This window comes from uncultured Agrobacterium sp., assembly GCF_913777885.1.
Lineage (GTDB): Bacteria > Pseudomonadota > Alphaproteobacteria > Rhizobiales > Rhizobiaceae > Agrobacterium.
Map to the genome: position 1 here is coordinate 169409 of NZ_CAJYTV010000003.1, position 55955 is coordinate 225363.

Genomic DNA, 55955 nt, shown 5'->3' on the forward strand with positions numbered 1-55955 from the left:
TCGATGCGATGAAGGGCGGCTCGTTGGGTCCCAAGGTCTTCGACGTCAGCGAGCCCTACACCGATATGGAGACATTGGCGCAGGTGCAAGCTGCCCTCGATATGGATTTGATATCCTTCGTCGATGGTCTGGACGGAGAGATGCTCTTCGCAACGGTTCACGTTTATCGCGGTGCGCGGGTGCAGCAGGATCGTTGCGACGATATTCTCTCCCATCTCTTCCAGCACCAGACGCATCATCGCGGCCAGGTTCATGCAATGCTGTCCGGCACTCGGCTTAAGCCCCCACAGCTCGATGAATTTCTCGTTGGAGACGATGCTCCTGTTCGCAAAACCGAATTGCAGGCATTAGGATGGACGGAAACTGATTTGATGTTTCCTGTTTAATTTATTGGATGCCTGATGGTTGAAGACACCCGTATTCGTATAAAATTCAAGCCGAAGCGCCTCTTTCAGATGCGCGTTGCCGGTATCGCCTTTCGCAACAGCCATGTGCTGGTCCACCGCGCCACCCACGAAAAATTCTGGACCTTTCCGGGCGGAAGGGCGGAAATGGGCGAGCGATCGGAAGAGACGCTGGCGCGCGAGATGGTGGAAGAACTGGGTGCCGAGGTTTCAGTGGGGCGGCTTCTCTGGGTGGTGGAGAACTTCTTTCATTACGAGGGTCGGAAGTGGCACGAGCTTGGCTTCTATTATTTGATGGACCTGCCTGAAAGCTTTCCCTTCGATGAGGAGAAGATCATCCACCGCGTCCAGGACGGCAAGAATGCGCTGGAGTTTCGCTGGGCGAAGGCTACGACAGAGGCGTTGACGGCACTCGATATCCCGCCCTATTTCATTGCCCGAGAGATCGAAAACTTGCCCCCATCCACCCGCCATGTGGTGTGGGACGACGGCAATCTGGACGACAAATGAGCACTTCCCAACCGCGCCATATGATCCGGCTGGACCACAAGCCGCAGCTCTTCAGTTTTCGCGTGGCTGCGCTGATCTTCCACCAAGGCTATCTTCTGGTGAACCGCAGTGTGACCGACCGTTACTGGGCGCTACCGGGTGGGCGGGCCGAAATTGGCGAAAGCACGGAAGAGACGATCCTGCGCGAGATTGAAGAAGAGCTTCACGTGAAGGCGAGTATCGAACGCCTCGTCTGGTCGGCGGAGAACTTCTTCGCCTACGGCGATTATCAGGCGCATGAAATGGCCTTTTATTATCAGATCCGTCTCGATGAATCCTTCCCATTTCGTGAGAGCGATATCATTCACCGCGTCGCCGATGGCGAGACCGAGGTGGAATTCTGCTGGTTGCCGGCAACGGCCAAGGCCCTGAGACAGAACGATCTGCGACCCGTCTTCATTGCCGACAGCATCGAGACTCTGCCCACGCGACATCAGCATGTGATCGTGCGTGAAGGCAATCAACCCAGGACTCAAGAATGACTGACATTACCGTTTCCCTATCAGGAGAATTGATCGAACACGGCCATCGGCTGGTGCAGCGGGTCTATTACGAAGACACGGATTTCTCCGGCCTCGTCTATCACGCCCGCTATCTGCATTTCCTCGAGCGCGGACGCACCGATTATCTGCGCTGCCTCGGTTGCGAGCAGAGTGCGCTTTTGACGGCGGATGAGGAAGGCCTGGTGTTCGTGGTTCATCGCATGGAGATCGACTTCAAAAGCCCGGCACGGATGGATGATGTGCTGACCATCACTACCATCACCGAAAAGGCGGGTGGGGCGAAAATGATACTGAACCAGGAAATCCGCCGTGGCGAGACCCTGCTGATCGCGGCAAAAGTGATCATCGCCGTCATCAATGGCAAAGGAAGACCAAGACGCCTTCCGGACACCATTGCGGAGAAGTTTTTGAAGTAAACCGGAGCGCGGGACAGAAAACCCGCTCTTGGCCCCATGTTTCGTAACACTCCCTTAACCATAATGTAGTCTTACTGAAACGCCCGGTATTTGTGGGTTATACGCCTTCCTTTTACCAAATTTAGCGGCGAGTAAGGCGTACTGGCAGTTATCGGGGCAAAGGCGACGGGCTGGCGGATCTTAACCGCGACGCTTAACGCATTGATGCGTGTTTGAATCGCCCGGTCATGCACCGGGCGTTTGGATTCGGGGATTGGAATATTTATGGAACAGGCAGGTTTGGCAGCGGCAACGCATGATGTGAGTCTTTGGGCGCTGTTCATGCAGGCTGGACTCATCGTCAAGCTGGTGATGATCGGCCTCCTGGCCGCCTCGGTTTGGACGTGGGCCATCGTCATCGACAAATATATGAGCTTCACCAAGGCACGACGTCAGTTCGATCAGTTCGAACAGGTATTCTGGTCCGGCCAGTCGCTTGAAGAGCTGTACCGCACGCTGGCCGAGCGCCAGAATGGCGGTCTTGCGGCAATCTTCGTGGCCGCCATGCGCGAATGGAAGAAGTCCTTCGAGCGCGGCGCGCGTTCGCCGATCGGTCTGCAGATGCGTATCGATAGGGCCATGGATGTGACGATGGCACGTGAAGCTGAGCAGTTCGAGGCGCGTCTCGGCTCGCTGGCAACGATCGGTTCTGCGGGTCCGTTCATCGGCCTGTTCGGCACCGTTGTCGGTATCATGACCTCGTTCCAGGCAATTGCCGGTTCGAAATCTACCAACCTTGCGGTCGTCGCGCCCGGTATTGCCGAAGCGCTTCTGGCAACGGCGATCGGCCTCGTGGCCGCTATTCCGGCCGTCATGGCCTATAACAAGTTTATGGGCGATGCGCACAAGCTTTCCGCACGGATGGAAGGTTTTGCCGACGAGTTTTCCGCGATCCTGTCTCGCCAGATCGACGAGAAGCTGCAGACGCGTCAGGCCGCGCAGTAAGACGCAACGCCGAAAGCCAGTGGAGTAAAACGCGATGGGTATGTCAGCAGGCGGAAGCGGTGGTGGTTCGGGTGGTCGTCGCGGCCGTGGACGCGGTCGCCGTGGCGGCGGTGCGATCAGCGAAATCAACGTGACACCGCTCGTGGACGTCATGCTCGTGCTGCTGATCATCTTCATGGTGGCAGCACCGATGATGACGGTCGGCGTTCCGGTCGATCTGCCGCAGACCTCTGCGTCTGCTCTCAATTCGGAAACGCAGCCGATCACCATTTCGGTCAATGCCAATGGCCAGATCCATTTGCAGGAAACGCCGATCGAAGCGGCGGAAGTGGCCGACAAGCTGAAGGCGATTGCCACCACCGGATACAATGAGCGCGTCTTCGTGCGTGCCGATTCTGTCGCCGCCTACGGCGTTGTCGCGGATGTGATGGCACGTATCCAGGGTGCCGGCTTCAAGAATATCGGCCTCGTAACACAACAGAAACAGGATAATTGACGACCGCGATGAAGGGCAGCATCACCACATCTGCGATTGTGCACGCCTCGCTGCTGGCCTTTGCCCTTGTGTCCCTGGGCTCGCCGGCACCGCTCGAGGTGTCTCAGGCCGAGTCGATGCCTGTAGAACTCGTGTCCGTCGAGGAAATGACGCAGATTCAACAGGGTGACAAGAAGGCGCCGAAGGCGGAGAAATCCGCGCCGGTGCCGACCACGCGTCCTGACACCGTACCTAACGCGCAAAATATCGGCAACAACAGCGCCGATCTCGATGCGCCGCCCACGCCGACTGAAAAGCCGAACAACAATGTCGCTGCCGCCGCTCCGCCCAAGCAGGAGCAACCGGCGCCGGTCGTCGATACCAACCCGAACGACGTCAAGGACATCGTAAAGGAAGAGACCGCGCCGAAGCCGCAGGAGATGGCGGCACTTCCCATGCCAAAACCGGAAATCACGCCACCGCCGAAGCCTGCCGAGCCAAAGCCAGCCGAACAAAAGGCTGAAGAGCCGCCACCGCAGAGCCAGGAACCGGCGGAAATTGCCGTGCGGCAGAATGTGCCGCGCCCGAATGCGCGCCCGCAGCCGCCGGAACAGAAGCCCGAGCCGCCAAAGCCCGAGGCCCAGAAACCGGCTGAGCAGAAGCCTGCGGAAAAACCCACCGAGAAGAAGAGCGATCAGGCCAAGGCCAATGAAAAGCCTTCTGACAAGAAGGTGGCTGATCGCAAGCAGGAAACCGCCAAAGCTGCCGCAACTCAGCAGAGCGAATTCAACGCCGACGAGATTTCAGCGCTTCTCAACAAGCAGGCGCCATCCGGCGGCGGCGCGAAGCGCTCAACCCAGACGGCGGCGCTTGGCGGCAAGAAGACGATCGGCACGGGTTTGAGTGCCAGCGAGATGGATGCCCTTCGCGGGCAGATTTCCAAGAACTGGTCGATGGTCGCCGGTCTGACGGATGTCGCGCAGGTGGTCGTCGAAGTGCGTGTCCAGCTCGATCGGTCGGGCGCGATTGTCGGGCGGCCTGAGGTTTCCGCAACCGGCGGGCCGGAAGGCACGCGCCGTGCGGTGGAGGGCAGTGCGGTCCGCGCTGTCATGAGATCCGCGCCATTTACCAATCTCCCAGCGGATAAATACGATGGTGAAAAAGGATGGAACACGTTGTTGCTGACATTCACGCCGGACGATTTCGGTGTGTGAGGCAGGACGTTGAAACTGTCACATCCCTATTCCGATCAAAGTGCAATTCATAAAAAGCTGAAAGGCTTGTTTCGATGATCAAGTTCTCTTTCCTTCGCGCGATGATGGTGGCCTCCGGCCTCATCCTGTCGTTCGTTGCGGTCACGCCGGCCAACGCGGAAGTTCGGCTCAACATCACCAAAGGCAATGTCCAACCGCTGCCGATCGCGATCACCGATTTCATGTCGGGTGACGGTATCGGCGCGCAGGTCTCCGCCGTGGTCGCAGCCGATCTGCAACGCTCGGGGCTGTTTGCGCCGATCAACAAGAGTGCCTTCATCGAGAAGATCAGCAATCCCGACCAGTCGCCACGCTTCGAAGACTGGAAGGTCATCAACGCGCAGGCACTGGTTACCGGCCGCGTGACGAAGGAGGCCGATGGCCGTCTTCGCGCCGAGTTCCGTCTGTGGGATACCTTCGCCGGCCAGCAGATGATGGGTCAGCAGTTCTTTACCCAGCCGGAAAACTGGCGTCGCGTCGCCCATATCATCGCCGATGCGATTTATGAGCGCGTCACTGGTGAAAAGGGCTACTTCGATACCCGCGTCGTTTTCGTTTCCGAAAGCGGTCCGAAGCAGCAGCGCAAGCGCCAGCTTTCCATCATGGACCAGGATGGTTTCAATGTTCGCAACCTGACAAATGGCAACGACCTTGTTCTGACGCCGCGCTTCTCGCCGAACCGCCAGGAAGTCACTTACATGTCGTTTGAGGGCAACCAGCCGCGCGTTTACCTGCTGCAACTGGAAACCGGACAGCGCGAAGTCGTCGGCAACTTCCCCGGCATGACCTTCTCCCCGCGCTTCTCGCCCGATGGTCAGAAGGTGATCATGAGCCTTCAGCAGGAAGGCAACGCCAATATCTACACGATGGATCTGCGCTCGCGTACAACGACGCGTCTGACCAATACCGGCGCGATCGATACGGCTCCGTCCTACTCGCCGGATGGCCAGCGCATCGCGTTCGAAAGCGACCGTGGCGGACGCCAGCAGATCTATGTGATGAATGCCGACGGCTCCGGCCAGACGCGTATTTCCTTCGGCGATGGCGCTTATTCCACGCCGGTCTGGTCTCCGCGTGGCGATCTGATTGCCTTTACCAAGCAGTCGGGCGGCAAGTTCTCCATCGGTGTGATGAAGCCAGATGGCTCCGGCGAGCGCATTCTGACGTCGGGCTTCCACAATGAGGGTCCGACATGGGCGCCAAATGGTCGCGTCCTGATGTTCTTCCGCCAGAACGCAGGCGCCGGTGGCCCGCAGCTCTTTTCCATCGATCTGACTGGCTATAACGAGCAGCAGGTGAAGACACCGACCTATGCTTCCGACCCGGCGTGGTCGCCGCTGCTGGACTGAAGCGTGTCGCGATCTGTGCGATTCGCTGTAGGGCAGTAGCCGTGTGTGACGGTGCATGTCGCACCAGACCGTCGCACAGGCTTGCATGACATATACGATCAATACCCGTCACATTAGTCCGTAGTCGCGGCTCTTGTGGCGGTTTTGTGGAGAATGCCGGAAATACGCCTCTTTCTTGCCGCAAATAGCTGTGAGGGAGCAAAAAACTGGGACATTTCCGTTTTGTTAACCATACGCGTTCGGGGGCCGTTAACCTCAATCGGTTAGCGTCTGGCAACGTTATCGAAATCCTAAGGAGAGACCGGCGATGAGCCGTACACACACTTCGGCGCTTAGCCCAATGCAGAAAATCGCCCGCAATCCGGCTGTCATCGCTCTGACGCTCGCTCTGGCACTTGCCGGCTGCGCGAACAAGAAGAACATGCCCAACAGCGCAGGCGATCTCGGCCTCAATGGTGGTGCAGGTTCTGCGACACCCGGTTCGCAGCAGGACTTCACCGTCAATGTCGGCGACCGCATCTTCTTCGATACCGACTCGACCTCGATCCGTGCCGATGCGCAGCAGACCCTGCAGCGCCAGGCTCAGTGGCTTGCTCGCTACCCGAACTACGCCATCACGGTTGAAGGCCATGCCGACGAACGCGGCACGCGCGAATACAACCTGGCACTCGGCGCACGCCGTGCAGCCGCCACGAAGGAATTCCTCGCTTCTCAGGGCGTCCCTGCCAACCGCATGAAGACGATCTCCTACGGCAAGGAACGTCCGGTCGCCGTTTGCGACGACATCTCCTGCTGGTCGCAGAACCGCCGTGCGGTTACCGTTCTTGGCGGCGCTGGCATGTAATTGCCTCGCGCAATCGTGATGAATTTTGCAAAGGCGGCCCCCGGGCCGCCTTTCGTTTTTTTCATAGTTTGGCCGAAGTTAAGTTGCTTTTTAATCGCAGATGGAAAAAATCTGGAGTTGCGCCGCTGGGGCGCAAATCAATGAGACAGGAAGCACTATGAAGAAACTTGTCGTGGCGGGAATGCTGGGGCTTGCAGCCTGCACCGGCTTGAGCGGCACAGCGATGTCGCAGCCGTTGTTCGGTTGGAGTGGGAGCGCTAGCACGACCAACTCGAAGGCTCCGGTGGTCAATGTCCAGGCCAATGAGACCTATCGCGTACAGCAGCTTGAAGAGCAGATCCGCCAGTTGAACGGTCGCATCGAAGAGATGAGCTTCCAGCTTCTCCAGATGCAGGAAACTATTCGCAAGGCGCAGGAAGATAATGAATTCCGCTTCCAGCAGCTGGAAGGTGGCGGTGGCAAGTCTTCAGCACCGGCAGCGACGCCGAAGAAGAAGGCGGAGGCGGATCTTCCGCCTGCCGGCACATCTGGTGCGCCATCTGACGATGTCGCCACCATCATCGGGGAGCCGTCTTCCGACGGCGCTTCGGTGGCGGGCGGTGCCGCTTCGACCGGGCCACGCTCCAATGCCGCACCTGGGGAAACGACGCTCGGCTCCATCGAACTCGATTCTCGCGGCCTGCCGGTTGGCGGTACGCTGAATTCCAACGCCAATAATTCTGCGGGCGCTCTTCCCGGTGTCGCCACCGGCAGCCGTCCGAGTGGTACCGATCCGGTCAATACCGCTGCGCTGACCAGCGAGAACGATATCTATCAGGCAGCCTACAGCCATGTTCTGGCTGGCGACTACAAGCAAGCGGAGCAGGGCTTCGAAAAGTATATTCAGGGCTATCCCAATGGCTCCAAGGCGGCTGATGCCAGCTTCTGGCTTGGCGAAGCGCAATATTCGCAGGGCAAGTTTACCGCTGCCGCAAAGACCTTTCTCGACGGCCACAAGAATTACGGAAAGTCTCCCAAGGCGCCTGAAATGCTTTTGAAGCTCGGCATGTCGCTTGCCGCTCTCGACAATAAAGACACCGCCTGCGCGACCTTGCGCGAAGTGCCCAAGCGCTATCCGAGCGCCTCCAAGACCGTTCTGGGCAAAGTCACCAGCGAACAGAAGCGTATCGGCTGCTGAGCCTGCTCGCAGCCCCTGCCATGGCAACGCCGTCTTCTCCGCTTGCGCCACTTCAGGCAGCGCGGATCTTTCTCGACAGACTTCAAAAGCCCGCCATTCTTCTTGTTGCCGTCTCAGGCGGCAGTGATTCCACCGGCCTGCTTCTTGCACTCAACGATAGTCTTCGCCTCTTTGCTCAGGTCGATGTCAAACTTGAGGTTGTCACCATAGACCACGCTTTGCGGCCCGAGGCTGCCGATGAAGCGGTCGCGGTCGCGCAGTTCTGCCATGCGCTTGCCATCCCCCATCACAGCCTTCGCTGGACTGACGAGAAGCCCAAAACCGGCGTTTCCGCTGCGGCGCGACTGGCGCGCTACCGGCTGATCGGCCAGGTCGCCGACAAGATCGGCGCGACTGCTATCGTCGTTGGCCATACGCGCGACGACCAGCGTGAAACGATTACCATGCGCAGCCATCGCAATGCGGCGCAGGACAGGCCCGGCCTTTCCGGCATGGCCGATGCGGTTCTTTACAATTCCCGGCACTGGGTGCTGCGCCCGTTTCTGAATGTAAGGCGCCAGGATATACGCGATTATCTCGTGACCAAGAACCAGGGCTGGTTCGACGATCCGTCTAACGAGGATGTAAAATATGAACGGGTGCGGGTCCGCAAAACGCCGGAGCCTGTTGATCTGTCCCTGGCCGCTCCATCGCTCAAGAGGGCAGAGCTTGCGTCGCGTGCTGCCGCATTCGTTTCCCGCGCCGTCGATGTCTTTCCTGCGGGCCTGATCCGGCTGCACGCAGAGCATCTTGGAGAGAATGCCGGCATTCTTCGCTATGCGATCTCCGCGCTGGCCTGCGTTGCCGGTGGCAGGCCTTATCCGCTCGCCGCCGACAGCCTGGACAGGGTGATGGAATTTCTGGCCGGAGGAATGCCCGGCAGGCTTACGGCGGGGCGCGTCGTCTTCGACCGACGCAAGGACGGACTCTATCTGATGCGGGAAAACCGCGATGTGCCGAGAACAACGATTTCTTCCGGTGCAACTGTCGTCTGGGATGGGCGGTTCGAGATCACCAATCGCTCGGACGTCGCCATGGTCGTGAGCGGCGAAGGTTGCGCCGATACGGCGCGAGAAGGACAGGGCGACTGTCCCGACAGAATTCCTTCAGGCGTCCTCAAGCGTGCGCGGTTGGCGCAGCCTCATCTCAGGCCAGACAAGGCTGAAGAGGCGGGAGAGGCGAGGGTTTTGATGGAAGCGATTTCCATCCGTCCATTGCTTGCGCCCTATGACCTGTTCCTGACGCGTTTCGATCTCGATCTGGCCAATGCGATTGCCGTTCGTCTGGGCCGCGAGGCTTATGCGCAGCCCCCGATCACCGGCCTTGGCCTGTAACAGGTGGGCGCGTTGGAAAATTGCGTCGAAATTTCGCAGAGTTTTTACCGCAAAACACATCTCCTTCTCCGCTTCGCCTTGGCAACCGCAACTGTCCTCCTTATGTTAGGGGCAACATAATGGCGGGCGGTCATACGTCCGTTGGAGTTCGGGGAGTTCAATGAACCCAAATTTTAGAAATTTCGCCTTGTGGGCGGTGATTGCTCTTCTGCTGATCGCACTTTTCAGCATGTTTCAGACGTCCCCGTCTCAATCCAGCTCACGCGAAATTCCATATTCGCAATTTATTCGTGACGTCGACACTGGCCGTGTCCGTGAAGTGACGGTAACCGGCAACCGCGTACTGGGCACCTATGCCGAGAACGGCACGACATTCCAAACCTATTCTCCAGTGATCGACGACTCGCTGATGGATCGTCTTCAACAGAAGAACGTCACCATCGTCGCACGGCCTGAAAGCGATGGCTCGTCCGGTTTCCTGAGCTATCTGGGCACGCTGTTGCCGATGTTCCTGATCCTTGGCGTCTGGCTGTTTTTCATGCGGCAGATGCAGGGTGGATCGCGTGGCGCGATGGGCTTTGGCAAATCCAAGGCGAAGCTTCTGACCGAAGCGCATGGCCGCGTCACTTTTGACGACGTCGCCGGCGTGGATGAAGCCAAGCAGGATCTCGAAGAAATCGTCGAATTCCTGCGCGATCCGCAGAAGTTCCAGCGTCTGGGCGGTAAGATCCCGCGTGGTGTGCTGCTCGTTGGTCCTCCCGGTACGGGTAAGACGCTTCTGGCGCGCTCGGTTGCCGGCGAAGCCAATGTTCCGTTCTTCACCATTTCCGGTTCCGACTTCGTCGAAATGTTCGTTGGTGTGGGTGCATCTCGCGTCCGCGACATGTTCGAACAGGCGAAGAAAAACGCGCCCTGCATCATCTTCATCGACGAAATCGACGCCGTCGGTCGCCATCGCGGTGCCGGTCTTGGCGGCGGTAACGATGAGCGCGAGCAGACGCTGAACCAGCTTCTGGTCGAGATGGACGGCTTCGAGGCCAATGAAGGCATCATCCTGATCGCCGCGACCAACCGTCCGGACGTTCTCGACCCGGCACTTCTGCGCCCAGGCCGTTTCGACCGCCAGGTCGTGGTGCCAAACCCGGATATCGTCGGCCGCGAACGCATTCTGAAGGTTCACGCCCGTAACGTGCCGCTGGCGCCGAATGTCGACCTCAAAGTTCTGGCACGCGGCACGCCGGGCTTCTCCGGTGCTGACCTGATGAACCTCGTCAACGAAGCAGCCCTGATGGCCGCGCGTCGCAACAAGCGTGTCGTCACCATGCAGGAATTCGAAGACGCCAAGGATAAGATCATGATGGGTGCGGAACGCCGCACGACCGCCATGACCGAGGCCGAGAAGAAGCTGACCGCCTACCATGAGGCGGGCCACGCTATCACCGCGCTCAACGTGCCGGTGGCCGATCCGCTGCACAAGGCGACGATCATTCCACGTGGCCGCGCACTCGGCATGGTCATGCAGTTGCCCGAAGGCGACCGCTACTCCATGAGCTACAAGTGGATGGTATCGCGCCTCGTTATCATGATGGGCGGCCGCGTTGCCGAAGAGCTGACCTTCGGCAAGGAAAACATCACCTCAGGTGCATCTTCGGATATCGAGCAGGCAACCAAGCTTGCGCGTGCCATGGTGACGCAGTGGGGCTTCTCCGACGAGCTTGGTCAGGTCGCCTATGGCGAGAACCAGCAGGAAGTCTTCCTTGGTCATTCCGTTTCGCAGTCGAAGAACGTTTCCGAGGCGACGGCGCGCACGATCGATAGCGAAGTTCGCCGTCTGATCGACGAAGCCTACACCGAAGCGCGCCGCATCCTGACCGAGAAGCACGACGAGTTCGTAGCTCTTGCCGAAGGCCTGCTGGAATATGAGACGCTGTCCGGCGAAGAAATCAAGGCACTGTTGCGTGGCGAAAAGCCTGCGCGCGACATGGGCGATGATTCGTCGAGCAGCCGCGGTTCCGCAGTCCCCAAAGCCGGCGTCAAGAAGGACGGCTCGAATGAGGCCAAGGGTGACGGCGAGGCGGAAGGCGGCATGGAACCCCAGCCGCGCTAAATCTCGCACAAAAGTCGATGACAAAAGGCCGCTCCAAAAGGGCGGCCTTTTTGTCTGGCGGTGAGCGCGTCCACGTGTTCCGTCATCGTATGCCTCGATCCGTGAATCCGAAGGCTTCAGCCGCAAGCGATTGAGATCTATCTATCATCGCATCGAGCTTGAGGATGAGTGGGGCAATGGAGCTTTGCGTCATGGAAAAGGGCTTGCTGGGAACGCCTCACATCTTAGAGGATGACATACGCGGTTGGCAGATTGCTGCGTCGTGTCACGTGTCTTGCCAGGCAGAACCTTGGCTACCCACCCACGCTTTCCTGGGGAGAAAACCCGCCACTCACGACATATATTTGGTTTTTGCGGTAATTTACGTGCCGCCAGACTCGCTTTGTGGCATCTAGCGGAAAAGGTTGCCGCCTGTCGATGTGTGGCGCCGTCATATATTTGGAGCTCACATGACACGTCGCTATTTCGGAACTGATGGCATTCGCGGGCAGTCGAACGTTTTCCCGATGACCCCGGATCTGGCGATGCGGGTCGGCATTGCCGTTGGCACGATCTTCCGGCGTGGTCATCACCGTCATCGCGTGGTCATCGGCAAGGATACCCGCCTTTCCGGCTATATGCTGGAAAATGCGCTGGTTGCCGGGTTTACCGCTGCCGGTCTCGATGTTTTCCTGCTTGGTCCGATCCCGACGCCTGCCGTCGCCATGCTGACGCGCTCGCTTCGTGCCGATATCGGCGTGATGATCTCGGCCTCGCACAATCCTTTTGCCGATAACGGCATCAAGCTTTTCGGCCCGGATGGCTACAAGCTTTCCGACGAGCTTGAGCTCGAAATTGAGGATCTGCTCGACAAGGATATCTATGCGCAGCTTGCCAAGCCGCATGAAATCGGTCGCGCCAAGCGCGTCGATGGCGACATCTATCGCTATATCGAATTCGTCAAGCGGACGCTCCCGCGCGACGTGACGCTGAGCGGTTTGAGGATCGCCATCGATTGCGCCAATGGCGCAGCCTACAAGGTGGCTCCAACGGCGCTGTGGGAACTCGGCGCGGAAGTTGTCACCATAGGCAACGAGCCGAACGGTACGAACATCAATTTCGAGTGCGGCTCGACCCATCCCGACGCGCTACAGAAGAAGGTGCATGAGGTGCGCGCCGATATCGGCATTGCGCTCGATGGCGATGCCGACCGCGTGATCATCGTCGATGAGCGTGGGCAGATCGTTGACGGCGACCAGCTGATGGCGACGATTGCCCACAGCTGGGCGGAGGACAATATCTTACGCGGCGGTGGTATTGTCGCAACCGTCATGTCCAATCTCGGGCTCGAGCGCTTCCTTGGCGACAAGGGTCTGACACTTGCGCGCACCAAGGTCGGTGACCGCTACGTTGTCGAACATATGCGCAATCACGATTTCAACGTCGGCGGCGAACAGTCCGGCCATATCGTCCTGTCCGATTATGGCACCACCGGTGACGGTCTTGTCGCAGCACTTCAGGTGCTGGCACGGGTAAAACGTTCGGGCCGGACGGTCAGCGAGGTGTGCCGCAAGTTCGAGCCCGTCCCGCAACTCCTCAAGAATGTCCGCATCTCCGGCGGAAAACCCTTGGAAAACCCCGTCGTCAAGCAGGCTATTGCAGATGCGGAAAGCGCGCTTGCTAACAAGGGACGTCTTGTCATTCGCCCATCCGGTACCGAACCCTTGATCCGGGTGATGGCGGAAGGCGACGACAGTGCGCAGGTCGAACGCATCGTCAACGATCTCGTCGGCATCATTGCCAACGCGAAGTCGGCTGCCTGACCGGCATTCTCATCGGGCATGTGCCGCTTTAGCGGGAGGCTTCCTTTCCCTGAAAGCAGCCTTACATCCAGAAGACGCGGGAGGTTTCTGCTGCATCGCATAACCGCAGTGCGGTTTCGCGCAAGACCTGCTTTGGAGATTGCTTACACCGACAGCTGGTCAACGCTGGTAGATGCTGGCTTGAGAAACGCATGAAGGCTTTCGTCGGACATTGGTTTTGAGAACAAGTAGCCCTGAATCAGCGTACAGCCCAGCGTTTTGATGACGGCCAACTCGGCTTCGGTTTCCACGCCTTCCACGATTGTGTCCAGGCCCATTTCCCGGCTTAGCGTCAGCAGAGAGCGTACGATATTGTAGCTGGCGGTATCGTCCTGGATGTTTCTGACGAAGCTGCGGTCGATCTTGAGCTTGGTCAGCGGCAGCGAGTGCAGGGATGTCAGGCTCGAATAGCCGGTGCCGAAATCGTCCAATGAGATACCGCAGCCGATCTTGCGCAGCGCTTCGACAGATTTGCGCGCCTGTCGCGTGTCGTGGATGATGGCCGTTTCCGTGATTTCGAGATCAAGCCGTCGTGGATCGAAGCCGCTATTGACGATGATGGCGATAACGGCGAGCGTGGCTTCGGCACTGTTGATGTCCTGGGCGGAGAGATTGAAAGACAGCCTGATAGTGCCGGGCCAGGTTTTCGCCGCGCCTAGAGCCTTTTTTAGCAGAGGTTTCGTCAGCGTGCCGACGATGCCTGCGCGTTCGGCAATCGGAATAAACTGGCTGGGCGTCACCGCTCCCAAGAGCTTGCTGTCCCAGCGCGCCAGAGCCTCAAAGCCCACTGTTTCCCCTGACGTCACGTCTTGGATTGGCTGGTAGACAACGGATAGCTCTGTATCGAGGTCGGCTTTGCGCAAAGCCTGTTCGATGCGTGCATCCCGGTGAATCTCGACGATGTGCCTTGCTGTAAAGAGCGTGCTGTTGCCGCGGTGTTCGCGCTTGCTTTGGTAGAGAGCGTAATCGGCTCGGTCGAAAAGTTCATCCGGGGTCGATGCGACGTTGGGATAGACGGCGATGCCGATCGAGGCCGAGATCATGATCGTTGCGTCCGGCGTTTCGAATGGAATACGCAAAAGACAGCCCATCTTGTTGCCGTCGTTGAGAATCTCATTATCGTTGATCTGACCGGATGTGATGAAGGCGAACTCGTCGCCGCCCAGGCGAGCGAGAAACATGTTGCGTTGATCGCACAACTCGCCCAGCCTTTCGGCCACCTCCCGCAAGAGCCGATCGCCGGCGGAGTGTCCATAAAGGTCGTTCACCGGCTTGAAGCCGTCCAGATCGATGACGCCGACGGCGAGTCTGTCGTCATTCTGCTGCGCCAGCTTGAAGGATGTTTCGAGGTGATGGAAGAATGCGCGCCTGTTCGGCAGGCCGGTCAGGCTGTCGATATTGGCAAGTCTCAGGTTCTCGTTGCTCAGCGCTTCCGTTTTCTGCTGAGCCAGCACCATCTGTTCGAAGTTGTCGTAATTGATTTTCAGAACCACCAGCATGCCGAAGCAGACGAGCAGAATGTTGATCGCCGTTGCGACCAACGTCAGATGGCCGCTCGTTGCGAAAAAGACCACGAATGTGCCGTTGACGATCGCCGTCACCATGAGCGCGGCAGAGCGCACATGCATCATGCAGAATATGCAGGAGATGACCGTGATGGCCATGTAGAAGGCGACGTGTGACTTCTGGAAGGCGTCGCCATAGGGATAGAGCGTGCAGGACCAGGCGGTGAACGCGACAGCAATGACCGTGCCGAGGATGTTGACCCGTCTCAGGTTAGCCGAAATCTCCGCAATTTCAGGGACTGTGTGCCGTTTGCGCAGCCAGAAGGTGATACGTGCTCCACACATCAGCGTGAAAAGCAGGGGTGTGCCGAGCGACAGCCACACAGGTGCCGTCGATACGTATGTCAACGCCAGCGCCCAAGTGCTCGACAGAAGGATAAAATACATCATCGGCATTTGCCGACTAAAGGCGAGATACTGTGCCCGCAGCAGTTCGGGATTGTCATCAGGTGGGGATGTGATGGCGAAGATGCTTCTCAGGTTCATTTTCAAGCAGGGCCCACTCTGGAACATGTGTTGACCGTCTGGTTCGACGGCTTCTTATCATTGCGTCCTAACCTGCGCGGCGGATAATAGTTTCCATCCTGAAGGCAGTTGTTCCATTCTATACTGGATACCGGTTAATATCGTTCTTTAGAAATACAAATAAGTCGAGGGAATATTGCGGACGTCGTGCAGTTGTGGGCGTCTTTGGGCCTGCAATCCTTGGATGCTCGAAAATGACTGGTTTGGCCAAGAGCATCGTCTGCCAAGGCAAATATTACTGTCGTTAAGACAATATTCACCGCATTTATTAGCGAATTAATATTGATTGGGCTGCACGTTAATCGTCACTTAACCAATTTCATTCAGATTCCATAAATGAAGAAATCACTGGTGTATGCCCGCCTGGCGTATACCGCTTATGGAGCCGCCCGTTATGAAGAAGAGCCTGATCGGTATCGTTGCCGTTCTGATGGCAGGTCAACACGCACTTGCTGCGGATGTCTATCAGACAGCCCCTCCTGCCTATATCGAAAGCGCACCGGAAATTCAGGTGAAAGAGGCCAGCGGCTGGTACCTGCGCGGCGATGTCGGATATTCCTTCAATAAGTTCCGTGGCGGCAGCTTTAACCGCGCTGTGTCTGCATCTGCGATGGAGGATGTGAGCTTCACTAGCGCTTCCCAGAAGGACAGCGTCCTCTTCGGCGCAGGCGTGGGCTATCAGATCAACAATTATCTGCGCACCGACCTGACGGTTGACTATCTCTCGAAGTCTAAATTCCGGGGCACTGCTCCCAGCCTAGAGTCGCACACCTCGCTCCAGGCCTTCGGCCTGATGGCGAACGCCTATGTCGATCTCGGCACCTATGGCCGTGTCACCCCTTATGTCGGCGCAGGTATCGGCGGGGCGCATGTGAAGTGGGACACGTTCAAGACGGATTCCGGTTGCTGCGAATTCGAAGGCAAGGGCAGCTGGCGCTTCGCTTACGCTCTTATGGCTGGTGCCACGGTTGATGTCACCTGCGACTTCAAGGCCGATATCGGTTACCGCTTCCGCCAGATCGGCCAAGGGGAGATGTTCGGTCTCAACGGCGCTGCTGGTCCTGGTCGCGACAAGGGCCTGACATCGCATGAGATTCGTCTCGGTGGCCGTTACGTCTTCAATGGTTGCGATACCGCACAGTATATGCCGCCTGCCGATATTCCGGTTCAGCCTGCCGTTTACAAGTAAACGTCACAGATCGAACGTAGAATTAAGCCGCTCGTATCTTCGCGATACGGGCGGCTTTCGTTTGCGCAGTGACCGGCAGCTGACGCAGATCGGACAAAATTCTTGAAGCTTGCGACATATTCCGCTTGACGGAAATGGGCGAGAGGAATAGCAACGGTGTCAGGACACTCCACCCTAACGTGGAGCGCCTATCTGGAAGGATAGTCAAATGACAGATATAGTGAAGCCGGACGTTCGTCCGGGCAATACGCATTTTTCTTCAGGTCCCTGCTCGAAGCGCCCCGGTTGGTCGCTAGATGCTCTCTCCGATGCACCGCTCGGTCGTTCGCATCGCGCCAAGGTTGGCAAAGCCAAGCTGAAGCAGGCCATTGATCTCACCCGCGAAATTCTGAATGTTCCTGCCGATTACCGCATCGGTATCGTTCCCGCATCCGACACAGGTGCCGTTGAAATGGCCATGTGGTCGCTGCTTGGCGAACGTGGCGTCGACATGCTGGCCTGGGAAAGCTTCGGTGCTGGCTGGGTCACCGATGTCGTCAAGCAGTTGAAGCTCAAGGATGTTCGCAAGTTCGAAGCCGATTACGGCCTGCTGCCGAACCTTGCAGAGGTCGATTTCGACCGCGATGTTGTCTTCACCTGGAACGGCACCACATCTGGTGTCCGCGTCCCCAATGCCGATTTCATTCCTGCCGATCGCAAGGGTCTGACCATTTGCGACGCAACCTCTGCGGCTTTTGCGCAGGATCTTGATTTCACAAAGCTCGATGTCACGACCTTCTCCTGGCAGAAGGTTCTGGGCGGTGAGGGCGGTCATGGCGTCATCATTCTGTCGCCACGCGCTGTCGAGCGCCTGACGACCTATGTTCCGGCCTGGCCGCTGCCGAAGATCTTCCGCATGACGTCTGGCGGCAAGCTGATCGAAGGCATCTTCACCGGCGAAACCATCAATACGCCCTCGATGCTTTGCGTTGAAGACTATATCGATGCGCTTCTCTGGGCGAAGAACCTCGGCGGGCTGAAGGCGCTGATTGCACGCGCTGACGCTAATGCCAAGGTGATCTTCGACTTCGTGACGGAGAACAACTGGATCGCCAATCTGGCGGTTGCGGACGAGACGCGCTCCAACACCTCTGTCTGCCTCAAGATCGTCTGCAAGGACGTTGCAGCGCTTGATGCTGGCGCCCAGGCCGATTTCGCCAAGGGCATGGTTGCCCTTCTCGAAAAGGAAAATGTGGCGCTCGACATCGGCGCCTATCGCGATGCGCCGTCCGGCCTTCGTATCTGGGCTGGTGCGACCATCGAAACGGCCGACATGAAGGCCGTGATGCCCTGGCTGAAATGGGCGTTCGAGACCCAGAAGGCAACGCTTGCCAAGGTTGCGGCCTGATCCATTCCGGCCCTGCGAAGTGCAGGGCCGCGCATTCTTCCCGCTGTTAAAGACTGAACCTCTTTTCAAGGAGCCCATACAATGGCACCTCGCGTACTCGTATCTGACGAACTGTCGGAAACCGCCGTTCAAATCTTCCGCGACCGTGGCGTCGAAGTGGATTTCCAGCCGAAGCTCGGCAAGGACAAGGACAAGCTCGCCGAAATCATCGGCAATTATGATGGTCTTGCCATCCGCTCCGCCACCAAGGCGACGGAAAAGCTGATCGAAGCCGCGACCAATCTGAAGGTCATCGGCCGCGCCGGTATCGGCGTCGACAATGTCGATATTCCGGCGGCATCGCGTCGCGGTATCATCGTCATGAACACGCCTTTCGGCAATTCGATCACCACCGCCGAACACGCCATCGCCCTGATGTTTGCCGTTGCCCGCCAGCTTCCGGCGGCTGACGCCTCCACCCAGGCCGGCAAGTGGGAAAAGTCGAAATTCATGGGTGTCGAAATCACCGGCAAGACGCTCGGCGTCATCGGTGCCGGCAATATCGGCTCCATCGTCTGCTCGCGTGCTCTTGGCCTGAAGATGAACGTCTTGGCCTACGACCCCTTCCTGTCGCCGGAACGGGCCCAGGAAATGGGTGTGACCAAGGTCGAGCTTGATGAGCTGCTGGCACAGGCCGACTTCATCACGCTTCACGTTCCGATGACTGATAAGACGCGCGGCATCCTGGGCGCGGAAAACCTTGCCAAGACTAAGCCTGGCGTGCGCATCGTCAATTGTGCCCGTGGCGGTCTGGTGGATGAGGCAGCGCTCGCCGATGCCATCAAGTCTGGCCATGTCGCCGGTGCCGGTTTCGACGTCTTCGAAGTCGAGCCCGCCACAGAAAGCCCGCTCTTCGGACTGCCGAACGTCGTTTGCACGCCCCACCTTGGTGCGTCGACGACGGAAGCACAGGAAAACGTCGCTTTGCAGGTTGCCGAACAGATGTCGGATTACCTCGTCAAGGGTGCGGTTTCCAACGCCATCAACATGCCGTCCATCACCGCTGACGAAGCGCCACGCCTGAAGCCCTTCATCAAGCTTGCCGACGTTCTCGGCTCGTTCGTTGGCCAGGTGCAGGAAAGCGCGACCAAGGAAATCGAAATTCTTTATGATGGCGCAACCGCCAACATGAACACCAAGGCGCTGACCAGCGCGCTTCTGGCCGGTCTCATTCGTCCGCAGGTGGCAGACGTCAACATGGTTTCGGCACCGATCATGATCAAGGAAAAGGGCATCATCCTCTCCGAGGTCAAGCGCGACAAGACCGGTGTCTATGACGGCTTCATCAAGCTGACCGTCAAGACGGAAAACCAGGTTCGCTCGGTGGCTGGTACGGTGTTCTCGGATGGCAAGGCACGCTTCATCCAGATCAAGAACATCAACATGGACGCCGATGTCGGTCAGCACATGATCTACATCACCAATACCGACACCCCCGGCATGATCGGCTTCATGGGCACGACGCTCGGTGAAGCGGGCGTCAACATCGCCAACTTCCAGTTGGGCCGTGAAGCCAATGGCGGCGATGCGATTGCGCTTCTCTATGTCGATGGTCCGGTCTCGGAAGAGGTGCTGAACAAGCTGCGCGCCAACCCGGCAATCCGCCAGGTCAAGCCGCTGACCTTCAATATCGACTGATCGGCCAGGACTTTTTCTCTGATCCTTGAGCCCGGTGCGGATAGTCCGCACCGGGCTTTTTTTCTTGGCTCGTAAGGCGGGTAACTACCAAGGGTTGTGTATCACGAAATATTTATGGTTTGAGCTCTCAAAATGAAGACCGATAGTTGCTATATGCCTTTCGTTCTTTGTCGCTCAATGGGAGGGCGACCCAACAGGAGATAACGATGTTTGCTGCCATACGGCGCTTTAAGGGTTTGTTCGCAGTTGCCGCCTTGGGGATCGCGGTTTCGTTCGTGGCTGTCGATATGGCAGAAGCACGCCGTGCCAGCGGCGGCTTCGGCAGCCGTGGAACGCGGACCTTTTCGGCACCGCCCGCGACCAATACAGCGCCGGGCCAGGCCGCGCCGATCAACCGTAGTATGACGCCCAACACCAACCCGACGTCTCAGCCGAATGCGGCTCAGCCGGCGCGCCCAACGGCGCAGGCACCGCAGCAGAACCGAGGCATGTTCGGTGGCATGATGGGCGGTCTCATGGGTGGCCTGTTGATGGGCGGCCTGTTCGGCATGCTGATGGGCGGCGGTTTCGGTGGTATGGCAGGCTTCTTCGGCATGCTGCTACAGGTGCTGCTGATCGGCGGTCTTGTGATGCTTGCCATGCGCTTTTTCGCATCGCGTCGCCACGGCCAGCCGGCCTATGGCGGAGCTTCCAGCTCAAACAATGCGCGTAACGACTATTCCGGCAATGACGGAAAAGGGCAGGGTGGCTTCAAGATCCCGCAGATGGGTTCCAGAGCCGGCGCCTTTGGTGGCGCTGCTGCGGCAACGGCGGCTGCCGCGCCAGCTGCGCCGAAGCCCGCGCCGCATGAAAACGCCATGTCCGAAGGCGATGAAATCGGTGTGACGCATGGTGACCTCGAAACCTTTCAGCACATGTTGCAGCAGGTACAGTCTGCCTATGCTGCCGAGGACTACGGCACGCTTCGCAAGCTGACCACACCGGAAGCCATGTCCTATCTGGCCGAAGAGCTCAGCGATCACGCAACGAGCGGCGTGAAGAACGACGTGCGCGATGTGACGCTACTCCAGGGCGACGTTGCGGAAGCATGGCATGAAAACGGTCAGGACTACGCCACTGTCGCTATGCGCTACTCGGCAATAGACATCATGCGTGATCGCACCACCGGAAAGGTGATTGAAGGCAACGAGCACGAGCCGGAGGAATCGACCGAGATGTGGACCTTCGTTCGCAAGGATGGTTCCGAGTGGCAGGTCGCAGCCATCCAGGCTGCGGCGTAAGCTCTCACTTTCTTAAATAATAAAGGCGTCGGGATTTGTATTCCGGCGCCTTTTTGTTTTTACCGCTTTGCACTGGTCAGCAGTCGCTTTCGGCAGATGGCCTGAATGCCGGAAAAAGGAGCGCCGCATCCTTGTCCATTTATTGCCTTTTTTTGTTCATCCCGCATTCAGTCGCAGCCTTTTAACCCAGAAAGGCACACGTCAACGTGAACCGCTCGCGTTTTAGCAAATGCGCGCATAGGCGGAACCGCCGCCTTCTATTCGCGTTGACAATCCGAACTTCGGGCCGACCCACGGACAAACCCGAGTAGAGGAACACGGCGACCGATCATAAGCGCGGTCCGCGAAATGGAGAGCTTTAACGATGAAACGCTTCGACCTGATCGACGGGATGCGCGGCTATTTCCTCGTCTTTATGCTGATCAACCATCTGGTCTTCGCAGGCGGTTTCTGGCTGGTGGAAATCAACCACCGTCAGTTTGCCTTCGTTGAGGACGCGCAGGGCTTCGTGTTCCTGTCCGGCCTGCTGATCGGCATGGTGTATGCCCGCAAGATGGTGAAATACGGCTACGAGGCCGGGCGCGACATGATTTGGAACCGCGCCCTTGAACTGTACAAATACGCAATGGGGCTGGTGATCGCAGTCCTCTTCGCGCGCATGGTCATCCCGCATGCGCCTTACATCTGGTACAACTGGCTCGGCATGACATCGTTTGACGATCCGCTGCGGTTGGCAGCGATTGCCACCTTCCTGTTCCAGCCGACCTTCATGGACATTCTGCCGCAGTATATCGTCTACATGGTATTCGCGCCGTTCCTGGTGAAGCTCTGCCTCGACGGCAAATGGGCCTACGTCATGGCCGGTTCGCTCCTGGTGTGGATGGCGGGTCAGCTCGGTCTGCAGCAGCTTTTCACCACGCCGATGAACGAGGTGGTAAAGGGGGTAGACGAGCAGGGCATTCGCGTCAGCTTCAACCTGTTCGGCTGGCAGCTTGTGTTCTATACCGCCTTGGTACTGGGTGCGATGACGGCGCAGAACCGCATTCCGTGGACGAAGATTTTCTCGCCGGAGCGCAGCTGGATTGCAAAGGCCGCGCTGATCGTCTGCGTCTTCTTTGTTCCGCTGCGTATTGCGACGGCCTGGAATTTGATGCCGGAGTTCATGCTCGGCAAGTTCTCGACCATGGAAATCCGCGCCGATTTCGGCCCGGTCTACCTGATCAACTTTCTGGCAGTTGGCGTTGGCCTGACATGGCTGATCATTGCCGGTCCCAAGCATCACAACCCAATCGTACAAAAGATCGCCGCTGGCGTGATCTGGGTGCTGTCTCTGAAGTTTCTGCAGCTTCTCGGCCGCCACTCGCTTCAGGTCTATGTCTGGCATGTCGCCATCGTCTACGGCATCTACTACCTGGATGGCCGCACTGCGGAACTGACGCAAATCCAAAAGACCGCGATTGCCGTCGTCGGCATTGCGATGCTGGCAATCCCAGCCCTCTGGCGCGAACGCGACAAGTGGATCGGCGACAGCCAGAAGACTGCTGGCGCCTGATCCGGCAACACAGAGACAAATCCTCTACGGGGTGGCACGTGCCACCCCGTACTTGCGTTTAAGGGCTTTTCTTTCTATATGCAGCGCTTGAAAATCCGAGCCTGCGCGCCTCTCTGAGGCTGGGTGCAATGGATTTGACGACAGGCGGCGGGGCCTTTACCCCCGTTATGACTGACGATTGGAAAAACCTTGAATACGCTCGACTTTGACAAGAAGCCGGAAGACACCCGGATTGTCGTTGCCATGTCCGGTGGCGTCGATTCCTCCGTAGTGGCTGGCATTCTCAAGCGTGAGGGCTATGACGTCCTCGGCATTACCCTCCAGCTTTACGACCACGGCGCCGCCGTTCATCGCGCCGGCTCCTGTTGTGCGGGCCAAGATATCGACGATGCGCGTCGCGTCTGCGAAACGCTCGGCATTCCCCATTATGTGCTGGATTATGAAGCGCGCTTTCGCGAAACCGTGATCAACCCGTTTGCAGAAGCTTATGCCATGGGCGAAACGCCTGTGCCCTGCGTTGCCTGCAACCAGACGGTCAAGTTTGCCGATCTGCTCGCCACCGCCCAGGAACTGGGTGCAGATGCACTGGCGACAGGTCACTACATCCGCTCGCGTCGTAACCCCGTGCCGGGCAATCCCAACCGCCGCGCGCTCTATCGCCCGATCGATAGCGACCGTGACCAGAGCTGGTTCCTGTTTGCCACCACGCAGGAGCAGATCGACTATTTACGCTTTCCGCTTGGCGGGCTGTCCAAGGCGGAAACACGTGCGCTGGCGGAAGAGATGGGGCTTGTCGTTGCGAAGAAGGCGGACAGCCAGGACATCTGTTTCGTGCCGCAGGGCAAGTATACCGATATCATCAACAAGCTGAAGCCAAATGCAGCGCTTGTGGGTGATATCGTGCATCTGGACGGCCGCGTGCTTGGCCGCCATGACGGTATCGTGCATTACACCATCGGCCAGCGCCGCGGCATCGGTGTCGCAACAGGCGAGCCGCTCTATGTGGTGCATCTCGACGCCCGTGGCCGCCGCGTGATCGTGGGCCCGCGCGAGGCGCTGGAAACCCACCGCGTCTATCTGCGTGACATGAACTGGCTGGGCGACGGCGCGCTTGAAGACGACGCCGCTGGTGGCTTCGCCTGTTTCGCCAAGGTCCGCTCCACCCGCCCACCGGCAGAGGCCGTTCTCCATACAGACGAGAAGGGCATCTATGTGGATCTCGCCATCGGCGAGGCCGGCATCGCACCTGGCCAGGCTTGCGTTCTCTACTCCGCACCCGGACCAGACGCCCGCGTCTATGGCGGCGGTTTTATCGAGCGTTCGGAGCGCTCCGCGGAAGCGGAAGCATCGCTCAAAGCGCTGCTCGCCAACCCGGTCGCAGCCTGAAATCGGGCCGTGGGCTGGGGCTGTAGAAAGACTGACTTTTTGCGCAGGTTGCGCTTGACACCTTGGGGAGCGGCACCTTATAAGCCGCTCATCCTGATGAAACGGGCCGCAGATCGCAGCTTTGTTTCCCTCGTGGCGGGGTAGCTCAGGTGGTTAGAGCAGCGGAATCATAATCCGCGTGTCGGGGGTTCAAGTCCCTCTCCCGCTACCATTCTCTCACTAGTTGTTTTAGCTTCAGCAGATCAAGATCTTGGATAGTGCTGAACGCGTGCGCCTTGCCCGTTGTTTATCAGGTTAAACCGCCGTCCTATCAAATGCGCTGCATCACAACGCACTCACGACAACCAGCCCGACCAAGAAAATTATGACCAATGGCACCATGACGCGACGCACTTTGCGTTCCGCTTCGGTTTTTGGTGTGTTGGCGCCGCCGAACAGGCTGCCCAAGAGCGATTCAATGAAGCATGAGATCATTCCAGTTCAACCGTTCACGCGATTGGGAATGGAGCCCGCCTGAATGGCGGGCTCCATGATTTTACCAGCGGTAGTCATATCCGCCTCTACGCCACTCACGCTCGCGCTCCCACGCTCGGCGCTCGTGCCATTCTCGTCTCGCCTGACGCTCGCGCCACTCTCTCCGGGCTTCCCACGGATCTCTGCGATCCCAGGCACGCTCGTAACGCGGGGGTCCGTTTGGGCGGCAGAAGCCATGCGGCGAGAGGTGGTATCCGCGCCCGCAGGCATAATCGACCGTCTGGATATCGCTCATCGTGGGTGCTGCAGGCTGGGCGAGAGGCATAGCACTCGCACCTGTTCCCATCAAACCGCTGACCAGTAACGCAACGCTTAGAACGATCTTGCGCATTTTCATCACTCCTCTTTGAGTGACCTCATTTAGCTCTCAGTCGCGTGAACGGCTTCTGAATGGATTTTGATCATTTCATGGCAAAAAGGTGCCTGGATGCCTGGAAGCAATCCGGCCACTTGTTGCCATGTATTTCTTTTAACGTCGCCGGTAGATGGAGTTGTTCGCTCCGCTATCGGCCCAGTCCCTGCCGTTTTCGCGGCGCCAGTCACATCGCCCCGCATAGGGATGGGAGACGTCGTTCTGTCCGTAACCACAGGTTTGACCGCGTGCGCCCATGCTGCCGTATCCGGCGCCGTTGTAACGGTCATCGACGCAACTGCTCAAAAAGCCGATCGATAAAAGGCAAATTGCTGCGCTTAGAAATTTCATATCTTTTCTCCAGGTGAGTGAGAACAACTGTCTCTTAGGTTCTCGGTTCCTCGCGACCGGGAAGCATCCGTGCTTGTTCTGACGTTTGTGGGGCGTTCTTGAGTCGCCACCGGTTTGTTCCGCCACAGCGGAAATATATAAATAGGAACAGAGTGCCCTCCGACTTGTTGGATTAGCGTAACGACAACAACGCTTGGAGGAAAGCAGATGAAGAAGATTCTCGTTGGAACGGTTTTTGCGTTGAGTTTTGCGTCTTTGGCGATGGCTCAGGGTGCGGGCAGTGGTTCTGGAGGCGCTGGTGGCTCTGGCGCTGCCGGTGCGGGTTCCAGCTCAAGTTCTGATGGTACGGGTACCGGCGCAGGCGCTGGCGGTGCGTCTGGTACTGGCGCATCCGGAACCGGTTCATCCGGCGCTGGCACGACCGGCTCAGGCACGACGACCGCACTTGGCACAACGGCGCCTGGCACGAATGGCTCCGGTGCCGCATCTCCCACGCCAAATTCTGATACCAACAACACCGACTGCGCGCCCGGTGCAAATGGAAATCAGGGCACAACAGCCGGCAACTCATCTCAGACAAATTGCCCGGCCAATTAACGTGCAGGCATAAACATGACAGAAGGGAGCGCTGGCTTGCCAGGCTCCCTTTCCTGTATCGCAACTTAACACAAGCTCCCTAAGGCATCCACATGGAATCTCAGCGCCGAAGAGGGCGAACGCTTCGACATCATAGAGGCTGAGGTAAAAACTGCTCGCAGCCGAAAGGGTGTGGCGATTTCTCGCGTGTGGACATCGGAAAACCGTCGCAGAGCTTAACCTTGGTGTAGGCCAGTTCACGAATGTCGTTGATAAAATACCACACGGCTGGAACTCTGCTTCACCCTACGGTCTTATAAATGTTAGTGTTGTCTTATGTTTGTCACATAGCGTGATCGCGGCTTCGCACTACGGAGCAAAATGTGGGCGCACGGTAGGGTTGCGCCCGTTTGGAGAGGGATATGGATTGCCTTTTAGGCAAGGACATCAACGAGGTAGGGTATTATTCCTGGGACGTCACCGAGAACTGGCTTTCGCTAGACCGGGTGAGTGCCGCGATCTGCGGGTTTTCGGAGGCGGAAGGGGCGGAGGGAATGACGATCGAGGCGTTTCTGATGAGGGTCGCACCATCCAGCCGGGAAAGAGTAGCGAAGGCCATCCACGACAATCTCCTCAATGGCAACCTGTACCAGGAGGATTATGAGATCGAAATCGATCCTGAGCGTTATCGGTGGATCAGAGTTGGGGGCCGGATCATTTACGATCGAGACAGGATGCCGATCAAAGGTGTTGGCTGGATGATAGACATAACTGTAGAAAAACTGCTTGGCGGTGTGGGGCTGCGCCAGTAAAATCACACGCCATATGCCACACGAGCCGCAGGTGGCGCGGCTCGTGGAGTTTTGGCGCTTTCGCTGCGCCTCTTACCAGCTCTGGCGTCCATACCAGCTGTCGACGTCGTCTTTGACGCGGTCTTTTTCGACGCCGTAGCGCTCCTGGATCTTGCCTTCCAGCTGGTCGCGCTTGCCTGCAATCTGATCAAGGTCGTCATCTGTGAGCTTGCCCCACTGTTCCTTGATCTTGCCCTTGACCTGCTTCCAGTTACCTTCTACGCGGTTCCAATCCATGATGTGTCTCCTCTATTATAGTCTGTCAAAGTAACGGCTGAAAGAAGAGCCGGTTCCAATTATTGAGTGATTGATAATTGGTTAAAATCTGATTCGACTTCTGATTCGATCGGGTGTAGAACTTAATCGTTCACGGAAATTTACATCGTTTGTCAGCATGTTACGGGAGGATGAGCCTTGTCGTACGCGGCATTTCAACGAGTTGGCGCACAATTGTCGCCCCAGCAAATTACGGATCTGCAGACGATCTTTGACGGTGTTTGTTTCGAGTGCCTTGAAGATCGCAGCAGCCCGGTTGCCAATGAGTGCGCTGCCATACTGATCCGCAGCGCTCAGCGCGGCATACTCGATCACGATCTGCTTCGAGATATCGGAAAAGCGGTTCTGAGGCGCCACTGACGTAAATCGGGCGCTACGGATGTGACGCCGATCTGTTATGGATGGCCCAAAACGCCGGAGCAGGTCTGAATAGCTTCAATCCGCTTCGGTTTTAGTTTCAGTTAGAGAGAAGCGCCCGGTCAATTCCGGGCGCTTTTTCGTGTCAGGCTTTTTCCTGTACGTGGGCTTCCAGGAACCAGAGCGATTTATCGAGATCGCGAGAGGCCGCGGTGAAGATATCGGCCGTATTGGCGTCGCCCGCCTCATCCGCCTCATCGATCGACTTGCGCACCAGATTGGCGACGTCGCCATAGCGCTCGATCAGCTCTGCCAGGTGGTCATGGATCTTGTAGATGTCCGTGGGGTAGGCCTTCAGCTTGGTCGTGGAGGACACGCTTTGGAGGCTTCCAAGTGCGGTGCCGCCCAGCTGAACGGCGCGTTCGGCGACAATGTCTGTGTGGTTGTCGATCAGCTTGCGGAAGCTGTCGAGCAACTCGTGGACTGCGATGAACTGAGGGCCCTTGAGGTTCCAGTGGGCCTGCTTGGTCAGAAGCGCCAGGTCGATCATCGAGGCGAGCGCTTCGTTCAAAAGCCCGATTACCGTTGCCTTGGCGTTGGAGGGCAGGTCGTTTTTGGTCTTGTGAGTCTTCATTGTCATCTCCTGAACGGGTGCGGAAACGCTCCGCATCTTCATTTTCACGAGAGCAACGGACAGGGCCGTATGATGTTCCGCCGCGTTTCAGAGGCGCGTCGAAAATTCCGCCCCGCTATGGCGAAGGTTCAGTTTTCCGGATAGTCGCTGATGATTTCGCGACGCAGCAGCGTCAGTGAGCGGTCCGGCTCTATACGGTAGGTTTCCAGAGCGAGACGACCGTCACCGGTTCTGAAACTGTGGCTCATTGTGGAACCGGCAGGGGCTTTGGTCAGCCTGCCATGCGGTTGACCGCCATAGGTGATGCTGCCGGGGATTGGCTCGACACTTGAGGCCGTCGAAGTACAGGAGGCAAGCGCCAGAACGAGAAGAAGGCTGAGCTTTCGCATGATGGTCCCATGGCTGTCACAGAGTGAATACTAATGAGTTTAACTCAGGTTCGGTGGCGTGTGTTCCGGATTGCAGTGCATGGCGATCTCATCGGAGCATCGAGCCATGAAAAAACCCCGCATCGGAAAACGATGCGGGGCTGCCGGTCTTGGGAGGTTTCGTCGTTCGGTATCAGTCTTCGTTGGCCGCAAGCTGCGTCAGAACCTGTCCACGTCCACGGATACGCATAATCAGCGGAATGATGAAGGCGGCGGCAGCGACGAGGAAGAGGCCGACGGCAATCGGTGAGGTAAAGAGCACCGAAGGATCACCCTGACCGATGGCCAGCGCACGGCGCAGCTGCTGTTCGGCCAGCGGGCCGAGGATAAGGCCAACGACGGCTGGCGCAATCGGATAGCCGAAGATGCGCATGATGTAGCCGAGGATACCGAATGCCAGCAGCATGCCGAGTTCGAAGACCGAGGGGTTGGCGCCGATGGTGCCGAGCGTCGCAAACAGCAGAATGCCAGCATAGAGCCATGGCTTTGGAATGGTCAGCAGTTTCACCCAGAGGCCGATCAGCGGCAGGTTCAACACCAGCAGCATGAGGTTGGCGATGAAGAGGCTGGCAATCAGGCCCCAGACGAGCTGCGGGTTGGTGGCAAACAGCAGCGGGCCGGGTTGCAGGCCATATTGCTGGAAACCGGCCAGCATGATGGCAGCCGTTGCCGTGGTGGGCAGGCCGAGCGTCAGAAGCGGAACGAGCGTACCGGCAGCCGAGGCATTGTTGGCCGCTTCCGGACCGGCCACACCTTCGATGGCGCCTTCACCAAATTCTTCCGGATATTTGGTCAGCTTCTTTTCGGTCGCGTAAGACAGGAAGGTGCCGATTTCCGCGCCGCCCGCAGGCATGGCGCCAATGGGGAAGCCGATCAAGGTGCCGCGCAGCCATGGCTTCCAGGAGCGTGCCCAGTCCTGCGCGCTCATCCAGACCGAACCCTTGACGGCTTCGACCTTGTCTTCGCCTGTCTGGCCTTGAGCCACGATGAAGAGTGTCTCGCCGATGGCGAACATGGCGACCGCCAATGTGGTGACCTCGATGCCATCGAGAAGATCCGGCACCCCGAAGCTCATGCGCGTCTGACCCGTCAGCTGGTCGATGCCGACAATCGCAAGGGCAAAGCCGATGAAGAGCGAGGTGAGGCCGCGCAGCGCGGAATCGCCGAAAGCGGACGAAACGGTGACGAAGGCCAGAACCATCAGCGCAAAATATTCGCGCGGGCCGAAGACCAGCGCCAGCTTGACGATATAGGGCGCGACGAAGGCGAGCGCGATCGTTGCGATCAGACCAGCGACGAAGGAGCCGATGGCGGCGGTGGCAAGCGCTGGACCGCCACGACCCTTGCGGGCCATCTTGTTGCCTTCCAGCGCGGTCACGATCGAGGCGCTTTCGCCTGGCGTATTCAGCAGGATCGAGGTGGTCGAGCCACCATACATGCCGCCATAATAGATACCGGCAAACATGATCAGCGAACCTGCGGGATCAAGCCGGTAGGTGACGGGCAGGAGAAGGGCGACGGTCAGCGCCGGGCCGATACCGGGCAGAACGCCCACGGCGGTGCCGAGCGTCACGCCGATCAGCGCGTAGAGCAGGTTCATGGGTTGGGCTGCAACCTCAAGACCGTGCAATAGAAATTCGAATGTGCTCATAGACAGATGTCCCCCTGTCGGGCGAGGCTGCCGCGGAGTTCGCATCCCGCTGCGGTCAAGCCTTTGATCTTTGTTGTTCTAAAACTTGGTCGCGATCAGATGAAAAGTTGTTCGAACGGGCCAGCCGGAAGCGACAGTTGCAGCAGACGCGCGAAGATGAACCAGACGACGAAGCTGATCACGATGCCGAGCGGGATCGAGTAGTGCAGCTTCTTCTTGCCGAAGGCGCGTGCGGTAAAGGCAAACAGCAGGCCGGTGGCGATCGAAAAGCCTGCAATGTTCAACAGGAGCATCTGTGCAGCAAGACCGGCAACAACCCAGACAACGGGTGCGACCTCCTGTTTGTCACGCTCAGGAAACTCTCCGCGCCAGGCTTCGATGGCGGTCCAGATCGCCAGACCCACAAGACAGAAGGCGATGGCATAAGGCACGGTGGCGGGGCCGACCGGCGAATAGCCGGTAACGCTGGCCAGACGGCCGGAATCCCAGAAGATGACGGCAGCGATGGCGACAAGCGCCACCGCGATGAGGAGCGCCGCCCAATCAGGGCGGCGTTTTTGTGTCTGTGAGGGGTTGATACCCTGGTTCATTTTACAAGTCCGATGTCTTTGAGAATGGTCTCGGTTGCAGCCGTATCCTTGGCAAGTTCGGCCTTGAAGGCTTCACCGGCGAGATAGGTATCCGTCCAACCCTTCGTCTTCAGCGTTTCCTGCCACTTGGCGGATTTGACCAGCTTCTCGATATCGGCATTGACGGCCTTTTCCTGATCGGGCGTCAGGCCGGGAGGAGCGGCAACCATGCGCCAGTTCTGCACGACCACGTCGAGGCCGCTGTCCTTCAGGGTCGGTGCGTCAACGCCTGGAAGCTTCTCTGCGCTGGTGACAGCGAGAAGGCGAAGCGTGCCAGCCTTCACCTGGCTTTCAAATTCGCCATAGCCGGAAATACCGGCAGTGACCTGCGCGCCGAGGATGGAAGCAAGCGCTTCGCCGCCGCCGGAATAGGCGATGTAGTTGATCTTGGTCGGATCGACGCCTGCTGCCTTGGCAATCAGGCCCGCCGTGATGTGGTCGGTGCCGCCAGCCGAACCGCCGCCCCAGGACACGCTGCCCGGGTCCTTCTTCAGCTGCTCGATCAGTTCAGCCATCGTCTGGATCGGCGAGGAGGCCGGAACAACGACCGCCTCATATTCACCGGTCAGACGCGCGATCGGGGTGACGTCCTTGAGGGTCACAGGTGCCTTGTTGGTGAGGATAGCGCCAACCATGACATAGCCACCAACGATCAGCGCGTTGGCGTTGCCCTTCTGCTGGCTTGCGAACTGGGCCAGACCGATGGTGCCGCCAGCGCCTGGAACGTTTTGAACCTGCACGCTCTTGGAAATGCCTTCTTCCTGCAGAACCGTCTGCAGCGAGCGGGCCGTCTGGTCCCAGCCGCCGCCCGGATTGGCAGGCGCGATGATGGTGTAATCAGCAGCTGCTGCGGGAAGAGCGATGGCGCCAGCCAGAAGCGAGGCGAGGAAAAAATGCTTCAAAGTGAATCCTCCTTGAATGCCGTTTGGGCATCGTTGCGATCATTGACAACGGAAGGAGCACGCAGATTTGCCGACATGGCGCGAAGACGCTGCCTGTTGAACGGTACACTGCGATGAGACTTGCCTCCCGCTTCCTCACCCGCCTCCACGGCATGAAGAAGAATTGCAGAGCACCACACAAAGCTGTCATTTAACTGACGCTGATGGATGGTTGCAGCGTTTACCGGCTGTTAATTTTTGCGGCGAGGGCTGTGACGTGCGGTTTGCGTGAAGTTTCCTCCTTCCTGTGCTTGTCGCAGGAATAATGGGAAAGGTTGGCCGTCTACTGCGACCGCAAGGCCTCGTTCCAGCGCTCGATGATGCGCGCCCGCTTCACCTGGTCGAGATAGACCATCAGGCCGGGGCTGACCGGGACAGGGCGCAATTGTGCGCCATGGATGGCCTGCATTGTGTTGGCGGTATTTTCGCCGGCCACTTCCGGGCTGACGGCCGGGATCTGCAGCTGCCGTGCCATGATGGTCTGGCCTTCCTTCGACATGAAGAACTGCAGGTAGCGGCGTCCGAGTTCCGGATTGGCGGCGGCTTGCGGCACGAGGCCGATGCGCGACATGACCACGGTATAGTCGCTGGGCAGCATGATGCCGACATCCGGGTGACGGGCGGCCCAGTCTGCGGCGTAGGAGCCAAGGATGTTGTAGCCCAGCACGAAGCGGCCATCGGAGATGCGTTCCAGAATGGCGGAGCTGGTGGAATAGACTTTGACGCCCGCGGCCCCCATGGCCTTGATGACATTCCAGATATCTCCGAACTGCTCCTGGTCGCGCGACATGAAAAGGAAGCCGACGCCGGAGCGCTCGATGTCATAGGTGGCAATGCGGCCATGCACATCTTTGGCGTGGCGTTGCAGATACTCGACGAATTCAGCCCGGCTCGCGGGTGGCTTCTCGTTGACGAAGCTTGGCTTGTGATAGACGAAAACGGCGGGCTCGAAAGTCAGCGCGTAGGCGGTATTGCGCCAATTGGCCCAGGCGGGCCAAAGCGCGCTGCCGGGCAGATCGGAGCGCTGCGCGTAGCCGTCATTGCTGAGCTTTACCTGCAAGTCCATGGCGGAGGAGAAGGCGAAGTCCGCCGTCCTTCTGCCGCTATCGGTCTCCTCCACGATGCGGTCGTAAATCTCGCCGGTCAGCATGTCCTCATAGGATACGGCGACGTCCGGGTTGGCGCGCTGGAACCCTTCGATCATCGGGGTCGCCAGCGGCTCATCCAGCGAGGAGTAGACCACCAGCGTCTGGACGTCCGTCTTGCCGGACAATGCCGGAAAAAGCACTGGCTGCGCCTGAGACGCGGCACTGCCTAGAAGAAGGACACAAAGAGCAAGGGCGATACGCATGGGCGCGATCATGCCGCAGGGCGGTAATCTTCACAAGTCGCGCCTGCATAAGCGTCTGCTTTCTCGCGCAGACCATTCACAAGCGATATCGACTTCGCTAACGTCTGGATGAGAGAGGGGTTTTACGCTTGCGCATACTGCTGGTGGAGGACAATCAGGTTCTGTCGGAGGGACTGTCTGCGCTGTTGCGCGGCAGCGGCTATGCCGTGGATGTGGTGTCGGATGGCAATTCGGCGGATGCGGCAATTGCGGCGGAGAATTTCGACCTTGTTATTCTCGATCTCAACCTGCCGGAAAAGGATGGCATCGACGTGCTGCGCTCCATGCGCGCGCGCCAGGACAAGGCGGCCGTTCTGATCTTGACGGCCCGCGGCACGCCGGAAGAGAAGGTCAAGGGACTCGATCTCGGCGCTGACGACTACATGATCAAGCCCTTCGATATTGCCGAGTTCGAGGCGCGGGTGCGCGTGCTTTTGCGGCGCAATGCTGGCTTACGCTCTTCGCTGGTCAGCTTCGGCAATGTCTCCTTCGATCTCACGTCCCGGACTTTTTCGGCGGGCGGTCATCCGCTCGATCTGCCGGCGCGCGAAGTGGCATTGCTTGAGGTTCTGTTCATGCGGGCGGGCAAGGTCGTGGCGAAGGAAGCCATCGTTCAGTCGCTGACCGGTTTCGATGACGAGCTTTCCGGCAATGCCATCGAGCAATATGTCAGCCGTCTGCGCAAGCGGCTTGCACCCCACGGGCTGACGGTGAAGACCGCGCGCGGGATCGGTTACTATCTCGAAAGGCTGGCCGAGGCCGCCGAATGAGGAAAGTGGCCTATTCGCTGCGGCGCAGGCTTCTCGGCTGGCTGCTGGTGTCCACCGCGATCATCGGCTGCGTGGCACTTGCCGATACCTATCGCGAGGCAATCAACACCGCCAACATCGTGTCCGACCGCGTACTCTCCGGCTCGGCGCTTGCCATTGCCGAGCGCGTCGTGGTGGCGGAAAATGGCACGCTTGAGGTCGACATCCCCTATGTCGCGCTGGAAATGCTGACGTCGGCGGCGCAGGATCGCGTCTTCTATCGGGTGGATGGCCCGAACGGCCAGTTTTTGACCGGCTATCAGAACCTCCCTTCGGTGAACGGTCTGCAAGGCGACAGCCCACGCTTTCAGGATGCGGTGTTTCGCGGCGAGCCGATCCGCGTTGCGGCGCTGCGCCGCTTTGCCTCCACCGGCATCAATTCAGTGCCCTTTACCGTCACCGTTGCGGAAACCACCATTGCCCGCAGCCGGCTTGCCCGCGCCATCATCCTGCGCTCGGCGCTACGCCTGCTCTTGATGATTCTCGGTGCTGCGGCCATTGTCTGGGTGGCGGTGACAATTTCGCTTCGTCCACTGTATCGCCTGAGCGAGGCGATTGGCGAGCGCAGCCCGGACGATCTGCATCCTATCCGGCAATCCGTGCCGGTTGAGGTTGAAAATCTGGTGGAGACGGTCAACTCCTTCATGGTGCGGCTGCAATCGGCGCTTGATGCGCTGCGTCACTTCACCGGCAATGCCAGCCATCAGTTGCGCACGCCGCTTGCTATTATCCGCACGCAACTCGCGCTCGCCGCCCGCGCCCAGACGCTGGAAGAAGCCAAGGCGGCGGCCAAGAAGGGTGATGCTTCCGTTGCCCATGCAGAGCATATTCTGGCGCAGCTTTTGCGCATGGCCAATATCGATGCCGCAGGCTCGGGCGAGAAACAGAGCCTCGTTGCGGTCGATCTCGTGGCGCTCGCTCAGTCTGTCACGGCGGATTTCGTGCCGAGCGCGGCAGAGGCCGATATTGATCTCGGCTTCGAGGAGGTCGAGCCCGCAATGGTCGAGGCCGAACCGCTGCTGCTTCGAGAGCTTCTCGGCAACCTTATCAGCAACGCGATTGCTTACGCTGGGCGCGGCTCGGAAATCACCGTGCGGGTGCGCAAGATCGAAGGCAGAGCCTGTCTGGAAGTGGAGGATAACGGCATCGGCATCCCGCCTGAAAAACGCGCTGTCGTGCGTCAGCGTTTTGCGCGCGGCGAGGGGAATGTGGCGCCGGGAGCCGGTCTGGGATTGGCGATCGTCGAGGAGATTGCGACGCTCTTCAAGGCGCAGCTTGTTCTCGAGGATGGGACCGATGGGCGGGGCTTGAAAGCGTCGATCCGCTTCTGATCGGTCAAGATGGAAGGGGCAGGGCAGCTGATCGCCATCCCGCCCGTTCCAGAAGGTTTATTCGTTCACCTTGTCGATGATCTGCATCATGATGTCGGCGCAAGCCTTCATGGGCTCGTCGTCCGCACACTTTACGTCGATCTTGCTGTCGCCGTTTTCGATGCGGAAATGCGCGCCCTTGGCAGGCGGCGGCGGAGGAGGCATGTGACCGCGTGGACCGTCAGGGCCTGGGCCATCTGGGCCGGGGCCGCGTTCCATGGGGCCGCGAGGACCTGGCGGTGGCGGGGGCGGAGGTGCATCAGGCTTGGCCATGCCATCGGCCGGCGGTGCTGGCGGGGGCGGCGGAGGTGGCTGCTGCGCGAAAGCGGTTCCGGCCGCGAGGAAGAGTGCGGCGCCTGCGATAATCAGCTTTTTCATGAGGAAGCCTCTTGGTTGGACTGCGCAAGAGAAACGGCGCGGCGCGCTGTCAGTTGCTTATTGCCCAAAATTAATTTCGGCTTCCCCGAGGCTTAAGCTATCAGCCCATCCGCTCTGACGCATAGGATCCCGGGCTTGGCGGGAAGACCACGGTGCGGTTGCCATTGATGAAGGTGCGGTGGTGGATGTGGGCGTGGATGGCGCGGGCCAGTACCTGGCTTTCAACATCGCGGCCAAGCGAAACATAATCCTCTGCCGACTGTGCGTGGGTAATGCGCACCGTGTCCTGCTCGATGATTGGGCCTTCGTCGAGATCGGCGGTGACGTAATGGGCGGTGGCGCCAATCAGCTTCACGCCGCGCTCATAGGCCTGCTTGTAGGGGTTGGCACCCTTGAAGCTTGGCAGGAAGGAGTGGTGAATGTTGATGATCTTGCCGGACATCTTGCGGCACATGTCATCAGACAGAACCTGCATGTAGCGCGCCAGCACCACGAGTTCGGTGCCGGTGCTTTCGATCAGGTCGTTCAGCTGCGCTTCTGCCTTCGGCTTGTTTTCCTTCGTCACCTTGATGTGGTGGAAGGGGATATCATGGTTTACGACGACCTTCTGGTAATCGAAGTGGTTGGACACGACGCCAACGATATCGATGGGCAGCGCGCCTATCTTCCAACGGTAGAGCAGGTCGTTGAGACAATGGCCAAAACGCGACACCATCAGCAGCGTCTTGGTACGCTCGCCATCATGGAATATTTCGGCTTCCATCTTGAAACGCTCGGCAACCGGCGCGAAGCCTTGCTTGATCTCTGCAAGCGACACGCCCTCTTCTGAAATGAAGGAGACGCGCATGAAGAACTTGCCGGTTTCAAGATCGTCGAACTGCGAGCTATCGACGATATTGCAACCCTTTTCCGCGAGATAGCCTGAGATGGCGGCGACAATTCCGCGTGTCGATTGGCAGGCTACGGTCAATACATAGGTCGTCATCTGGTCTGTCCCCTCGCGGTCTTCCTGGTGCCTAATAGCGCAAGCAGGCGTCAGCGCAAGTCTTCCGCTGCATCCCTTTCACGCTTCAGATCAATGTGTTGAATTCATAAGGCACGCAAGGCGCGCTGAACATGCCGGGAGCGACATCCGATGTTCAAAGCAGGAGTGCATTGACGCGGCGTGGGCAAGCGCATTCGGCTAGCGGAAAGCCGCCGCGCTGTGGCGCGCGGCAGGCTTGAAGCGCTTCAATCAGGCGCAAAACTGTCGCGCAGGGTCTCGAAGCGGACCACCTGGTGAGCAAGCAGTTGCTTCTCGGCATCGCGGCGCACGAAGATCTTGAACATGGCATTGCCCGCCGCGTTCATGAACCAGACCGAAAGCGAACGGCGTCCGTGGAAGGTGCGGTCGACGAAGGCAATGGAGACGCACGCCTCCTTCTTGATATGGCCCCCAATCGGGCTGTCACCATGGATGTTGAACCAGCCATGGCCTTCGCTGCCTTCCGGCAGCGTGCCCGCCACTTCGAAGACGATATCCGGCGTCTGGACTACCATCAGGATTTCGCCCCAGCTACGCAGCTCATCCCAGATGGGGTTGAAGCTTTCAGAAGGCGCCTGGATTGCGGCACCGTGCGGCAGAATCGCCAGAATCTCGGCGGGCGTCACGTTTGCCCTGCCGGCAATGGCTTCCACCACGCCATCCGGCTTTTCGGCCAGTGCTGCTTCAGCGCGGCGGCGTCGCTCATCGGCTTCGTCTGTCATCAGCGCACTCATCGTCATGCGGCGACCGAGAGTGTTTCGCCGTTCTTGTCCTCATGGATGATGACGTCGAAGCCTTCGAAATGCGGGCCGGAGAGATACTCGACCTTGCCGCGATTGTTGCCGGCATTGGCGTGTGCCGCACGGAACTGCTCGGAGCGCGTCCAAGCGGTGAAGTCTTCCTTGGTGGCCCAGACGGTGTGGGAGGCATAAAGCGTATGGTCTTCTGCCGTCGCGCCCTTCAGCATGTGGAATTCGAGGTAGCCCGGCATTTCGCTCAGGTGGCGCTTGCGCTCGCGCCAGATGGTCTCGAAGGCTTCCTCATAGCCCGGGACAACGCGGAAGCGGTTCATTGCAATAAACATTTTTGTCTCCATTAAGTGGTGTTTGACAGTCAGGATATTGAGCGCTTCGCCAAATGAAAAGAGCAAAATCTAAAAGGTAGGTGAAATACTCCACTTTAATGGATTGTGCGTGTTTTAAAGATGTGTAAATAACTCAACTTATGTGCGGCGGTCTTGCCGCGCTGTTCGATAGCAGGGTTCTCACATGCCGATTTCCGTTCGTTCCGCTTTCCTTGGTGTTCTTTTGCCAGCGCTGGTCATTGCCGTGTCGCTCCCGGCGGGGGCATCTGAGAAGGGCAATCCGGACGCCAAGCGGATCGTCTCGGTCGGCGGCACAATCACGGAAATTCTCTACGCGCTTGGTGCGGGCGACCGGGTGATTGCCCGCGATTCGACCAGCACCTATCCCGCAGAGGTCACCGCCAAGCCGGATGTCGGCTATATGCGGGCGCTCTCTTCCGAAGGCGTTCTGGCGCAGAAGCCGGACCTGATCCTGTCTGAAGATGGTGCCGGCCCGCCGGACGTGATCGGCATTTTGAAAGCCAGCGAAGTGCCGATGATGACGGTGGATACGCCGCCAGATGCAAAGGCGATCGGCAAGAAGATCGAGGATGTCGGTGCGGCTGTCGGCCTTGCAGACAAGGCCAAGGTTCTGGCCGACAAGGTCGATGCCGACTTGGCTATTCTCTCCAAGGATGTTTCTGCCGTCGGGACCAAGAAAAAGCGTGTGCTCTTCGTGTTGTCCATGGCGGGTGGGCGCATCATGGCCGCGGGCAAGGATACCGAGGCGGCAGCGATCATCGAGCTTGCAGGCGGCGTCAATGCCGCACCTGAGATCACCGGCTACAAGCCACTGACGGATGAGGCGGTGATTGCCGCAGCCCCCGATGTCATTCTTACCATGCAGCGTGGCGATCACGCGGCAAAGCCAGACGATGTCTTTGTGCTGCCCGCCTTCCAGTCCACACCTGCCGCTGCTGCAAAAGCCCTGATCAGCATGGACGGACTTTACCTGATCGGCTTTGGTCCACGCACGCCCGCTGCCGGACGCGAGCTGGCATCGAAGCTCTATCCGGAGATCGTCAAGCCGTGAGCGCTGTTGCGATGAATGCGACGGTGGGACGAGTGCCGGGGGATGGATCCCGCAAGGGTCTACTTACCCTTGTCGCGCTTTGCCTCATCCTGCTTCTCGCCTGCCTCGTGTCGCTGGCAAGCGGCCCAACCGGTGTGGGCTTACATGAACTCTGGCTCTATTTTACCGGCGGTGCAGCGGACATGGATGCGCGCGACCGCGTTATTCTTGAGGCTGTGCGTTTACCCCGCACCGGGCTCGGTCTGATGATCGGCGCGGCACTTGCCGTTTCCGGTGCGATGATGCAGGGGCTGTTTCGCAACCCGCTCGCCGATCCCGGTCTGGTGGGCGTCACTTCGGGCGCTGCTCTCTTTGCCGTGGCTGCTCTGGCGCTGGGTGGCGGGGTTCTGGCACCCCTTTCGCTCTTTCTCGGCGTTCACTTTCTGCCGGTGATGGCCTTTGCCGGTGGGCTGATCAACACCTTCCTGCTTTATCTGATCGCCACCCGCAATGGGGCGACGTCGACCACGGTGCTGATCCTTGCCGGTATTGCGGTGGCTGCCTTGAGCGGCGCGCTGACCGGCCTGATGATTTTCATGGCCGATGACCGGGCGCTGCGCGACATCACTTTCTGGAGCCTCGGGTCTCTGGGTGGTGCAACGTCGACCAAGGTGCTGGCCACGCTGCCCTTCATGCTGGCGATCCTTGCCAGCATTCCCTTCGTTTCCAAGGGGCTCGATGCGCTGATCCTTGGCGACGCGGCAGCCTTCCACATGGGCATTCCTGTGCAGCGGCTGAAGCGCATCGTTATCGTAGTGGTGGCGGCCGCTTGTGGCGCGAGTGTCGCAGCCGCCGGCTCCATCGGCTTCGTTGGCATCGTCGTGCCGCATCTGTTGCGCCTCGTCATAGGCTCGTCGCATCGCTTCCTGTTGCCGTCATCGGCAATCGGGGGAGCAGCACTGCTGCTGCTGGCCGACAGTTTTGCGCGCACCGTTGCTGCGCCTGCCGAACTTCCGATCGGCGTGGTGATGGCGCTGATCGGCGCGCCGGTCTTCCTCTTCCTGCTGCTTGGCAAGAACGGCCTCGGGTTGAGGAGCACGACATGATTTCGGCGCGCAATGTCACTGTCACGCGTGGACAACGGCACCTCATCGATAACGTCTCCATTAGCCTGACACCTGGCACCTTCAGCGTCATCATCGGGCCGAATGGCGCGGGCAAGTCAACGCTGATGAAGGTGTTGTGCGGCGAGCTGGCGCCGGATGCGGGAGAGGTGGCTTATGGCAATGTCGACCTCTCCGTCTTCTCTCCTGTGCAGCTTGCCCGCCTTCGCGCCGTTTTGCCGCAGAGCACGGTGCTCGCCTTTCCTTTCACCGCTCTTGAAATCGTGCGGATGGGAGCCGTCGCCCAGGGTTCTCGCATTCCCGATGAACAGGCCCGACGGGCGCTTGCGAAAGTGGGTTTAAGCGGTTTTGAGGGGCGAGCCTATAATGTGCTGTCGGGCGGAGAGCAGCAGCGGGTGCAGTTTGCCCGCGCACTTGCGCAGGTCCCGTATCCGCTGGAGAATGGCGAAAGCCGCGTGCTGCTGCTGGATGAACCGACTTCAAGCCTCGACCTTGGCCATCAGATTTCGGTCCTGGAAACAGCCAAAGACTTCGTTGCCGCTGGCGGCACGGTGCTGGCGATCCTGCATGATCTCAATCTCGCAGCGGAGTTTGCCGATCAACTTATCGTCATGCACCGAGGGGCTGTGACGGCTTGCGGATCAGCGCTCGAAACCATCAACGACGAAACGATTGCGCGTGTGTATGGCGTGGGTGGCGCAGTGGGGCGTTTGCCAGCCGATCACATTGCCTATGTGCTGCCGCAGGCGCGTCATCGTTAGGCCGCCACGTCAGCCTTTGGGCGGCGAGGGGCGCGTGACGACGAAGGTTGCGGCGCTGATCATCACGACCGCGACGATCACTGCGTAAAGCGCCGGTGGCGCGATGATGAAGACGTAAATCAGGTAACTCATTGTCATCAAAGAGACTGCGGCGATTTTGGCCCGACGCGGGATAGCGCCGTGCTCGCGCCAGTTGCTTAAGGATTTGCCGAAGCGCGGGTGGTTCAGCAGCCAGGCTTCCAGCCGGGGCGACGATTTGGAAAAACACCAGAGCGCAAGCAGAAGGAAAGGTGTCGTGGGAAGTAGAGGCAGAAAGGCTCCGACCACGCCCGTGGCGACCATCAGACAGCCGAGACAGAGATAAAAGATGCGCATATCTGCCGGTAACACGCGCGTGCCAGACTGACAAAGGAAAAGCGTGTCAGAGCCGCGTCCCACGCCAAGGGGTTGAAATATCTGCGTTCCGGCTTTATCTGGCTGCCAAAATGCCGGGATATAACCGGATAGGGCGTGGCGCGCCAAACCTATAGCGGTTTTGGAATGACGGTATGCGACAACAAAAACGTAAAGCGTGAGAAGCGAATCGGACAGATCGTGAAACGCTTTAACAGGCAGAAGGAAAACACCATGGCGAAGTTGGTCCACTCGATGGTTCGGGTGCTGGACGAAAAACGTTCGGTGGATTTTTACAAGCAGGCTTTCGATCTCGACATCGCTGACCGCTTTGAGTTCGATACCTTCACGCTGATCTACCTCAGCAACGCCGCAGGCGATTTCGAGCTGGAATTGACGGTGAACAAGGGCCGTGAAGTGCCTTACGCGCTGGGCGACGGTTACGGTCATCTGGCCGTCAGTGTCGAAGACGTGGATGCCGAGCATCAGCGCCTGTCCGAGCTTGGTCTGTCTGTTGGCAAGATCATCGAGGCAGATTACAAAGGGGCATCCTTCGCCAAGTATTTCTTCATCTGCGATCCGGATGGCTACAAGATCGAAGTGCTGCAGCGAGGCAACCGCTTCAAATAAGCCCCTTATGAAAGATGGCTCACCATGGCAGAGGCTGGCGTAAAGCTGGAAGAGAGCTGGAAACAGGCGCTGTCGGCAGAATTTGACAGCCCCTATATGCAGAAGCTCAAGGGCTTTCTGTTGGCCGAGAAAGAGGCCGGAAAGCAGATCTTTCCCAAGGGACCTGAATATTTTCGTGCATTGGACCTGACCCCGCTCGATGAGGTCAAGGTGGTGATCCTGGGTCAGGACCCCTATCATGGGCCGGGCCAGGCGCATGGCTTGTGCTTTTCGGTGCAGCCCGGCGTGCGCATCCCGCCCTCGCTCGTGAATATTTACAAGGAACTGCAGAGCGATCTCGGGGTCCATCCCGTCAAGCACGGTTTTCTGGAGAGCTGGGCGAAGCAAGGCGTTCTGCTCCTCAACAGCGTGCTCACCGTGGAGCAGGCACGCGCCGCTTCGCATCAAGGCCAGGGCTGGGAGAAGTTCACCGATGCCGTCATCCGCACGGTGAACGAGCAATGTGACCATGTGGTGTTTCTGCTCTGGGGCGCTTACGCCCAGAAGAAAGCGTCTTTCGTCGATCAGCGCAAACATCTGGTGCTGAAATCGGTCCACCCATCGCCGCTTTCCGCCCATAACGGCTTCTTCGGCAACCACCATTTCTCAAAGGCCAATGCCTTCCTCGTCTCGCATGGACGAGACCCGATCGACTGGCAGTTGCCGGACGACGTGTGAGACAGTTGGATCGTTCCCAGAAAAAGAACGATCCGTTCTGATTGTTCACACTATGCGACGAGACCGATCTGCACCATCTTCAGCCCATCGAACAAGGCACATGCTTCCAGAATGAAGCAACCGCCGAAGGATAAGGGTTTTATCATGTTGAACCAGATCAAGGGCCTGCACCACGTCACCTCCATGGCCGGGAGTGCATCCGGCAATAACCGCTTTTTCACCGATACACTCGGCCTGCGCCGCGTGAAGCAGACGGTCAATTTCGATGCTCCGGATGTCTATCACCTCTATTACGGCGATGAGGTCGGCTCTCCAGGTTCGGTCATGACCTACTTCCCGTTTCCGCATATCGCTCGCGGACGTCCGGGTACTGGCGAGGTCGGCACCACGTTGTTCTCGGTGCCGGAGGGTTCGCTCGGTTACTGGCAGGACCGTCTTGTCAAAGCAAATGTCGAAGGGCTGAAAACCGATGAAGCCTTCGGCAACAAGCGCCTGCATTTTTCAGGTCCCGATGGTGATGGCTTCGCACTCGTGGAAGTCAAGGATGACGGCCGTGCCCAGTTCACGGGCAACGGTGTCGGTCAGGACCAGGCGATCCATGGCTTCCAGGGTGCGTCGCTTAGGCTGCGCGATGAAGGTGCGACCGCCGAACTGCTGAAGTTCATGGGCTATCAGGAAATCGACCGGCAGGATGGCGTTATCCGTCTTGGCATTCCCGGTGGCAATGGTGCCGATGTGATCGATATCGAGACCATGCCGAATATTTCCGGCGCGCGTCTGGGTGCCGGCTCCGTCCATCACATTGCCTTTGCTGTCGAAAACCGCGCCAAGCAGTTGGAAGTCAGAAAAGCGCTGATGGATACGGGCTATCAGGTTACGCCGGTCATCGACCGCGATTACTTCTGGGCGATCTATTTCCGCACGCCGGGCGGTGTGCTGTTCGAAATCGCCACTAATGAGCCGGGCTTCGACCGTGATGAGGACACCGCGCATCTGGGTGAAACGCTGCAATTACCTGAGCAGCACAAGCATCTGCGGCCCTTCCTCGAGCAGCATCTAGAGCCCCTGGATGGCCCTGCCAACGCTTGAACCGATGCGAAGAGAGGCTGGCAGTGATGGCTGCCAGCCTTGAGCAAAGCAGGCTTCAGGAGCATGTCATGAGCAAGGAAAGTTATATTCACAAAGTGCGCGAAGGTGCGGCTGGGCAGCCTATCTTCTTCGTTTTTCACGGCACCGGCGGCGATGAGAACCAGTTCTTCGATTTCGCGTCGCGGCTTTTGCCCAATGCGACGGTGGTTTCGCCGCGCGGCGATGTCTCGGAACACGGCGCAGCCCGTTTCTTCCGCCGCAAGGCTGAAGGCGTTTACGATCTCGATGATCTGGACCGGGGGACACGCCGTATGGCCGACTTTGTTGCGGCGCATCGCGATGGGTATCAGGCAGGGAAGGTCATCGGGCTCGGATTTTCCAACGGTGCCAACATTCTTGCCAATGTGTTGATCGAGTTTCCCGATCTCTTCGATGCGGCGGCGCTGATGCATCCGCTCATTCCGTTCGAGCCCAAAGCGGCGCCCGCGCCGCAAACGCGTCGGGTTCTGGTCACAGCCGGAGAACGTGACCCGATTTGCCCGGTGCCAGTGACCAAGGCGTTTGCCGCCTATCTGAAGGCCCAAGGCGGAGAGGTGACAGAGGAGTGGCATCCGGGTGGGCATGAGATCCGCTCGAACGAGATCGAAGCCGTGCGGACGTTTTTGACCCCCTTTATGTGACGTGTGGAGGACGCGGCGGCTTCCGGCTCAGCCGCGCCTCCTTCTCAATATCCACACTGGCGAAGCTGCGCCTCATAGCGGATCGCCATATTGGCGGAGCGGCGCGCCGCCTTCTGGATGGCCGTGTTATTGCGCCAAACGCCATTGGCGTAGCCGCCATGGCCGGAATAATAGGCGAGATAGAGATTGTAAGGATCGTTGAGTGCGATGCCGTTTTGGCGGTTGCTGGTGGAGTGATACCAGCCAACGAAATGGATGGCGTCGGTGAAATCGGTGCGGCTGGCATTCCAGCGGCCTGTTTCACGACGATAGCGGTCCCATGTGCCGTCCAGCGCCTGAGCGTAGCCATAGGCCGTGGACTGGCGTTTCCAGGGAATAAAGCCGAGCAGCTTGGTGCGTGGCGGGCGGGCATAGGGCTGGAAGCTCGATTCCGTATAGATCGTCGCCATCATGACCGGAACAGGCACGCCGAACTCGCGTTGCGCGGCTTCGGCATCCTTGCGCCAGTTGTTGAACATGCCGTTGCGCTGTTCGAAAATGGCGCAGGCATTGGTAATCTGCGACGGCGCTGTCGCACAGCCTGCCAGAACGATCAAAAGAAAAAGGGCGACAAAAACGCTACGCATCGCGGAAACCTTTCGTTCCGCACATTAGTAAATCGTAAATCTTAATGCTCGGTTTTGAGACAAGGTTAATGCAAATGCGATCTGTTAAGGTCTTGTTAACCCGTCAAATCCGGCCCATCGCCGAGGCCATCTGATAGAGCGCAAGACCGGACGCGGTGCCCGCGTTCAGGCTGTCGAGCTGCGGCGACTGAGCGATCCGGGCGGAATGGAACCGCGACAGAAGCTCGGGAGGCAGGCCATCGCCCTCGGTGCCGATAACGAGAGCCATGCGCGGGGAGGGCGGGATCTGTCGGATCTCGGTCTCGCCTGCGGGTGACAGGCTCCAGATTTCGAAACCTTGGCTTGCCAGTGCTTCCAGCATGGAAAGCGCATCTCCGCCGCGATGGTACGGCACGGAGAGGACCGAGCCGACAGAGACGCGTAGCGCCTTGCGATAAAGCGGGTCGCAGGAGGTCGTATCCAGAAAAACCGCATCGGCCATGAAAGCCGCGGCATTGCGAAACATCGCGCCCATATTGTCGTGATTGGAAAGGCCGCAGCCTGCGACGACCAGCGAGGTTTCCGGCAGGCTTGCAATGGTCTGCGCCATGTCGCGGCTTTCCACCCGCGCGCCAAGAGCCAATATGCCGCGATGCAGGTGAAAGCCGACGATGGTGTCCAGCACCTCGGCCTCTGCAACATAGACCGGCACGTCTGCCGGAAAATCGGAGAGAATATCCAGTACGCCAGCGAGGCGATTTTTCAAGATCAGGATGCATTCAGCACGGAAATCGCTGCCCGTCTTGTGGGCTGCCGCCAGCATGCGCAGCACCACCGTGCCTTCGACGATGAATTTACCGTGCCTGCCGGTCAGGTCGCGTTCCTTGATGTCGCGAAACGCAGCGATCCGAGGATCGTCTGCTCGCTCTATCGCAGTAGGACGCGCGCCGTTCGGCAGGGCAGGCAGATCATTGCGCATCGATGGTGATGTCCGCGATGAAGCGGCGCGTCTGGACATTAAAGACCAGCGCCTTGCGCGTGCCGTTGGCCAGGCGCCCATAAAACAGCATGTCGCCATTGGAGAAGGATACGTTCTCGATGGTAAAGCCTTGCGGTAGGCTAGCCGTTGCCGAAACCGGCTGGTCGGACGGGACCTGCGTAGACTGACCTGCTGCGGTTGTCGCGGTTTTCGATGGTCCCATCGCCTTGTAGACAACCGCGCCGAAGACGGCCATAAGGCTGATAAACATCACCAGGCCCGACACGATCTGCAAACGGATCATCTTGCGGCGAACTTTTTCCATGGCCGGGTCTAGCGGCTTGTCGTCCTGTTCGTCTTGCTCGATCTGCGTCATCTGGGTCCTTGGAAGTATCGGATTGATCGGAAATAAGAATGAACGACCCCTTTAAACAAGGCGAAGACGCAAGGAAAGTCCTGATTGCTGGTGAGGACGCCGAAGGGCGGCTCGATTCCTGGCTTGCAGCCGAAGTGGGGGGCGATCTTTCCCGCAGCCGTCTCAAGGCGCTGATTGAGCAGGGAGCCGTTTTCGTCAACGGTGCCGCCGTCACCGAGCCGAAGAAGAAGATCCGCGGCGGCGACCGGGTCGAGATCACCATGCCGGAGCCGGAAGATCCCGAACCCAAGGGTGAGGATATCCCGCTCGAGGTAGAATATGAGGATGACGATCTGATCGTGCTGATCAAGCCCGCCGGTCTGGTGGTGCATCCAGGCGCCGGCAACTGGACGGGAACGCTTGTCAACGCGCTTATCCATCACTGCGGCGATAGTCTTTCCGGCATTGGTGGCGTCAAGCGCCCAGGCATCGTTCACCGGCTGGACAAGGAAACCAGCGGCGTGATGGTGGTGGCCAAGAACGACAATGCCCACCGGCATCTGGCCGCACAATTTGCCGATCACGGTCGCACAGGCCCGCTGGAACGCGCCTATAAGGCAATCGTCTGGGGACGACCCAAGAGCCTGCGCGGCACTATCGACGCCGCGCTCGGTCGCAGCACCGACCGTACGAAACGCGCCGTCAAGCGCGAGGATGCCGATGATGCGCGCGAAGCCATCACCCACTACGAAGTGGTCGAGCGCTATCATGAAAAACCGGATGCAACGTCGCTCGCCTCCATGGTGGAATGCCAGCTCGAGACCGGCCGCACGCACCAGATCCGCGTCCATATGGCCCATATCGGTCATCCACTGATCGGAGATCCCGAATATGGTGCGGCTTTCCGTACGAAGGCCAACCTTCTGCCGGAACCGGCCAAGACGGTAGTCAACCGGTTCCCGCGCCAGGCACTCCACGCCTATTTGCTGGTGTTTGAGCATCCGCGTACAGGCGAGGTCATGGAGTTCGAAACTGATATGCCCGACGACATGGCCGAACTGGCGGATGCGCTGCGAGCTTAAGACAGCAAGTACCTGCGACAAATTTGCGCTGGAGCGCTCGCGATTTTTTCGGAACGATTTCAGCTGAAAGCGGTTTTTCCGGTGTCCCGTGATAAGGTAAACATTGGCTGGTATGAGCGTGGCGCGTTTCCTTGAAACGTGACTTGCGCATACATATTTATGACATGGCTTGAAGCGGGGTCGGAAATGAACCGCGAGAGGTTCGCCTGCGTTATAGGGAACCGTGCCTGATAAAATATAAAGGGGGTGCTCTATGGCCCGCAACAGTTTGCCATCAATTACGGCCGGTGAAGCCGGTCTGAACCGATATCTCGACGAAATTCGCAAGTTCCCAATGCTGGAACCGCAGGAAGAATATATGCTCGGCAAGCGTTACGCCGAGCATGGCGACAGAGATGCCGCTCATAAGCTTGTTACCAGCCATCTTCGTCTCGTTGCCAAGATCGCCATGGGTTACCGTGGTTACGGTCTGCCGATCGGCGAAGTCGTGTCTGAGGGCAATGTCGGCCTCATGCAGGCGGTGAAGAAGTTCGACCCCGATCGCGGCTTTCGCCTCGCGACCTATGCCATGTGGTGGATCAAGGCGTCTATCCAGGAGTATATCCTGCGCTCTTGGTCGCTCGTCAAAATGGGTACGACCGCCAATCAGAAGCGTCTGTTCTTCAACCTGCGCCGCCTCAAGGGACGGCTGCAGGCAATCGACGATGGCGATCTGAAGGCTGAGCACGTCAAGGAAATCGCGACGAAGCTACAGGTCTCTGAGGAAGAGGTCATTTCGATGAACCGTCGCCTGTCTGGTGACGCATCGCTGAATGCGCCGATCAAGGCGTCGGAAGGCGAATCCGGCCAGTGGCAGGATTGGCTGGTGGACGACCATGAAAGCCAGGAAGCGGTGCTGATTGAGCAGGATGAACTCGAAACCCGCCGCCGTATGCTCTCCAAGGCGCTTGGCGTGTTGAATGACCGCGAGCGTCGCATCTTCGAAGCACGCCGTCTGGCGGAAGATCCGGTCACGCTGGAAGAGCTTTCGACCGAGTTCGACATCAGCCGCGAGCGTGTTCGCCAGATCGAGGTCCGTGCCTTTGAAAAGGTGCAGGACGCGGTGCAGAAGGAAGCCGAAGAGGCTGCCAAGGCGTTGCGCGTCGTGGACGCTTGATCGGCGACTTCTCCATAACATTTTCTATCAAGCAAAAGCCCCGGTGAAGATCTTCACCGGGGCTTTTCGTTTAGTCTCGATATCAGACCGGCTTATTGGCCGGTGGCTGGCGATGCCGCCATCCACTCGCGCAATGCCGTGTCGAAAGCGGACTTGCCGTCTGCGCCCTTTTGCAGGGTCAAAAGCGCACGTCTGCCATTGCGATAGGACACGGGGATATCGATCCAGTCGCGGGTTCTCAGCAGCTCCAGATTGGTCTTGCGTGCTTCGGGGAAGTCGTTCAGCGCGATCATATGGAAATCGTCGGTGATCTTTGCCGGAACTGCGATCAGCGCATTGCCGCGATCCTGCTCGGTAGACTTCATCGCAATACGCTGGACACTGTCGATCGCGCCGCCTTCGAAGCCGGGAGAAACCGAGAAGACGATCTCGACCAGATGGCTTGCCGGAAGCGAGGGATCGGTGTTGCGCTTGAAGGTGATGAGCGCGCTCAGGCCACGGCCGGGAATGGTGATCTGGCCCTGAACTTCCGGCGAAGGTTTGCCGGCATCATCCTTCTCATTCTGCAGCGACCAGGACACGGTGCCTTCGATTGCAGTCGGAACAGTCTGGCCGAGCACTTCCTCATAGAGGAACATGCGGTCGCCGGTTGCGGCTGCCGGAGCTGCGGTCTGCTGCGCCGCTGCCGGGGTGGCGGGCGTTGCTGCCGTCGCTGTATTTTGAGGCGCGGGCGCTTCGTTCTGCTGGTAGACCGACTGGCCTTCCGCTGTCACAGGCTGACCATTCGGGTTCGGTCCCGGACCTTCGTCCTTCTCGGTGCCATTGGCCAGGAGGCGCTGGGTGAATTTGGTGCCAGTGACAGAGCCGTCATCGGGACGCGCCGCGCCGGGCGTCGCAGCCTGGTTTTGAGCCTGTCCATTGACCGCCGGCTGGTTCGTTGCCGGTGTCGCTGCGCCATTGGCGGGCGCCGATGCGGTCTGCGAGGTTTCGCTGGAGGACGAGCCGGTCGAGGTGCTTGTCTTGGCAGAGTTGACAAGACCGCCGACCATATCGTTCAGCGTTTCGCGGTTGGCCCAGACAGCGTAACCGCCGCCTGCCAGGACGGCCAGAATACCGATCCCGAGAACCACGCCCGCGTAATTGCGCTTGGGCTTCTTCTTTGTGGCATAGGCAGCGGCAGGAATGCCTGCATTGGTAAAGCCACTATCGAAATTGCTGTTGGCCGTCTTGTCGGAACGGTTATTCGCCGCGCCGCCATCGTAACCGATCAGCTCTTCCAGATCGTCCCAGGGCGTGCGATCCTTGTCGTCCTTCTTGGCGTCATTCGTCGCAAACGGGTCTTCGTCTGCGCGCGGCAGCGCTGGTGTCGACTTTGGTGGCAGATCGAGTGCTGCATCCTGGAAATAGGAGGAGAAATCGTCGGTGGCGGCGGTGGATTTGCCCTGCTGACCCGTTTCGACTGCAGCCGCACGATCCAGATGCGAATCCTGCTCCTCGGCAATCTCATGCTGCGCGTCGTCCGACAAATGCCTGTGTTCTGGCTCTACGTTGACCTGACCGTAGTAATTGGCCTGCCCGTCGAAACCTGCCGTGTAGGGCAGTGGCGTGTTTTCATGCAGCACGGTTTCCGTGTGCCGATGTGCGGTTGTAAACGGCTCTGCGTCTTGCTTTTCGTCGCGGGTATAGGCTTCATCATAGTGGAGCGTGTCATCGTGATGCCCATTCGCGAAGATGGCGTCAGCCGGGCGTTGCTCCGCGTGAAAATGGTCGTCCTGCGACGCGCTAATGGGCGAGTAATGTTCCCCGTTTTCGTCTGCGCGCTCCCAGGGAGCGGGTTCCACGTGGCTGTCCTGGCCGATCCAGTCGCGATGGGCGTGGTCCTGCTCCTGATCGACGTCGGGCTCATGGCGAGCCTCATGATGGTGGAGGTCGTCTGCCGGCTCAGGCGCGTAGGCCGGTGCCTCTGGCTCGCTCTCATGCTGATAGGCTTCCAGCCTGCGCTCGGCCTCAGCGTCGTGATGGCTTTCCGGTGCCTCGTAGGAAGAAGGCTGAGCGTAGACATCAGCATCGTGAGCGCGTTCCGTTGCCTGGTACGCCGGTTCTTCAGCGACTTGTGGCTCGTCACGCTCGTAATGGTGTGTTTCTTCATGCGTGGCACGGGCGTCGGGATGAACATCGTCATCATAGTCTTGCCGATGCGCGGGCTCCGCAATCTGCTCTTGCGCAGCATAGCGCTGCTCGTGCGCCACGCTTTCTTCATAATAGGGAGACGACACATCTTCCTGGGCAGGGGCGGCATCGTCCGCACCTGCCTGGTCTTCTTCGATAGCGGGAAGTGCTTCGGAATATTCTCCCTCGACCTCGGCAATTGCCGTATCGAGCTTCATGATCTGCCGCTGGAGCATTTCTTCCGGCGGGCGCGGCTTCATGTTCTCAAGCTGGCGCACGACAGCGCTGCGTGCCTTGTCGTACACCTTGGCCCGGTTTTCGGGAGTATTGTTCGCCAAGCCATCCACGGCCTTGCGAATGACTGCTACAAAATCCGCCATAAGCACTTTCTCGTCGGGACCGGCCGTATACCGACCCGAAATGGGTTATGAAGTCTGATTGCTGAGGACATTAGTCCTCAAATGGGTCAGTCACAAGTATGGTGTCGTCGCGCTCCGGGCTGGTGGACAGGAGTGCCACGGGCGCACCGATCAACTCCTCGACCTGACGCACATATTTAATTGCCTGCGCAGGCAAATCCGCCCACTTGCGCGCGCCGACAGTCGATTCCTTCCATCCCTCAAGCGTGATGTAGATCGGCTCGACCCGAGCCTGTGCGCCCTGGCTTGCCGGAAGGTGATCGATTTCCTGTCCGTCGAGCTTGTAGCCGACGCAGATCTTCAACTCTTCCAGTCCGTCCAGAACGTCAAGCTTGGTAAGTGCGATACCGGTAATGCCGTTGGTTGCCACCGACTGGCGCACCAGTGCCGCATCGAACCAGCCGCAGCGGCGCTTGCGGCCCGTCACCGTGCCGAATTCATGGCCCTTTTCGCCCAGGAACTGGCCGATTTCATCATGCAGTTCGGTCGGGAATGGGCCTTCGCCAACACGTGTCGTATAGGCCTTGGTAATGCCGAGAATGTAACCGAGCGAGCCCGGGCCCATGCCTGAACCGGCGGCAGCCTGACCGGCAACCGTGTTGGAAGACGTTACATAAGGGTAGGTGCCGTGGTCGATATCGAGAAGCGAACCTTGCGCGCCTTCGAACAGAATGCGGGCTCCTGCGCGGCGCTTCTTGTCGAGCAGCAGCCAAATGGTTTCGCTGAAGGGAAGAATGCGATCGGCAATCGACGTCAGCTCTTCCATGATGGTTTCATGCGCAACTTCGGCAGCGCCGAAGCCGCGACGCAGCGCGTTGTGGTGCGTCAGAATGCGATCGACCTTGGCCGAAAGCGCTTCGCGATCTTCCAGATCCATGACGCGGATGGCACGACGGCCGACCTTGTCTTCGTAAGCAGGGCCGATACCACGGCGCGTGGTGCCGATCTTGGTGCCGCTGTTGGAGGCCGCGTCTTCGCGCATGCCGTCCAGTTCGCGGTGCAAGGAGAGGATGAGGGTGGCATTGTCTGCAATGCGCAGGTTTTCAGGCGTGACCTTGACGCCCTGAGCTTCCAGACGACCGATTTCAGCAATCAGCGCATGCGGATCGACCACCACGCCATTGCCAATGACAGCAAGCTTGCCGGGGCGAACGACGCCGGAAGGGAGCAGTGACAGCTTGTAGCTGACGCCATCAATGACAAGCGTATGACCGGCATTATGCCCACCCTGATAGCGCACGACCACGTCCGCGCGCTCGGAGAGCCAGTCAACAATCTTACCCTTGCCTTCGTCGCCCCACTGCGAGCCGACCACGACTACATTCGTCATTTCTTGCTTTCCTGCTCATGGCGCCGGGGCGCCCCTACCTCAAACCCGCAAATCTATACTGCGTTGTTTTACGGAAAGCGACCCTGTTTATGCAGCGGAATTTTGCTTTTGTAGGATAATTGTGCCCATCCTATGGCTGGAAATCGTGCAATTGCCCTTGCGAAGCCTTAAGGGCGCGTGCAGAAAATCGGCACACTCTCCGAAAGAAAGTCTCTCGCCTTGCCCTCCAGAGCCTATCTCGTTCTCACCATCGCCGCTTTGTGCTGGGGCGGAAACGCTGTCGCCGGCAAGCTTGCCGTCGGCCATATCAGCCCTATGGTGCTGACCTTTTTGCGTTGGGTGGTGGCGGTTACCATCATCGTTGCCATTTCCCTGCCGCAGCTTGCAAAGGACTGGCCGGTGGTCAGGAAGCGTCTGCCTTACTTCTTCATCCTCGGCACGGTGGGCTATACCTGTTTCAACGCGGCGCTCTACTCGGCGCTGAAATATACCTCCGCCATCAATGCCGCGGTTATCCAGGCCGTCATTCCGGCGGTGATCTTTCTCTTCAACTTCGCCTTGTTCCGGACAAGGGTTCTTGCCGTCCAGATCATCGGCTTCGTTTTGACGATCTTCGGTGTTGCGCTTCTGGCATCGCGCGGCGATCTGATGTCGCTCATCCGGCTGCAATTCAATCCGGGTGATGCCATCATGCTGCTCGCGGTGCTGGCTTACGCGATCTATACCGTCATTTTGCGGTGGAAACCGGCCGTGGACTGGCGCACCCTGATGGCCATTCCGGCCACCGCTGCGCTCATTACTTCCGTGCCGCTGATGGGATGGGAAGTGATGGGCGATCAGGCAATCTGGCCGGAAGCGAAAGGCTGGGCGATCGTCCTTTACACGGCAATCTTTCCCTCGCTCGTGGCGCAGATCTTTTTCATCAAGGGTGTGGAAGCGATCGGGCCAAACCGGGCAGGGCTGTTCATCAACCTCATTCCCGTTTTTGGAACATTTCTCTCGGTGCTGATCATCGGTGAAACGCTCCACCTCTATCAGATCATCGCGCTGCTCCTGGCACTTGGCGGCATTGCCGTTGCCGAACGAAAAAAGCCGCCTGTCGTTTGAGGCGCAAGGCCTGACGACGGGCGGCAGTCGGTCATGATGCTTTGGAAACGATGATCAGTGCTTTGTCGCGGTCTGGTCGAAGCGCTGGAAATAATCGTCGAGTGCCGACAAAGCCTTCCGCCGCTCGATATCCACGCGCTCGCCCCGCTGGATTGCTGGTGGGGCCGAGACCACGTTCTGTTCGAGGGATGCAAAACCTCTGGCAAAGCCGCCGGGACCTGCTGCGTGGGCATGATCTGCGATGGATGCGATGACGATGCCACACAGTGCTGCGGCGAAAAGCTTCTTCAACATGTGATACCCCGGTTCGTGTCCGGCTTTGCACCGGCTTTCTTGCGCTTCGGTTATCGCGCCGGGATTTTCAACTTGGCCCGGCGCCTGTTGGAGACGACATTAGGGCTCAAATTTTGCGCTGCGTTTAAATCGATCGGTACAATTTTATCGGTCTTTATTTTTAATGCGGTCGATCGATATTCTTCGCCGCCTCACGCATTTTTCTGCCGGTTCATCAGTTCGCTGGCGCGACTTGCTAAGCTCTGGCGATCGCTGACACTCTGCGCATCGGCAATGAGTGCTGGAAGGGGAGAGGCGTCGCCTTCCTGTGCTGCCGTCAATGCGATCATGCGAGCGGCGATCTGCCCTATCTCCTTGCGGATCGCCTCATCATTCTTCCTGTCTTTCACGGTCAGAAGCCGTTCGGTCAGCGCCGTGCCCTGATTGCGGATGTCCTCGATTTCGCGGGCCAGTCGCTCGGGGCTTTCGGATGCACCGCCAAGTTCGATGATCGGAACGTTGGTCGGGGCGGGCAACTGCGCGTCGCTTATTTTGCTAAGTCCGGAGGATTTTTCCTTCAGTCTGGCTATTTCCTGGACGCGACGCTCCAGCAGCATTTCGTTGTCGGCATTGCGCGCCATTTCCTTGGCAAGCTGATCTTCCAGTCGCGCGATCTTGCGGCTTTCCCGGTTCATATGCTGGGCGGTTTCACGGGCTTTGACGTCCGCTTCCTCCAACCGACGTGTCATCTCTTCGCGTTCCTTGCGCCAAGAGGTTGCCTTTTGCTTTGCCTGCTCGATTTCCAGATCTCGGGCCGAGAGCGCAATCTTGAGATCATCCAGTTCCCGCGACACGGCGCCGACGCGCTTTGTGAGGTTGGAGATTTCCTGGGTTCGGGCAATGGCCGTTTCTTCGGCATCGTTCAGCTTCGTAGTCAATCGCGCCACGGCATCTTCATGGCGGCGAGCCTTCGCGCGCAGGTCGCCCGCTTCCAGCGCCATGTTTTCCAGTTGCTGTTTCAAGTCGCGGGTTTCGGCCAGAAGGCGACCGGTTTCGGCTTGAGCGGCCTCGTTCTTGAACTTCAGGGCAAGCGCTTTTTCGCGCTCGGCATCCAGTTCCTGGCGCGTGCGTGCGTTTTCCGCAGCATAGAGCGCCCGGGCCATATCCTTCTGCGCACGCACTTCCTGCGGGCTCATCGGCATGGTCGCCCGCAATCGCTTTTCCGTATAGGAAACGATGCGCCGGTTGATCGCAGGTGCGATCAATGAAACCAGAAGAATTGCGCAGAGAAAACCAAGGCCGAAAATCAGGGCGTACTCAATCACGCGTGGTCGTCTCCACAAGAAGCGCCACGGTTCGAAAACCCTCTATGGCAGCTCATTTCATCGTCGCGGCGCAGACTGTCACGTCAATCTTGCGCCAGGCGGTCATCGCCTTACACGCTGGTCGTGTTCAAGCAGTTTATCGCAAAAGGGCGCGTCTGACGAATCAGAACGGATTCCAGGTGGGCTGGGGCGTAAGCTTCAGATAGCCGACATTGATGCCAAGTCGCGCACCGATGCCAGTGCGGATTGGGGCAATGGTGACGTCGCTGTTTTTCAGAACCGTCATGCCCACGCCTGCGACGATGAAGGCAGAGCCGCTGACGCCGCCATAGCGGCGATAGAGCGAATTGACGGAGGGAAGATTATAGACGAGCATCATGGCGCGGGTGCCCTGGCCGCCGTAGTCGAGCCCGAGCGAGGGGCCCTGCCAGAAGACCGGATGTTGCCCGGCATTCTTCGTGTAGAGCGTGCCTTCGCCGTAGGTCAGGCCTGCGACGAAGGCGCCGGAGCCTTCCTGACCGAGAATATAACCATTCGGCAGACCGTACTGCTGAAATGCGCGTTCCACCACCTTCGCAAGTCCGCCCGTCGTCTCGCCGAAGAAGCCGTGACCGGCATCGACGATTTCCTGAATGGTGTATTGATCGCTGCTTTGCGCAGATGCCTGCGCCGCCGACATAGAAAGGCCCGCAAGGATCACGAAAATCTTGACCAGTCCGAGGCGTGCGATGGTGCGGAGTTGGTTAATTCGCATCGTCAGTTCCGTCCGTCTGTTTGTTACCACTGTCCTGTTAAGACATTTGGCATTTTGAGACCATCATATTAACAATCGGTTTACCAAATATGGTGTCATTATGGCTTAACAATTTCGATAGGGTCCGCGCCGCATTCGCGCAGGAGAAAATTTATGACGACCAAACTCAATCTTTCGCTCTCCGGCCCCGATCTGGCGGCGCTTCTGTGCAGCCGCGTTTGCCATGACGTGATTTCGCCGGTTGGCGCCATCAATAACGGACTGGAGCTTCTCGATGAGGGTGGCACCGATGCCGATGCGCTGGATCTGATCCGTACCTCGGCTCTGAATGCGTCCGTGCGCCTGAAGTTCGCCCGTCTTGCTTTCGGCGCGTCCGGCTCTGCCGGCGCGTCTATCGATACCGGAGAGGCCGAAAAGGCCGCAAAGGACTTCGCCGCTGCGGAAAAGAAGGTGGAAGTGACTTGGTCCGGTCCACGCGCCATCGT

At 58.8% G+C, this 55955-nt stretch carries 57 protein-coding genes and 1 tRNA gene (2 of these 58 running past the window's edge); 35 read left to right on the forward strand and 23 right to left on the reverse strand.

Going from position 1 to position 55955, the window contains the following annotated elements; genetic code table 11:
- The 13 genes from QZ869_RS01785 to glmM form a co-directional block, all read left to right on the forward strand.
- Positions 1-386, forward strand: the 3' portion of a protein-coding gene (locus QZ869_RS01785; RefSeq protein ID WP_296096823.1) for a DinB family protein. The gene continues 181 nt to the left of window position 1, outside the view; 386 of the gene's 567 nt are visible here — the last part of the coding sequence; its start codon lies beyond the left edge, outside the window; its stop codon occupies positions 384-386.
- A 15-nt stretch (positions 387-401) separates the two neighbouring features.
- Positions 402-914 carry an NUDIX hydrolase gene (locus QZ869_RS01790; RefSeq protein WP_296102193.1) on the forward strand — a complete coding sequence of 171 codons (513 nt, stop codon included), beginning with the start codon at positions 402-404 and terminating at the stop codon, positions 912-914.
- Positions 911-1435 (forward strand): NUDIX domain-containing protein, encoded by a 525-nt coding sequence (locus QZ869_RS01795; protein ID WP_296102195.1) that lies wholly within the window; start codon positions 911-913, stop codon positions 1433-1435. Before QZ869_RS01790 ends, QZ869_RS01795 begins: the two co-directional genes overlap by 4 nt.
- A complete protein-coding gene (gene ybgC / locus QZ869_RS01800; RefSeq protein WP_296020585.1) occupies positions 1432-1872 on the forward strand; it encodes a tol-pal system-associated acyl-CoA thioesterase in 441 nt (146 codons plus the stop codon). The genes QZ869_RS01795 and ybgC overlap by 4 nt, the downstream gene beginning before the upstream one ends.
- 264 nt (positions 1873-2136) lie before the next feature.
- Positions 2137-2856 (forward strand): protein TolQ, encoded by a 720-nt coding sequence (tolQ, locus tag QZ869_RS01805; RefSeq protein WP_296020583.1) that lies wholly within the window; start codon positions 2137-2139, stop codon positions 2854-2856.
- 34 nt (positions 2857-2890) lie between these two features.
- Positions 2891-3352, forward strand: coding sequence for a protein TolR (tolR, locus tag QZ869_RS01810; RefSeq protein ID WP_062427953.1), 462 nt, complete (start codon positions 2891-2893; stop codon positions 3350-3352).
- 8 nt (positions 3353-3360) lie between these two features.
- Complete coding sequence (locus tag QZ869_RS01815) at positions 3361-4545, forward strand: hypothetical protein (protein ID WP_296102545.1); 1185 nt, start codon at positions 3361-3363, stop codon at positions 4543-4545.
- A 74-nt stretch (positions 4546-4619) separates the two neighbouring features.
- Entirely contained in the window at positions 4620-5933 is a 1314-nt protein-coding gene (gene tolB, locus QZ869_RS01820; RefSeq protein WP_296020579.1) for a Tol-Pal system beta propeller repeat protein TolB, read from the forward strand.
- Positions 5934-6240: 307 nt separating this feature from the next.
- Complete coding sequence (gene pal, locus QZ869_RS01825; protein ID WP_296020577.1) at positions 6241-6777, forward strand: peptidoglycan-associated lipoprotein Pal; 537 nt, start codon at positions 6241-6243, stop codon at positions 6775-6777.
- 157 nt (positions 6778-6934) lie between these two features.
- Positions 6935-7954: a tol-pal system protein YbgF gene (ybgF, locus tag QZ869_RS01830; protein WP_296020575.1), complete on the forward strand. Its 1020-nt coding sequence runs from the start codon at positions 6935-6937 to the stop codon at positions 7952-7954.
- A 20-nt stretch (positions 7955-7974) separates the two neighbouring features.
- Positions 7975-9327, forward strand: coding sequence for a tRNA lysidine(34) synthetase TilS (gene tilS, locus QZ869_RS01835; protein ID WP_296102197.1), 1353 nt, complete (start codon positions 7975-7977; stop codon positions 9325-9327).
- Between the two features lie 160 nt (positions 9328-9487).
- Positions 9488-11434 (forward strand): ATP-dependent zinc metalloprotease FtsH, encoded by a 1947-nt coding sequence (gene ftsH, locus QZ869_RS01840; protein WP_296036273.1) that lies wholly within the window; start codon positions 9488-9490, stop codon positions 11432-11434.
- A 449-nt stretch (positions 11435-11883) separates the two neighbouring features.
- Positions 11884-13236: a phosphoglucosamine mutase gene (gene glmM / locus QZ869_RS01845; protein ID WP_296020568.1), complete on the forward strand. Its 1353-nt coding sequence runs from the start codon at positions 11884-11886 to the stop codon at positions 13234-13236.
- Between the two features lie 143 nt (positions 13237-13379).
- Here the strand turns inward: glmM and QZ869_RS01850 are convergent, their stop codons facing one another.
- The gene (locus tag QZ869_RS01850) at positions 13380-15326 is read right to left on the reverse strand and encodes an EAL domain-containing protein (protein ID WP_296102200.1); all 1947 of its coding nucleotides are present in this window, start codon (positions 15324-15326) and stop codon (positions 13380-13382) included.
- A 433-nt stretch (positions 15327-15759) separates the two neighbouring features.
- Between QZ869_RS01850 and QZ869_RS01855 the strand changes: the two genes are divergently transcribed.
- The 7 genes from QZ869_RS01855 (at position 15760) to QZ869_RS01885 (ending at position 24047) form a co-directional block, all read left to right on the forward strand.
- Positions 15760-16554, forward strand: coding sequence for an outer membrane protein (locus QZ869_RS01855; protein ID WP_296102202.1), 795 nt, complete (start codon positions 15760-15762; stop codon positions 16552-16554).
- A 208-nt stretch (positions 16555-16762) separates the two neighbouring features.
- Positions 16763-17941, forward strand: coding sequence for a phosphoserine transaminase (locus QZ869_RS01860; protein ID WP_296102204.1), 1179 nt, complete (start codon positions 16763-16765; stop codon positions 17939-17941).
- A gap of 81 nt (positions 17942-18022) precedes the next feature.
- Positions 18023-19618, forward strand: a complete 1596-nt coding sequence (gene serA, locus QZ869_RS01865; protein WP_296078579.1) for a phosphoglycerate dehydrogenase — start codon at positions 18023-18025, stop codon at positions 19616-19618.
- A gap of 206 nt (positions 19619-19824) precedes the next feature.
- Positions 19825-20898, forward strand: coding sequence for a Tim44 domain-containing protein (locus QZ869_RS01870; protein ID WP_296102206.1), 1074 nt, complete (start codon positions 19825-19827; stop codon positions 20896-20898).
- A 364-nt stretch (positions 20899-21262) separates the two neighbouring features.
- Positions 21263-22450, forward strand: a complete 1188-nt coding sequence (locus QZ869_RS01875; protein ID WP_296020556.1) for an OpgC family protein — start codon at positions 21263-21265, stop codon at positions 22448-22450.
- 189 nt (positions 22451-22639) lie between these two features.
- The gene (gene mnmA / locus QZ869_RS01880) at positions 22640-23836 is read left to right on the forward strand and encodes a tRNA 2-thiouridine(34) synthase MnmA (protein WP_296096797.1); all 1197 of its coding nucleotides are present in this window, start codon (positions 22640-22642) and stop codon (positions 23834-23836) included.
- Between the two features lie 134 nt (positions 23837-23970).
- A tRNA-Met gene (locus QZ869_RS01885) sits at positions 23971-24047 on the forward strand.
- 324 nt (positions 24048-24371) lie between these two features.
- Here QZ869_RS01885 and QZ869_RS01890 read toward each other — a convergent pair.
- Positions 24372-24701, reverse strand: a complete 330-nt coding sequence (locus tag QZ869_RS01890) for a hypothetical protein (RefSeq protein WP_296102207.1) — start codon at positions 24699-24701, stop codon at positions 24372-24374.
- Positions 24702-24839: 138 nt separating this feature from the next.
- Entirely contained in the window at positions 24840-25073 is a 234-nt protein-coding gene (locus tag QZ869_RS01895) for a hypothetical protein (RefSeq protein ID WP_296102209.1), read from the reverse strand.
- 207 nt (positions 25074-25280) lie between these two features.
- Here QZ869_RS01895 and QZ869_RS01900 point away from each other — a divergent pair, with 207 nt between their 5' ends.
- Positions 25281-25670 carry a hypothetical protein gene (locus QZ869_RS01900; RefSeq protein ID WP_296102211.1) on the forward strand — a complete coding sequence of 130 codons (390 nt, stop codon included), beginning with the start codon at positions 25281-25283 and terminating at the stop codon, positions 25668-25670.
- 401 nt (positions 25671-26071) lie between these two features.
- Positions 26072-26461 carry a PAS domain-containing protein gene (locus QZ869_RS01905; RefSeq protein ID WP_296016675.1) on the forward strand — a complete coding sequence of 130 codons (390 nt, stop codon included), beginning with the start codon at positions 26072-26074 and terminating at the stop codon, positions 26459-26461.
- A 72-nt stretch (positions 26462-26533) separates the two neighbouring features.
- Here QZ869_RS01905 and QZ869_RS01910 read toward each other — a convergent pair whose 3' ends face one another.
- The 7 genes from QZ869_RS01910 to QZ869_RS01940 all read right to left on the reverse strand — a co-directional run bounded on the left by QZ869_RS01910 (position 26534) and on the right by QZ869_RS01940 (position 32767).
- Positions 26534-26737, reverse strand: a complete 204-nt coding sequence (locus tag QZ869_RS01910) for a CsbD family protein (RefSeq protein ID WP_296016676.1) — start codon at positions 26735-26737, stop codon at positions 26534-26536.
- Between the two features lie 541 nt (positions 26738-27278).
- Entirely contained in the window at positions 27279-27773 is a 495-nt protein-coding gene (dps, locus tag QZ869_RS01915) for a DNA starvation/stationary phase protection protein Dps (RefSeq protein WP_296016686.1), read from the reverse strand.
- 122 nt (positions 27774-27895) lie between these two features.
- Complete coding sequence (locus tag QZ869_RS01920) at positions 27896-28156, reverse strand: hypothetical protein (protein ID WP_296078333.1); 261 nt, start codon at positions 28154-28156, stop codon at positions 27896-27898.
- A 172-nt stretch (positions 28157-28328) separates the two neighbouring features.
- Positions 28329-29846 (reverse strand): tripartite tricarboxylate transporter permease, encoded by a 1518-nt coding sequence (locus QZ869_RS01925; RefSeq protein WP_296016679.1) that lies wholly within the window; start codon positions 29844-29846, stop codon positions 28329-28331.
- Positions 29847-29941: 95 nt separating this feature from the next.
- The gene (locus tag QZ869_RS01930; protein ID WP_296102213.1) at positions 29942-30436 is read right to left on the reverse strand and encodes a tripartite tricarboxylate transporter TctB family protein; all 495 of its coding nucleotides are present in this window, start codon (positions 30434-30436) and stop codon (positions 29942-29944) included.
- Positions 30433-31377: a tripartite tricarboxylate transporter substrate binding protein gene (locus tag QZ869_RS01935; protein ID WP_296016682.1), complete on the reverse strand. Its 945-nt coding sequence runs from the start codon at positions 31375-31377 to the stop codon at positions 30433-30435. Before QZ869_RS01935 ends, QZ869_RS01930 begins: the two co-directional genes overlap by 4 nt.
- A gap of 322 nt (positions 31378-31699) precedes the next feature.
- Positions 31700-32767: an ABC transporter substrate-binding protein gene (locus QZ869_RS01940; RefSeq protein ID WP_296036302.1), complete on the reverse strand. Its 1068-nt coding sequence runs from the start codon at positions 32765-32767 to the stop codon at positions 31700-31702.
- Between the two features lie 128 nt (positions 32768-32895).
- Here QZ869_RS01940 and QZ869_RS01945 point away from each other — a divergent pair, with 128 nt between their 5' ends.
- The gene (locus tag QZ869_RS01945) at positions 32896-33576 is read left to right on the forward strand and encodes a response regulator transcription factor (protein ID WP_112358502.1); all 681 of its coding nucleotides are present in this window, start codon (positions 32896-32898) and stop codon (positions 33574-33576) included.
- Complete coding sequence (locus QZ869_RS01950; protein WP_296036304.1) at positions 33573-34946, forward strand: sensor histidine kinase; 1374 nt, start codon at positions 33573-33575, stop codon at positions 34944-34946. Before QZ869_RS01945 ends, QZ869_RS01950 begins: the two co-directional genes overlap by 4 nt.
- 57 nt (positions 34947-35003) lie before the next feature.
- Here the strand turns inward: QZ869_RS01950 and QZ869_RS01955 are convergent, their stop codons facing one another.
- From QZ869_RS01955 to QZ869_RS01970, 4 genes are all read right to left on the reverse strand, one after another.
- A complete protein-coding gene (locus QZ869_RS01955; RefSeq protein WP_296020224.1) occupies positions 35004-35363 on the reverse strand; it encodes a hypothetical protein in 360 nt (119 codons plus the stop codon).
- Positions 35364-35463: 100 nt separating this feature from the next.
- Entirely contained in the window at positions 35464-36348 is an 885-nt protein-coding gene (gene purU, locus QZ869_RS01960; protein WP_296020221.1) for a formyltetrahydrofolate deformylase, read from the reverse strand.
- A gap of 245 nt (positions 36349-36593) precedes the next feature.
- The gene (gene hutX, locus QZ869_RS01965) at positions 36594-37109 is read right to left on the reverse strand and encodes a heme utilization cystosolic carrier protein HutX (RefSeq protein ID WP_296036306.1); all 516 of its coding nucleotides are present in this window, start codon (positions 37107-37109) and stop codon (positions 36594-36596) included.
- 14 nt (positions 37110-37123) lie between these two features.
- On the reverse strand, positions 37124-37471 hold the full coding sequence (locus tag QZ869_RS01970; RefSeq protein WP_296036309.1) for an antibiotic biosynthesis monooxygenase: 348 nt from the start codon (positions 37469-37471) through the stop codon (positions 37124-37126).
- A 184-nt stretch (positions 37472-37655) separates the two neighbouring features.
- Between QZ869_RS01970 and QZ869_RS01975 the strand changes: the two genes are divergently transcribed.
- From QZ869_RS01975 to QZ869_RS01985, 3 genes are read left to right on the forward strand one after another with little or no spacing between them, the layout of a single operon-like run.
- Entirely contained in the window at positions 37656-38543 is an 888-nt protein-coding gene (locus QZ869_RS01975; protein ID WP_296102214.1) for a hemin ABC transporter substrate-binding protein, read from the forward strand.
- A complete protein-coding gene (locus tag QZ869_RS01980; RefSeq protein ID WP_296102216.1) occupies positions 38540-39628 on the forward strand; it encodes an iron ABC transporter permease in 1089 nt (362 codons plus the stop codon). Before QZ869_RS01975 ends, QZ869_RS01980 begins: the two co-directional genes overlap by 4 nt.
- Entirely contained in the window at positions 39625-40407 is a 783-nt protein-coding gene (locus tag QZ869_RS01985) for a heme ABC transporter ATP-binding protein (protein ID WP_296102218.1), read from the forward strand. Before QZ869_RS01980 ends, QZ869_RS01985 begins: the two co-directional genes overlap by 4 nt.
- 9 nt (positions 40408-40416) lie before the next feature.
- On the opposite strand, the gene QZ869_RS01990 is transcribed toward QZ869_RS01985, so the two are convergent.
- Positions 40417-40782 (reverse strand): YbaN family protein, encoded by a 366-nt coding sequence (locus QZ869_RS01990; RefSeq protein ID WP_296102219.1) that lies wholly within the window; start codon positions 40780-40782, stop codon positions 40417-40419.
- A gap of 252 nt (positions 40783-41034) precedes the next feature.
- Between QZ869_RS01990 and QZ869_RS01995 the strand changes: the two genes are divergently transcribed.
- The 4 genes from QZ869_RS01995 (at position 41035) to QZ869_RS02010 (ending at position 43916) form a co-directional block, all read left to right on the forward strand.
- Positions 41035-41430 (forward strand): VOC family protein, encoded by a 396-nt coding sequence (locus tag QZ869_RS01995; protein ID WP_296020200.1) that lies wholly within the window; start codon positions 41035-41037, stop codon positions 41428-41430.
- Between the two features lie 24 nt (positions 41431-41454).
- Complete coding sequence (ung, locus tag QZ869_RS02000) at positions 41455-42147, forward strand: uracil-DNA glycosylase (RefSeq protein WP_296078322.1); 693 nt, start codon at positions 41455-41457, stop codon at positions 42145-42147.
- Between the two features lie 144 nt (positions 42148-42291).
- Positions 42292-43236, forward strand: coding sequence for a VOC family protein (locus tag QZ869_RS02005; RefSeq protein ID WP_296102220.1), 945 nt, complete (start codon positions 42292-42294; stop codon positions 43234-43236).
- Between the two features lie 68 nt (positions 43237-43304).
- On the forward strand, positions 43305-43916 hold the full coding sequence (locus QZ869_RS02010) for an alpha/beta hydrolase (RefSeq protein ID WP_296085798.1): 612 nt from the start codon (positions 43305-43307) through the stop codon (positions 43914-43916).
- Positions 43917-43960: 44 nt separating this feature from the next.
- Here QZ869_RS02010 and QZ869_RS02015 read toward each other — a convergent pair whose 3' ends face one another.
- The 3 genes from QZ869_RS02015 to QZ869_RS02025 all read right to left on the reverse strand — a co-directional run bounded on the left by QZ869_RS02015 (position 43961) and on the right by QZ869_RS02025 (position 45876).
- Positions 43961-44542: a transglycosylase SLT domain-containing protein gene (locus QZ869_RS02015; RefSeq protein WP_296020191.1), complete on the reverse strand. Its 582-nt coding sequence runs from the start codon at positions 44540-44542 to the stop codon at positions 43961-43963.
- A gap of 103 nt (positions 44543-44645) precedes the next feature.
- A complete protein-coding gene (locus QZ869_RS02020) occupies positions 44646-45500 on the reverse strand; it encodes an RNA methyltransferase (protein WP_296102223.1) in 855 nt (284 codons plus the stop codon).
- The gene (locus tag QZ869_RS02025) at positions 45490-45876 is read right to left on the reverse strand and encodes a hypothetical protein (protein ID WP_296102225.1); all 387 of its coding nucleotides are present in this window, start codon (positions 45874-45876) and stop codon (positions 45490-45492) included. The genes QZ869_RS02020 and QZ869_RS02025 overlap by 11 nt, the downstream gene beginning before the upstream one ends.
- A 38-nt stretch (positions 45877-45914) precedes the next feature.
- Between QZ869_RS02025 and QZ869_RS02030 the strand changes: the two genes are divergently transcribed.
- Positions 45915-46937, forward strand: coding sequence for an RluA family pseudouridine synthase (locus QZ869_RS02030; protein WP_296096775.1), 1023 nt, complete (start codon positions 45915-45917; stop codon positions 46935-46937).
- A gap of 253 nt (positions 46938-47190) precedes the next feature.
- A complete protein-coding gene (gene rpoH, locus QZ869_RS02035; RefSeq protein ID WP_296020180.1) occupies positions 47191-48093 on the forward strand; it encodes an RNA polymerase sigma factor RpoH in 903 nt (300 codons plus the stop codon).
- Positions 48094-48185: 92 nt separating this feature from the next.
- Here rpoH and QZ869_RS02040 read toward each other — a convergent pair whose 3' ends face one another.
- Both QZ869_RS02040 and QZ869_RS02045 read right to left on the reverse strand, forming a co-directional pair.
- The gene (locus tag QZ869_RS02040; RefSeq protein ID WP_296102227.1) at positions 48186-50642 is read right to left on the reverse strand and encodes a hypothetical protein; all 2457 of its coding nucleotides are present in this window, start codon (positions 50640-50642) and stop codon (positions 48186-48188) included.
- A 70-nt stretch (positions 50643-50712) separates the two neighbouring features.
- Positions 50713-52011 carry an adenylosuccinate synthase gene (locus QZ869_RS02045; RefSeq protein ID WP_296020174.1) on the reverse strand — a complete coding sequence of 433 codons (1299 nt, stop codon included), beginning with the start codon at positions 52009-52011 and terminating at the stop codon, positions 50713-50715.
- A 219-nt stretch (positions 52012-52230) separates the two neighbouring features.
- Here QZ869_RS02045 and QZ869_RS02050 point away from each other — a divergent pair, with 219 nt between their 5' ends.
- Positions 52231-53118 (forward strand): DMT family transporter, encoded by an 888-nt coding sequence (locus QZ869_RS02050; RefSeq protein WP_296036376.1) that lies wholly within the window; start codon positions 52231-52233, stop codon positions 53116-53118.
- Positions 53119-53172: 54 nt separating this feature from the next.
- On the opposite strand, the gene QZ869_RS02055 is transcribed toward QZ869_RS02050, so the two are convergent.
- From QZ869_RS02055 to QZ869_RS02065, 3 genes are all read right to left on the reverse strand, one after another.
- Positions 53173-53412, reverse strand: coding sequence for a hypothetical protein (locus QZ869_RS02055; protein WP_296036342.1), 240 nt, complete (start codon positions 53410-53412; stop codon positions 53173-53175).
- A 191-nt stretch (positions 53413-53603) separates the two neighbouring features.
- Complete coding sequence (locus QZ869_RS02060; RefSeq protein WP_296036343.1) at positions 53604-54716, reverse strand: hypothetical protein; 1113 nt, start codon at positions 54714-54716, stop codon at positions 53604-53606.
- 163 nt (positions 54717-54879) lie between these two features.
- Entirely contained in the window at positions 54880-55476 is a 597-nt protein-coding gene (locus QZ869_RS02065; RefSeq protein WP_296036379.1) for an EipA family protein, read from the reverse strand.
- A 147-nt stretch (positions 55477-55623) separates the two neighbouring features.
- Here QZ869_RS02065 and chpT point away from each other — a divergent pair, with 147 nt between their 5' ends.
- Positions 55624-55955: the 5' portion of a histidine phosphotransferase ChpT gene (gene chpT, locus QZ869_RS02070; protein WP_296036345.1), read on the forward strand. 328 nt of this gene lie beyond the right edge of the window; 332 of the gene's 660 nt are visible here — the first part of the coding sequence; it begins with the start codon at positions 55624-55626; its stop codon lies beyond the right edge, outside the window.

Excerpts from the sequence above, each read along its gene's own strand:
- QZ869_RS02040 (WP_296102227.1), bottom strand. The coding sequence starts at position 50,642 with ATGGCGGATTTTGTAGCAGTCATTCGCAAGGCCGTGGATGGCTTGGCG.
- QZ869_RS01795 (WP_296102195.1), top strand. The coding sequence starts at position 911 with ATGAGCACTTCCCAACCGCGCCATATGATCCGGCTGGACCACAAGCCG.
- QZ869_RS01955 (WP_296020224.1), bottom strand. The coding sequence starts at position 35,363 with ATGAAAAAGCTGATTATCGCAGGCGCCGCACTCTTCCTCGCGGCCGGA.
- hutX (WP_296036306.1), bottom strand. The coding sequence starts at position 37,109 with ATGACAGACGAAGCCGATGAGCGACGCCGCCGCGCTGAAGCAGCACTG.
- dps (WP_296016686.1), bottom strand. The coding sequence starts at position 27,773 with ATGACAATGAAGACTCACAAGACCAAAAACGACCTGCCCTCCAACGCC.
- QZ869_RS01790 (WP_296102193.1), top strand. The coding sequence starts at position 402 with ATGGTTGAAGACACCCGTATTCGTATAAAATTCAAGCCGAAGCGCCTC.
- tolR (WP_062427953.1), top strand. The coding sequence starts at position 2,891 with ATGGGTATGTCAGCAGGCGGAAGCGGTGGTGGTTCGGGTGGTCGTCGC.
- QZ869_RS02005 (WP_296102220.1), top strand. The coding sequence starts at position 42,292 with ATGTTGAACCAGATCAAGGGCCTGCACCACGTCACCTCCATGGCCGGG.
- tolQ (WP_296020583.1), top strand. The coding sequence starts at position 2,137 with ATGGAACAGGCAGGTTTGGCAGCGGCAACGCATGATGTGAGTCTTTGG.
- QZ869_RS01905 (WP_296016675.1), top strand. The coding sequence starts at position 26,072 with ATGGATTGCCTTTTAGGCAAGGACATCAACGAGGTAGGGTATTATTCC.
- QZ869_RS01930 (WP_296102213.1), bottom strand. The coding sequence starts at position 30,436 with ATGAACCAGGGTATCAACCCCTCACAGACACAAAAACGCCGCCCTGAT.
- QZ869_RS02015 (WP_296020191.1), bottom strand. The coding sequence starts at position 44,542 with ATGCGTAGCGTTTTTGTCGCCCTTTTTCTTTTGATCGTTCTGGCAGGC.
- QZ869_RS01875 (WP_296020556.1), top strand. The coding sequence starts at position 21,263 with ATGAAACGCTTCGACCTGATCGACGGGATGCGCGGCTATTTCCTCGTC.
- QZ869_RS01920 (WP_296078333.1), bottom strand. The coding sequence starts at position 28,156 with ATGCGAAAGCTCAGCCTTCTTCTCGTTCTGGCGCTTGCCTCCTGTACT.
- purU (WP_296020221.1), bottom strand. The coding sequence starts at position 36,348 with ATGACGACCTATGTATTGACCGTAGCCTGCCAATCGACACGCGGAATT.
- serA (WP_296078579.1), top strand. The coding sequence starts at position 18,023 with ATGGCACCTCGCGTACTCGTATCTGACGAACTGTCGGAAACCGCCGTT.
- QZ869_RS01850 (WP_296102200.1), bottom strand. The coding sequence starts at position 15,326 with ATGAACCTGAGAAGCATCTTCGCCATCACATCCCCACCTGATGACAAT.
- QZ869_RS01910 (WP_296016676.1), bottom strand. The coding sequence starts at position 26,737 with ATGGATTGGAACCGCGTAGAAGGTAACTGGAAGCAGGTCAAGGGCAAG.
- pal (WP_296020577.1), top strand. The coding sequence starts at position 6,241 with ATGAGCCGTACACACACTTCGGCGCTTAGCCCAATGCAGAAAATCGCC.
- rpoH (WP_296020180.1), top strand. The coding sequence starts at position 47,191 with ATGGCCCGCAACAGTTTGCCATCAATTACGGCCGGTGAAGCCGGTCTG.
- QZ869_RS02045 (WP_296020174.1), bottom strand. The coding sequence starts at position 52,011 with ATGACGAATGTAGTCGTGGTCGGCTCGCAGTGGGGCGACGAAGGCAAG.
- glmM (WP_296020568.1), top strand. The coding sequence starts at position 11,884 with ATGACACGTCGCTATTTCGGAACTGATGGCATTCGCGGGCAGTCGAAC.
- QZ869_RS02025 (WP_296102225.1), bottom strand. The coding sequence starts at position 45,876 with ATGACGCAGATCGAGCAAGACGAACAGGACGACAAGCCGCTAGACCCG.
- QZ869_RS01950 (WP_296036304.1), top strand. The coding sequence starts at position 33,573 with ATGAGGAAAGTGGCCTATTCGCTGCGGCGCAGGCTTCTCGGCTGGCTG.
- QZ869_RS01925 (WP_296016679.1), bottom strand. The coding sequence starts at position 29,846 with ATGAGCACATTCGAATTTCTATTGCACGGTCTTGAGGTTGCAGCCCAA.
- QZ869_RS01940 (WP_296036302.1), bottom strand. The coding sequence starts at position 32,767 with ATGCGTATCGCCCTTGCTCTTTGTGTCCTTCTTCTAGGCAGTGCCGCG.
- QZ869_RS01870 (WP_296102206.1), top strand. The coding sequence starts at position 19,825 with ATGTTTGCTGCCATACGGCGCTTTAAGGGTTTGTTCGCAGTTGCCGCC.
- QZ869_RS01970 (WP_296036309.1), bottom strand. The coding sequence starts at position 37,471 with ATGTTTATTGCAATGAACCGCTTCCGCGTTGTCCCGGGCTATGAGGAA.
- ybgC (WP_296020585.1), top strand. The coding sequence starts at position 1,432 with ATGACTGACATTACCGTTTCCCTATCAGGAGAATTGATCGAACACGGC.
- QZ869_RS01895 (WP_296102209.1), bottom strand. The coding sequence starts at position 25,073 with ATGAAATTTCTAAGCGCAGCAATTTGCCTTTTATCGATCGGCTTTTTG.
- QZ869_RS02030 (WP_296096775.1), top strand. The coding sequence starts at position 45,915 with ATGAACGACCCCTTTAAACAAGGCGAAGACGCAAGGAAAGTCCTGATT.
- QZ869_RS01995 (WP_296020200.1), top strand. The coding sequence starts at position 41,035 with ATGGCGAAGTTGGTCCACTCGATGGTTCGGGTGCTGGACGAAAAACGT.
- QZ869_RS02010 (WP_296085798.1), top strand. The coding sequence starts at position 43,305 with ATGAGCAAGGAAAGTTATATTCACAAAGTGCGCGAAGGTGCGGCTGGG.
- ung (WP_296078322.1), top strand. The coding sequence starts at position 41,455 with ATGGCAGAGGCTGGCGTAAAGCTGGAAGAGAGCTGGAAACAGGCGCTG.
- QZ869_RS01985 (WP_296102218.1), top strand. The coding sequence starts at position 39,625 with ATGATTTCGGCGCGCAATGTCACTGTCACGCGTGGACAACGGCACCTC.
- QZ869_RS01890 (WP_296102207.1), bottom strand. The coding sequence starts at position 24,701 with ATGCGCAAGATCGTTCTAAGCGTTGCGTTACTGGTCAGCGGTTTGATG.
- QZ869_RS01815 (WP_296102545.1), top strand. The coding sequence starts at position 3,361 with ATGAAGGGCAGCATCACCACATCTGCGATTGTGCACGCCTCGCTGCTG.
- tilS (WP_296102197.1), top strand. The coding sequence starts at position 7,975 with ATGGCAACGCCGTCTTCTCCGCTTGCGCCACTTCAGGCAGCGCGGATC.
- QZ869_RS01860 (WP_296102204.1), top strand. The coding sequence starts at position 16,763 with ATGACAGATATAGTGAAGCCGGACGTTCGTCCGGGCAATACGCATTTT.
- QZ869_RS01900 (WP_296102211.1), top strand. The coding sequence starts at position 25,281 with ATGAAGAAGATTCTCGTTGGAACGGTTTTTGCGTTGAGTTTTGCGTCT.
- QZ869_RS02055 (WP_296036342.1), bottom strand. The coding sequence starts at position 53,412 with ATGTTGAAGAAGCTTTTCGCCGCAGCACTGTGTGGCATCGTCATCGCA.
- tolB (WP_296020579.1), top strand. The coding sequence starts at position 4,620 with ATGATCAAGTTCTCTTTCCTTCGCGCGATGATGGTGGCCTCCGGCCTC.
- QZ869_RS01975 (WP_296102214.1), top strand. The coding sequence starts at position 37,656 with ATGCCGATTTCCGTTCGTTCCGCTTTCCTTGGTGTTCTTTTGCCAGCG.
- QZ869_RS01855 (WP_296102202.1), top strand. The coding sequence starts at position 15,760 with ATGAAGAAGAGCCTGATCGGTATCGTTGCCGTTCTGATGGCAGGTCAA.
- ybgF (WP_296020575.1), top strand. The coding sequence starts at position 6,935 with ATGAAGAAACTTGTCGTGGCGGGAATGCTGGGGCTTGCAGCCTGCACC.
- QZ869_RS02020 (WP_296102223.1), bottom strand. The coding sequence starts at position 45,500 with ATGCGCAATGATCTGCCTGCCCTGCCGAACGGCGCGCGTCCTACTGCG.
- ftsH (WP_296036273.1), top strand. The coding sequence starts at position 9,488 with ATGAACCCAAATTTTAGAAATTTCGCCTTGTGGGCGGTGATTGCTCTT.
- QZ869_RS01990 (WP_296102219.1), bottom strand. The coding sequence starts at position 40,782 with ATGCGCATCTTTTATCTCTGTCTCGGCTGTCTGATGGTCGCCACGGGC.